Source organism: Streptomyces sp. NPDC047853, assembly GCF_043204535.1.
GTDB lineage: Bacteria > Actinomycetota > Actinomycetes > Streptomycetales > Streptomycetaceae > Streptomyces.
Genome location: NZ_JBIDCI010000025.1, coordinates 1 through 57671, shown reverse-complemented (window position 1 = coordinate 57671; position 57671 = coordinate 1). Strand labels below are relative to the sequence as shown.

Annotated in this window: 44 protein-coding genes and 12 pseudogenes (1 of these 56 running past the window's edge); 28 read left to right on the top strand and 28 right to left on the bottom strand. The window is 68.9% G+C overall.

Annotation, left to right across the window (positions count from 1 at the left end):
- Window positions 1-1139: the 5' portion of a fatty acyl-AMP ligase gene (locus tag ACGF5T_RS32065; RefSeq protein WP_366768437.1), read on the bottom strand. Its footprint begins 679 nt before the window's first position; 1139 of the gene's 1818 nt are visible here — the first part of the coding sequence; it begins with the start codon at window positions 1137-1139; its stop codon lies beyond the left edge, outside the window.
- A gap of 716 nt (window positions 1140-1855) precedes the next feature.
- Between ACGF5T_RS32065 and ACGF5T_RS32060 the strand changes: the two genes are divergently transcribed.
- From ACGF5T_RS32060 to ACGF5T_RS32020, 9 genes and pseudogenes are all read left to right on the top strand, one after another.
- Window positions 1856-2779: an LnmK family bifunctional acyltransferase/decarboxylase gene (locus tag ACGF5T_RS32060; protein WP_366768436.1), complete on the top strand. Its 924-nt coding sequence runs from the start codon at window positions 1856-1858 to the stop codon at window positions 2777-2779.
- A 58-nt stretch (window positions 2780-2837) separates the two neighbouring features.
- Window positions 2838-3104, top strand: a complete 267-nt coding sequence (locus ACGF5T_RS32055) for an acyl carrier protein (RefSeq protein ID WP_366768435.1) — start codon at window positions 2838-2840, stop codon at window positions 3102-3104.
- 38 nt (window positions 3105-3142) lie between these two features.
- Entirely contained in the window at window positions 3143-4000 is an 858-nt protein-coding gene (locus ACGF5T_RS32050; protein ID WP_366768434.1) for an alpha/beta fold hydrolase, read from the top strand.
- 39 nt (window positions 4001-4039) lie between these two features.
- Entirely contained in the window at window positions 4040-5470 is a 1431-nt protein-coding gene (locus ACGF5T_RS32045; RefSeq protein WP_366768433.1) for a wax ester/triacylglycerol synthase domain-containing protein, read from the top strand.
- A 28-nt stretch (window positions 5471-5498) separates the two neighbouring features.
- Window positions 5499-6629, top strand: coding sequence for a radical SAM protein (locus tag ACGF5T_RS32040; protein WP_366768432.1), 1131 nt, complete (start codon window positions 5499-5501; stop codon window positions 6627-6629).
- The gene (locus ACGF5T_RS32035; protein ID WP_366768431.1) at window positions 6619-7884 is read left to right on the top strand and encodes a cytochrome P450; all 1266 of its coding nucleotides are present in this window, start codon (window positions 6619-6621) and stop codon (window positions 7882-7884) included. The genes ACGF5T_RS32040 and ACGF5T_RS32035 overlap by 11 nt, the downstream gene beginning before the upstream one ends.
- A 228-nt stretch (window positions 7885-8112) precedes the next feature.
- Window positions 8113-8629: pseudogene (locus tag ACGF5T_RS32030) on the top strand (transposase); the annotation flags it as partial.
- 334 nt (window positions 8630-8963) lie between these two features.
- A complete protein-coding gene (locus ACGF5T_RS32025; protein ID WP_366768430.1) occupies window positions 8964-9449 on the top strand; it encodes a hypothetical protein in 486 nt (161 codons plus the stop codon).
- A gap of 203 nt (window positions 9450-9652) precedes the next feature.
- Entirely contained in the window at window positions 9653-10192 is a 540-nt protein-coding gene (locus ACGF5T_RS32020) for a hypothetical protein (RefSeq protein ID WP_366768429.1), read from the top strand.
- A gap of 727 nt (window positions 10193-10919) precedes the next feature.
- Here the strand turns inward: ACGF5T_RS32020 and ACGF5T_RS32015 are convergent.
- The 7 genes from ACGF5T_RS32015 to ACGF5T_RS31985 form a co-directional block, all read right to left on the bottom strand.
- The gene (locus ACGF5T_RS32015) at window positions 10920-11459 is read right to left on the bottom strand and encodes a hypothetical protein (RefSeq protein WP_366768428.1); all 540 of its coding nucleotides are present in this window, start codon (window positions 11457-11459) and stop codon (window positions 10920-10922) included.
- 323 nt (window positions 11460-11782) lie between these two features.
- A complete protein-coding gene (locus ACGF5T_RS32010) occupies window positions 11783-12304 on the bottom strand; it encodes a hypothetical protein (RefSeq protein ID WP_366768427.1) in 522 nt (173 codons plus the stop codon).
- A 405-nt stretch (window positions 12305-12709) separates the two neighbouring features.
- The gene (locus ACGF5T_RS32005; RefSeq protein ID WP_366768426.1) at window positions 12710-14899 is read right to left on the bottom strand and encodes a glycoside hydrolase family 65 protein; all 2190 of its coding nucleotides are present in this window, start codon (window positions 14897-14899) and stop codon (window positions 12710-12712) included.
- Window positions 14900-14923: 24 nt separating this feature from the next.
- Complete coding sequence (locus ACGF5T_RS32000) at window positions 14924-15652, bottom strand: triose-phosphate isomerase family protein (protein WP_366768447.1); 729 nt, start codon at window positions 15650-15652, stop codon at window positions 14924-14926.
- Window positions 15653-15699: 47 nt separating this feature from the next.
- Window positions 15700-16317: a 6-phospho-3-hexuloisomerase gene (gene hxlB, locus ACGF5T_RS31995; protein ID WP_366768425.1), complete on the bottom strand. Its 618-nt coding sequence runs from the start codon at window positions 16315-16317 to the stop codon at window positions 15700-15702.
- Between the two features lie 60 nt (window positions 16318-16377).
- Window positions 16378-17136 carry a nitroreductase family protein gene (locus ACGF5T_RS31990; protein WP_366768424.1) on the bottom strand — a complete coding sequence of 253 codons (759 nt, stop codon included), beginning with the start codon at window positions 17134-17136 and terminating at the stop codon, window positions 16378-16380.
- A 192-nt stretch (window positions 17137-17328) separates the two neighbouring features.
- On the bottom strand, window positions 17329-18747 hold the full coding sequence (locus ACGF5T_RS31985) for a hypothetical protein (RefSeq protein WP_366768423.1): 1419 nt from the start codon (window positions 18745-18747) through the stop codon (window positions 17329-17331).
- An 884-nt stretch (window positions 18748-19631) separates the two neighbouring features.
- On the opposite strand from ACGF5T_RS31985, the gene ACGF5T_RS31980 reads away from it, so the two are divergent.
- Genes ACGF5T_RS31980 through ACGF5T_RS31940 form a run of 9 tightly spaced genes read left to right on the top strand, consistent with a single transcriptional unit; the run spans window position 19632 to window position 32110 of the window.
- A complete protein-coding gene (locus tag ACGF5T_RS31980) occupies window positions 19632-20066 on the top strand; it encodes a carboxymuconolactone decarboxylase family protein (protein WP_366768422.1) in 435 nt (144 codons plus the stop codon).
- Between the two features lie 35 nt (window positions 20067-20101).
- Window positions 20102-21412: an acyltransferase domain-containing protein gene (locus ACGF5T_RS31975; RefSeq protein ID WP_366768421.1), complete on the top strand. Its 1311-nt coding sequence runs from the start codon at window positions 20102-20104 to the stop codon at window positions 21410-21412.
- Window positions 21409-26295 (top strand): SDR family oxidoreductase, encoded by a 4887-nt coding sequence (locus ACGF5T_RS31970; protein ID WP_366768420.1) that lies wholly within the window; start codon window positions 21409-21411, stop codon window positions 26293-26295. The genes ACGF5T_RS31975 and ACGF5T_RS31970 overlap by 4 nt, the downstream gene beginning before the upstream one ends.
- Complete coding sequence (locus tag ACGF5T_RS31965) at window positions 26292-27209, top strand: SDR family NAD(P)-dependent oxidoreductase (RefSeq protein ID WP_366768419.1); 918 nt, start codon at window positions 26292-26294, stop codon at window positions 27207-27209. Before ACGF5T_RS31970 ends, ACGF5T_RS31965 begins: the two co-directional genes overlap by 4 nt.
- Before the next feature lie 44 nt (window positions 27210-27253).
- On the top strand, window positions 27254-28678 hold the full coding sequence (locus ACGF5T_RS31960; RefSeq protein WP_392890080.1) for a wax ester/triacylglycerol synthase domain-containing protein: 1425 nt from the start codon (window positions 27254-27256) through the stop codon (window positions 28676-28678).
- An 8-nt stretch (window positions 28679-28686) separates the two neighbouring features.
- Window positions 28687-29340 (top strand): maleylpyruvate isomerase family mycothiol-dependent enzyme, encoded by a 654-nt coding sequence (locus ACGF5T_RS31955; protein ID WP_366768417.1) that lies wholly within the window; start codon window positions 28687-28689, stop codon window positions 29338-29340.
- Window positions 29340-30248, top strand: coding sequence for an alpha/beta fold hydrolase (locus ACGF5T_RS31950; protein ID WP_366768446.1), 909 nt, complete (start codon window positions 29340-29342; stop codon window positions 30246-30248). The genes ACGF5T_RS31955 and ACGF5T_RS31950 overlap by 1 nt, the downstream gene beginning before the upstream one ends.
- Window positions 30245-31858, top strand: coding sequence for an FAD-dependent monooxygenase (locus ACGF5T_RS31945; protein WP_366768416.1), 1614 nt, complete (start codon window positions 30245-30247; stop codon window positions 31856-31858). Before ACGF5T_RS31950 ends, ACGF5T_RS31945 begins: the two co-directional genes overlap by 4 nt.
- 39 nt (window positions 31859-31897) lie before the next feature.
- Window positions 31898-32110 (top strand): hypothetical protein, encoded by a 213-nt coding sequence (locus ACGF5T_RS31940; protein WP_366768415.1) that lies wholly within the window; start codon window positions 31898-31900, stop codon window positions 32108-32110.
- A 27-nt stretch (window positions 32111-32137) separates the two neighbouring features.
- Here the strand turns inward: ACGF5T_RS31940 and ACGF5T_RS31935 are convergent.
- A pseudogene (locus ACGF5T_RS31935) lies at window positions 32138-33231 on the bottom strand (IS630 family transposase).
- Window positions 33232-33417: 186 nt separating this feature from the next.
- Here ACGF5T_RS31935 and ACGF5T_RS31930 point away from each other — a divergent pair.
- A pseudogene (locus ACGF5T_RS31930) lies at window positions 33418-33878 on the top strand (GNAT family N-acetyltransferase).
- An 11-nt stretch (window positions 33879-33889) separates the two neighbouring features.
- Here ACGF5T_RS31930 and ACGF5T_RS31925 read toward each other — a convergent pair.
- From ACGF5T_RS31925 to ACGF5T_RS31915, 3 genes and pseudogenes are all read right to left on the bottom strand, one after another.
- The gene (locus ACGF5T_RS31925) at window positions 33890-34579 is read right to left on the bottom strand and encodes a DUF6895 family protein (protein ID WP_392890098.1); all 690 of its coding nucleotides are present in this window, start codon (window positions 34577-34579) and stop codon (window positions 33890-33892) included.
- Between the two features lie 67 nt (window positions 34580-34646).
- A pseudogene (locus tag ACGF5T_RS31920) lies at window positions 34647-34907 on the bottom strand (DUF6895 family protein); the annotation flags it as partial.
- Window positions 34908-34954: 47 nt separating this feature from the next.
- Entirely contained in the window at window positions 34955-35158 is a 204-nt protein-coding gene (locus tag ACGF5T_RS31915) for a hypothetical protein (RefSeq protein WP_366768414.1), read from the bottom strand.
- A gap of 1086 nt (window positions 35159-36244) precedes the next feature.
- Here ACGF5T_RS31915 and ACGF5T_RS31910 point away from each other — a divergent pair.
- Both ACGF5T_RS31910 and ACGF5T_RS31905 read left to right on the top strand, forming a co-directional pair.
- Window positions 36245-36733, top strand: a pseudogene (locus ACGF5T_RS31910) (DUF475 domain-containing protein); the annotation flags it as partial.
- Window positions 36734-36910: 177 nt separating this feature from the next.
- Window positions 36911-37570: an HNH endonuclease family protein gene (locus ACGF5T_RS31905; RefSeq protein ID WP_366768413.1), complete on the top strand. Its 660-nt coding sequence runs from the start codon at window positions 36911-36913 to the stop codon at window positions 37568-37570.
- An 87-nt stretch (window positions 37571-37657) separates the two neighbouring features.
- Here ACGF5T_RS31905 and ACGF5T_RS31900 read toward each other — a convergent pair.
- The 6 genes and pseudogenes from ACGF5T_RS31900 to ACGF5T_RS31875 form a co-directional block, all read right to left on the bottom strand.
- A pseudogene (locus tag ACGF5T_RS31900) lies at window positions 37658-37921 on the bottom strand (lamin tail domain-containing protein); the annotation flags it as partial.
- A gap of 115 nt (window positions 37922-38036) precedes the next feature.
- Complete coding sequence (locus ACGF5T_RS31895; protein ID WP_366768412.1) at window positions 38037-38585, bottom strand: YciI family protein; 549 nt, start codon at window positions 38583-38585, stop codon at window positions 38037-38039.
- A 192-nt stretch (window positions 38586-38777) separates the two neighbouring features.
- Window positions 38778-39038 (bottom strand): annotated as a pseudogene (locus tag ACGF5T_RS31890) (ADP-ribosylglycohydrolase family protein); the annotation flags it as partial.
- Between the two features lie 74 nt (window positions 39039-39112).
- Window positions 39113-39253 (bottom strand): hypothetical protein, encoded by a 141-nt coding sequence (locus tag ACGF5T_RS31885; protein ID WP_366768411.1) that lies wholly within the window; start codon window positions 39251-39253, stop codon window positions 39113-39115.
- A 196-nt stretch (window positions 39254-39449) separates the two neighbouring features.
- Window positions 39450-40208 carry an ANTAR domain-containing protein gene (locus ACGF5T_RS31880; RefSeq protein ID WP_366768410.1) on the bottom strand — a complete coding sequence of 253 codons (759 nt, stop codon included), beginning with the start codon at window positions 40206-40208 and terminating at the stop codon, window positions 39450-39452.
- A 980-nt stretch (window positions 40209-41188) separates the two neighbouring features.
- On the bottom strand, window positions 41189-41398 hold the full coding sequence (locus tag ACGF5T_RS31875) for a hypothetical protein (protein WP_366768409.1): 210 nt from the start codon (window positions 41396-41398) through the stop codon (window positions 41189-41191).
- A 408-nt stretch (window positions 41399-41806) separates the two neighbouring features.
- Between ACGF5T_RS31875 and ACGF5T_RS31870 the strand changes: the two genes are divergently transcribed.
- Window positions 41807-45199, top strand: coding sequence for a hypothetical protein (locus ACGF5T_RS31870; protein WP_366768408.1), 3393 nt, complete (start codon window positions 41807-41809; stop codon window positions 45197-45199).
- A 348-nt stretch (window positions 45200-45547) separates the two neighbouring features.
- Here ACGF5T_RS31870 and ACGF5T_RS31865 read toward each other — a convergent pair.
- The 4 genes and pseudogenes from ACGF5T_RS31865 to ACGF5T_RS31850 form a co-directional block, all read right to left on the bottom strand.
- Window positions 45548-45881: pseudogene (locus ACGF5T_RS31865) on the bottom strand (IS5 family transposase); the annotation flags it as partial.
- A 31-nt stretch (window positions 45882-45912) separates the two neighbouring features.
- Complete coding sequence (locus ACGF5T_RS31860; protein ID WP_366768407.1) at window positions 45913-46215, bottom strand: S1 RNA-binding domain-containing protein; 303 nt, start codon at window positions 46213-46215, stop codon at window positions 45913-45915.
- Between the two features lie 52 nt (window positions 46216-46267).
- Window positions 46268-46438: pseudogene (locus ACGF5T_RS31855) on the bottom strand (MFS transporter); the annotation flags it as partial.
- A pseudogene (locus ACGF5T_RS31850) lies at window positions 46435-47839 on the bottom strand (NAD(P)-binding domain-containing protein). The pseudogenes ACGF5T_RS31855 and ACGF5T_RS31850, both read right to left, overlap by 4 nt.
- A gap of 110 nt (window positions 47840-47949) precedes the next feature.
- Here ACGF5T_RS31850 and ACGF5T_RS31845 point away from each other — a divergent pair.
- The 3 genes and pseudogenes from ACGF5T_RS31845 (at window position 47950) to ACGF5T_RS31835 (ending at window position 50184) form a co-directional block, all read left to right on the top strand.
- Window positions 47950-49010, top strand: a pseudogene (locus ACGF5T_RS31845) (flavin-containing monooxygenase).
- Window positions 49011-49052: 42 nt separating this feature from the next.
- On the top strand, window positions 49053-49430 hold the full coding sequence (locus ACGF5T_RS31840; protein ID WP_145830471.1) for a helix-turn-helix transcriptional regulator: 378 nt from the start codon (window positions 49053-49055) through the stop codon (window positions 49428-49430).
- 100 nt (window positions 49431-49530) lie between these two features.
- The gene (locus ACGF5T_RS31835) at window positions 49531-50184 is read left to right on the top strand and encodes a hypothetical protein (RefSeq protein WP_366768405.1); all 654 of its coding nucleotides are present in this window, start codon (window positions 49531-49533) and stop codon (window positions 50182-50184) included.
- A gap of 17 nt (window positions 50185-50201) precedes the next feature.
- Here ACGF5T_RS31835 and ACGF5T_RS31830 read toward each other — a convergent pair whose 3' ends face one another.
- From ACGF5T_RS31830 to ACGF5T_RS31815, 4 genes are all read right to left on the bottom strand, one after another.
- Window positions 50202-51287, bottom strand: coding sequence for a hypothetical protein (locus tag ACGF5T_RS31830; RefSeq protein WP_366768404.1), 1086 nt, complete (start codon window positions 51285-51287; stop codon window positions 50202-50204).
- A gap of 197 nt (window positions 51288-51484) precedes the next feature.
- Window positions 51485-52546: an ArsO family NAD(P)H-dependent flavin-containing monooxygenase gene (locus ACGF5T_RS31825; RefSeq protein WP_366768403.1), complete on the bottom strand. Its 1062-nt coding sequence runs from the start codon at window positions 52544-52546 to the stop codon at window positions 51485-51487.
- Window positions 52543-53661: an ACR3 family arsenite efflux transporter gene (gene arsB, locus ACGF5T_RS31820; protein WP_366768402.1), complete on the bottom strand. Its 1119-nt coding sequence runs from the start codon at window positions 53659-53661 to the stop codon at window positions 52543-52545. Before arsB ends, ACGF5T_RS31825 begins: the two co-directional genes overlap by 4 nt.
- The gene (locus tag ACGF5T_RS31815) at window positions 53658-53966 is read right to left on the bottom strand and encodes a helix-turn-helix transcriptional regulator (protein WP_030931680.1); all 309 of its coding nucleotides are present in this window, start codon (window positions 53964-53966) and stop codon (window positions 53658-53660) included. Before ACGF5T_RS31815 ends, arsB begins: the two co-directional genes overlap by 4 nt.
- A gap of 91 nt (window positions 53967-54057) precedes the next feature.
- Between ACGF5T_RS31815 and ACGF5T_RS31810 the strand changes: the two genes are divergently transcribed.
- Window positions 54058-54492, top strand: a complete 435-nt coding sequence (locus tag ACGF5T_RS31810; protein WP_366768401.1) for an arsenate reductase ArsC — start codon at window positions 54058-54060, stop codon at window positions 54490-54492.
- A pseudogene (locus tag ACGF5T_RS31805) lies at window positions 54489-54629 on the top strand (FAD-dependent oxidoreductase); the annotation flags it as partial. The gene ACGF5T_RS31810 and the pseudogene ACGF5T_RS31805, both read left to right, overlap by 4 nt.
- A 308-nt stretch (window positions 54630-54937) precedes the next feature.
- Here ACGF5T_RS31805 and ACGF5T_RS31800 read toward each other — a convergent pair.
- Entirely contained in the window at window positions 54938-55120 is a 183-nt protein-coding gene (locus ACGF5T_RS31800; RefSeq protein WP_366768400.1) for a hypothetical protein, read from the bottom strand.
- A 159-nt stretch (window positions 55121-55279) separates the two neighbouring features.
- On the opposite strand from ACGF5T_RS31800, the gene ACGF5T_RS31795 reads away from it, so the two are divergent.
- The gene (locus tag ACGF5T_RS31795; protein ID WP_366768399.1) at window positions 55280-56077 is read left to right on the top strand and encodes a hypothetical protein; all 798 of its coding nucleotides are present in this window, start codon (window positions 55280-55282) and stop codon (window positions 56075-56077) included.
- A gap of 285 nt (window positions 56078-56362) precedes the next feature.
- Here ACGF5T_RS31795 and ACGF5T_RS31790 read toward each other — a convergent pair whose 3' ends face one another.
- Complete coding sequence (locus tag ACGF5T_RS31790) at window positions 56363-57457, bottom strand: PP2C family protein-serine/threonine phosphatase (RefSeq protein ID WP_366768398.1); 1095 nt, start codon at window positions 57455-57457, stop codon at window positions 56363-56365.
- Between the last annotated feature and the right edge of the window lie 214 nt (window positions 57458-57671).

Here is a 57671-nt window from a genome sequence, read left to right as displayed (position 1 = left end):
CTGACGACCGGGCGGGCCCCCGGAGCGGAAGGCGCGACGGATTCGACCCGGCCGGCTTGCAGCGCCCGAGCGGACAGCCAGGCCACGGCGGGGGCGCGTCCCTCGGGGGTGGCAGTCGCCGTGAGGGTGTTCTCGGCCAGCCCGTACCCCGGGCACATGGCTCGCTGGTCGAATCCGTGGGAAGCGAAGGCCGCGTAGAACGCCTCGATCGTGGCGTGGCGCACGGACTCGGCGCCGTTGCCAGCGAATCGCCAGCGCGACAGGTCGCCCACGCCGGACATCTCGCCGCGGGCGGCTGCCTGGGCGCACAACTCATAAGCGAAACTGGGGGCGACGCTGTGGGTGGCGCCGACTCGGGCAATCGCCTCCAGCCATCGGGCAGGACGGCGGATGAACGCCCCAGGGGCCATGAGGTACGAGGGAGCTCCCGCGTACAGCGGCAGCACGATGCCGAACATCAGGCCCATGTCGTGGAAGTGCGGCAACCAGCTAACCATGCGGCCGTCGGGTCCCAGGGGGCGCTGCCGTTCGGTCTGGATCGCGTTGGCGTGGAAGTTGGCGTGGCGCACCATGACACCCTTGGGGTCTCCCGTCGATCCCGAGGTGTACTGCACCAGGGCGATGTCGTGCGCCACCGGTGGCGCCACGGGTGGTTCGGCGGTTGCGGACGCTGCCGTGGCGTCGATCGCGACCAGGGTCAGGCCGTGCAGTTCCGGGGTGGCGGCGAAGCGCCGCTCCACGTCCGTCTTCACCTCCATGGTCGTCAGCAGCACGGAGGCGCCCACGTCATCGGCAATCCGACGGATCTTGCGGAGGTGTTCTTGCCGGTCGGGTACCTGCACAGGCACTGCCAGGACGCGGGCGCGCAGGCACCCCAACAGGGTGCGGACGAACTCCAGCCCGGCGGGGTGCATCAGCAGGGCTCGGCGGCCGGAGAGTCCTCGGGTGTGCAGGTCGGTCGCCTGGGCCCAGACGGCGTCACAGAGCTGACGGTAGGTCACAGTCTCGGCCGGCTCCTCTCCGTTGCGGAGGAACACGTAGGCGACATCGTCCGGCCGCGCACCGACCTGCTCGTGTAATAGGTCGATCACCGTCCTCACGCGGGCGGTACTCGTGGTGGATTCCTGTGCGGTCGCCAAGCTGTCCTCCTGGTCGTGCGGGTTGTCGCGGTGGGCTGGCAGGGCGTCGGGGCCGTGGTGCGGTGAGGCTGGCGTGCGGCGGGGCGGGGCGGTGCGGTCCGGTCCCGGCAGTCGTCGTACGCCGGAGGCCGCCCCGTGCCTGAGTCCTCTAGTGCCAAGGCGTGACTGGCGCGTAGGAGTCGGCCCGCGGTTGGCGCCCCTTTCCTCGCCCTCGTGGACGGCCCTTCCGCGCTGCGGGCACGGCAGGGGTAAAGGGGTGCAGGTCACAAACGTGTCCTCATCCTTCCCGTGGGGGCGGGTGATCGCACGGGCGGACGAGGCGCAACGGGATCACAGGCCGGTCAACGAGCGCCGGTTTCCCGCACCGGGGGGTGTGCACGGAGGCTGTGGAAGAGCCGGTCGCGCGGGCGTGCGACGCTCGCTTATGGACCGGCTGTGGGTTGGCGCCCCGTTCGGGGACCCTTCCTGTCCGTGTTCCGTCGAGTGCTTCCAGTGCGCCGGTTAGTGGGTGTTCCGACCGGGCAATCCTTCTCGGGGGGACGAGAACGCACCCTGGGTGCCCGCTCCGACAGCCTCGGTCGCTTCCGCACCTCGCCCGGTGCCGGGCACCCAGACCGAAGAGTGCGATCCGCACCAAGCGCTCGGACCTGCACCGCCCCCGTCGCAACTCCCGGCCGCCCGCCCATGGCTTCCGACCCTGGAGGTTCCGCCGCGCCATGTCCGACACCGCGTGCTCAACGGTACTCACACGACGCATCGTCGCCTCGCCTGCCATGTGCGGCCCCGGTTCCCTGTTCTTCGCCCAGGTGGGGGACTGGACATGGCAAGCGGTGGGAGCGGCCTGCTCCCTCAACGCCTACCGTGCCCATACGCCGGACGGTGATCCTTCCTATCTCGCCTTCTCCTACTACCGGGTGCGTGCCAGCCCGCTCATCCACCCCTACGGCATCGCCTTCGGGGACGAGTTCGATGTGGAGAGCCGCGTACACCAGGACGGCAGCCAGTCCGTCGTCACCCTGCATCGCCTCGCGCCGCCCGGCGCCGGCCTGCCCCCACTGCACCCGGACGAGTTCCATCTGCGTCCACACAGCGACTGCCTCTACGTCGAGAACTTCAACCGGTGGCTGACGCGCAGCGGTCCGGGCACCAACCACCGGCTCCTACCCCGCCCGCCGGCCGGCTTCCGGCCCGCCGACCTGCCCGCGCTCCCCTCCCGGTATTCTCCGCGCAACGTCTGCGGCCGCGCCCGTCATCACGGCACCTTCCATCCTGACGGGCTCACCGGCCACGACGTGGCGGTCAGTGCCTTCAACACCGCGTACACGGTGAACGCCGCCCGGGACCTCAACGGCGCGGGGCTGCTGTACTTCGCTTCCTACTTCTCCATCATCGACACCGCTCTTCTGCGGTTGTGGCACCAACTGGATCGCAGTGAACGGGACTTTCTGCGCCGACATCTGCTCGACCACCGGCTCGCCTACTTCTCCAACGCCGATCCCGGTGACCGCATCACCGTCGTCGTCCGCCTGTGGCATCACCCGTCAAGCCACGAGGAAACGGCAGACGTCCGCCTCACCGACGCGGTCACCGGCCGTCTCATCGCAGTCGCGTCGATCCGCCTGCTGCCCCTGTCCGCCTGACACCCGCCTCCCGGCCGGCCCGGCCGGTCGTCGCGAAGTGCGAAGGAGACCCAGCGCGATGCCTTCCCTCACCTACGACCACGTCGCCTGCGCCGTCCTCAACGCGATCACCGCGGTGCTGCCCACGGTCGACGCCACGGCAATCACCACGAACAGCACCTGGTCCGAGCTGGAAGCAGACTCGGTCGACCGTGTCGAGATCGTCTGCAAGGCCGCCGACCATCTTGGACTCGCGGCTCCGGACACGCACTGGGAACACGCCACCACGGTCGGCGGGCTGGTGCGGGCCGTCATCGAATCCGCCCGTCCGTCCCCCTCCTCATGACCGGGCCGAGCCCGGACGGCACAGCTGGGAAGACCACCGTGACAGCAGCCGCCCCCGGCATCCGGGAGAGCCGCGCGGACGTCGAGGGGCGCGTCGCCGTCTATCTGGAAGGCGGCGCCGGCCCGGACCTGCTGCTGCTTCACGGGGACGGCGGAAGCCCTCTCGACTGGATCGCGGTGCTGCCCCGGCTGGCCACCACGCACCATGTCGTCGCCCTCGATCTGCCGGGTTTCGGCAGGACACCGCCCCTCGAGAGCCTCACCCCGCAGGAGTACGCAGCCTTCGTAAGGGCCTTCGCCACTGCCATCGGCCTCGGCCGCTACGCCCTGATGGGCCACTCCTTCGGGGGCATGGTCGCCCTCCATGTGGCCCGCGCGGCGCACAGGGACGTCGACCGCCTCGTCCTGGTGGCGCCCGGAGGGCTGGGACGGGCCGTCAACCCCGCACTGGTGCTGAGCGTCCATCCCGTCCTGCGCCGTACTGCCTTCGCGGTCAGCCTGCTGCCCGGTGCCGCCGTGGTCAACACGGCGCTGAGCGCGCTGGGAACCACCTACCGTCCGTGGGCCGTCCCTTTGCGCTGGTACGCGAACCACGTCTCTCGGGCATGGGACCCCCAGTTCGTAAGCACGTCCCTCGCCGTGCTGGCGCACGTGCTGACGCCGTTCGGTCAACGCTACGACTTGCGGCCCGAGTTGCCCCATCTGCACATGCCAACCCAGATTGTCTGGGGTACGGGCGACCTGCTCGCGCCCGTGTGGCAGGCCCGCGCGGCCTCACTTCTCCCCCGGGGCAGCCAGCAGCTGCTGGCGGCGGGTCACAGTCCTCAACTGGACGCCGCCGACGACTTCCTCGAGGCCGTCCATCCCTTTCTGACTGGAGAACACCAGCACACATGATCTTTCCCTGCAGTCCACGACGAAGACAGAAGGGCGCGCATGCGTGCACACACCCACGCCGGCCATCTGCCCGGCTGGCAGGAGGCAGCCCTCCTCAACGGCCTCGAGACCACGTTCTGGCGACTGGACACGGACGAGGCCCTGCGCTCGAACGCGGTGCTGGTCTGGATGCTGGACCGCACACCGGCCTGGGACCGGCTCCTCCACTGCTTCCACCAGGTCACCGTGGCACTGCCCCGGTTACGGGCGCGCGTCCTCGACACACCCTGGAGGTGGGGGTGGGTCGCCTGGCAGGAGGACCCCGCGTTCGACGTCCACCACCATCTGCAGCGTATCCGGCTGCCCTCGCCCGGCGGTCACAGGGAACTGCTCGACCTGGCGGAGCGGGTGGGCGCCTCTCCCGTCGACCCCGCGCGCCCTCCCTGGCGGGCCGTGCTGGTCGAGGAGCTGACGGAGGACCGGGCGGCCCTGGTGATCAAGGTCCATCACTGTGTCACCGACGGCGGGGGCCTGCGGGAGGCCATGGACGCCGTGCTTCCTGCGTCCCGCCACACCCCGATGCGCCCCGCGGGGGTCCCTGCCACCCCGCCTTACGGAAACAGGCCGCCGCGCGCAAACACATGGGCACCGCGGGCCCGCACTCTGCTGCTGGGACCGCGGTCGCTGTCCCAGCAGTCGATAACCACCTGGACGCGGGCCGCGACCGCCCTCGGTCGTCTGGGCAGACACCCCTCACGCCTCCCCGACAGCCTCCACACCGTCATTCGTGAGCTGCGCCGCATGGAAATCCCGTCCCCCTCCCCCGCGCTGGCGGGGCGCTCGCCGCACCGCCGATTCGAATCGGTCACGATGCCGCTCGGACCGTTCAAGGCCGCAGGAAGGGGGCTGGGCGCCTCGGTGACGTCGACCTACATCGCCGTCCTGCTCGCCACGTACGCCGACTACCACCGCCATGTCGGATCCGCGCAGGAGACGCTGTCGATGGCAGTGCCCGTCGACCTGGGGAGAGGCGGCCGGCACCGCGGGAACAACCAGGTGGGGACGGCCTTCCTTGCCGCGCCGCTGGCCGCCGCGAACCTGCGCGAGCGCATCCGCGCGGTCCACCGGCTCCTGCAGGAGTCACGCACCTCGGGCATGGTGCGGGTGCTGCCGGCGGTAGCGGAACTGCTGCCCCTGGTCCCGCCCGTCCTGCTCACCGCCTTCGTGCGGCGACTCTCCGCCGGCATCGACGTCGTGCCCAGTAGCATGCCTGGCGTCCAGCGGCCGGCCTACGTCGCCGGCGCCGAGATCACCTCCTGCCTCGCCTTCGGGCCCCGGGGAAACAGCGGGTGCATCTCCTCGCTCATGTCGCACCACGACACCTGCACCCTCAACGTCCATCTGGACCCGGCGGCGGTGTCCGACCTGCCGGCGTTCGCCGACCTGTTGCACCGCAACGCCTCTGACCTCCTGCGCCTCGCGGCCTCCTGACCCGAGAACGACAACGAAAGGGAACACCATGACACGAGCCCTCGACATCACCCTTCAGCCCAGCCGGCAGCGGGTGCTGGAACGGGTGGAGGAACTGACCCGTTCCGATCCCGCGTTGCGCGACCGGCTCCAAACGGTAAAGACCTTCTCCTCCGGCGTCCGCAGCGCGGAGGTCTTCATCACCAACGCCTGCAACCTGCGCTGCAAGGGCTGCTGGTTCTTCGAACACGACCTGGACAAGGCGGCGAAGGAGGTCAGCGACCTGACGACGCTGCGCACGTTCGCCGAGCGGTTACAGTCAAGCGGGACGACGAACGTCCTGCTCATCGGCGGGGAGCCGGCGCTGGTCCCCGACCGCATCGCGGTCTTCGTCGAGACCCTGCCGTACGTGTCGGTCGTCAGCAACGGCACCCGCCCCGTGCCCTACGACGGATTCGAGAACGTCCAGGTCTTCGTGTCCCTGTGGGGCGGGGGCCCGATCGACGACCAACTGCGCGGGCACCGGCCCGGTGGCCGGCGGATCACCGGACTGTTCGACCTCGCACTGGCGGCCTACCGCAATGATCCGCGTGTGACCTGGGTCTACACGGTCAGCGAGCCTGGAATCGACCACATCGAACCGACCGTGCGCGCCATCCAGGACAACCGCAACCAGGTCGTGTTCGGTTTCTATAGTGATTACGGGGCGGACGAACCGACCGGCATCCGGGAGAGCGACCGGCTCGTGGCCGAGATGACCCGCGTGTGGCAGAACTGCCCGGAAACCGTGATCGGTCACCCGTACTACTTCGACGCGCTCGTCCGGGGCCGCACACACTGGGGCACCTTCGGCTACGACACCTGCCCCAGCATCAGCGTCGACCACGCGGCGCACACCGACCGGCTGGGCAACGGCAACCCGGTCCTACGGGGGTTCAACACCTACCGGGCCGACCACACCGTCCAGTTCTGCTGCACCTCGGGCAATTGCAACGGGTGCCGCGACAGCCAGGCGATGTGGAGCTGGATGCTGGTCAACCTGCACCGTTTCCTGGACAGCACGGAGCGACTGCATACCTGGGTGGAAATGGCGGAGAACTTCTACCGCCAGTACTACTGGTCCCCCTACCGCCCCTCCGGGGACCGCGCGCGGCCGGGGGCGGCAGCCGATGCCGAGTGAGAGCACACTGGCGCTGCTGGCTGACCGGGCCCGCCTCGCGGGGGACCAGCTGCGCGGCGACCTCGGCGCCCGCGTCCTGCGGCTGCCTCCGGGTGCGGACGGCAGCGCTTCGTACGCGGCCGTCCGCACCCGGGGGGCCTTGGTCCGCAGCCGGCGCGGCCTGCTCTTCACCGCGACCTGGACGACGGCGAACGCGATCCTGCGCAGCAGTCACTTCGGTGCCGTCCCGACTATGGTCTCCGGCCGGGCCTCCACTCACCTCGGCGAGGATGTCGTGCACCCGCTCGACGAGGCCTTCTTCTCCCTGAACCCACCACGGCACACCCAGCTGCGTGCCATGGTCACCCCGTGGTTCTCGCGGGACCGGACGAAGACGATGACCCGCCACCTGGACGAGGACGTGGACGCCTGTCTGCGGTCTCTCGGCAGCCGGCACCCGGTGGACCTCGTCACCACGCTCGCCGAACCGGTACCCGTCACCACTGTCTGCCGTCTGCTCGGTCTTCCGCGGGCGGACGTTCCCTTGTTCGTGCGGTGGGGCAGGACCGTCGCCGCCCTGCTCGACGGGCCGCGGAGCCGCGCGGAAGTGCACCGCATCCACCGGGTCTACGCGGAGATGACACGCTACTTCCGGCAGCATGCCTCGGCACCTCGGCACCCCGAGGGGCTCATCGCCGGTCTCGCGGAACAGTGCCCTCATCCGCTGGGCGAGCGAGATGTGATCGCCACCTCCGGCATGATGCTGCTTGCAGGATTCGTCACCACCGTCAACCTCATCGGCAACGCGCTGCACGCCCTGCTGGGAGCGCCCGAACGCCGGGAAGAAGCCGCCGGGGACTGGAGCGCGGTGGTGGAGGAGACGCTCCGCCACTCCTCTCCCGTCAGGTACGTGGTGCGCCGAGCACGCGAAGATACCGAGGTGGAGGGGCACAAGGTCGCTGCCGGAACCCCGGTGGTCGTCGTGCTGGCCGGCGCCAACAGGGACCCCGCCGTCTTCGATCGTCCCGACGAGTTCGTCATCGGCCGGGCCGGGGCAGGTCGGCACCTCACCTTCGGCGCCGGGGTCCACTACTGCCTCGGTGCGGCGCTCGCCCGCGCCGAGACGGAGACCGTACTGCGCCGCTTCTTTGAGCGGTATCCCGCGGCGACCCTGGCAGCGCCCGGTAGCCCGAGACGGTCACGCGTCCTGCACGGCCCCGCACAGCTCCCCGTCCATCTCACCGGCCGCCCCGGGCGGCGCCCGTCCCGCGCCTGACGCGGGACGGCGCCGACAGACGGCTGGCCAGCGGGAGATCCTGGGACCGCTGGGCGGATATGAAGACGAGTGCTGCCGACCCACCCGCTACGACAAGACCGCCGAGTCCACCAAGCAACCGACACCCTCGCATCGCCCCTGGTGTGAGCGTGACACTTGAATATCACTCCTAAAAGCTGTTTCTCGGGTCTCCTGACGTGAGTGGGCTCTTGAGGCCAGGCTTGGCGTATGGGCCGTGGGGATCCGACGAATGCGGAGTGGGATCGACGGGAGTCGTTCTTGCCTCGTGTTGCGCGTGGGGGTCGGTGGAGTGAACACCGCGGGTGATCAACGGGGTGCTGTACCGGGTTCGGACGGGCATGCAGTGGCGGGATTTGCCGGAGCGGTTCGGGCCGTGGGAGACGGTCTACGCACCGCATCGGTGCTGGTCAGCGGATGGAACGTGGGCCATGCTGCTGTCGAAGGTCCAGGCCGCCGAGGACGCCGCGGGCGGGATCGACTGGACGTGTCGGTGGACTCGACCGCGGTGCGGGCCCACCAGCATGCGGCTGGCGCGAGGAACGCACCCCCGGCCGCGGTGTCTCAAAAGGGGGTCAGCCGGGGGACGAATCAGGTCGATCCGGTGCTGCGGAAACTCATCGTCCGGCTGGAGAAGGGTGGTCAGATCGGCGAGTGTCCGGGACGCTCCCGCGGTGGACTCACCACCAAAATCCATCTGAGCAGTGCGCAGGGTGGCGGGGATCCCGGCGACCGAGGCCGGATCGGGCCTCGGTGAGGGTGAGCAGATCGCGTGCGCTTTCCCTGTTGGCTCCCGAGGGCAGTAGGCCGGTTATATGCGGCGGAGGCTGGGCTGATACGGGGCGCGCGATGGGGGGTGCGGGGCCATTGAGGCGCACACCGGTGTGCGGTTGCAGGCCATATGTGCGCCCTCCCCCCGGGCCATGGTGTCGAGCCCGGAACCGGCGCACAGTCGGCTGTGTGCACAGAGCCAACAGGTGACTATTTCAGGGTGGTTCAGCATGAGAAGACACAGCACAGCGGCAACACTCGCTTTCATCACACTGTGTTCCCTGGCGGGGATGGGGGGCACGGGGGCCGCGGCAGCCAAGCAGGATGACGTGGCGTTGGTCGTCTGCACCGGCACGGCCGACCAGAGCTACTCACCACCGCTGTCGACAACGACTCGCTCGACGCACATCACGTCCACCCACGCCTACCCGTCCTGCCTCGACGTAGGGACCGACCCCCAGAACCCGCCCGTCACCTCGGCCGGCACCACGCTGGACTACACAACGGACGCCAACTGTCTGGTGGCACCGCCTGTGACTCATCCGCCTCTCGACATCGAGTGGAGCAACGGACAGCACAGCTACGCCACGCTCACGACCGTGGTCACCCGCAGCACAGGCAGCACGATCGTCACGAGCGTCGGCACGATCGGGTCCGGTCTGTTCGCCGGGCACGTCATCCACGAGGTCGTCGTCTACCCGAGTCTCGACATCGTCGGATGCCTCACCACCGGGGTCACCGACGTCAGTGGTGTGACCACCCTGGAGGTGGTGTAAAGACCACCATCGGGACAGCGCCCCGAAGCTCGTCCTGCCATCCTGCGCGGCCAGCCCGAGAGGGGACCCTTGGCGAACCATCCACCGGTCGTGTCATCACCCCTTCCTGCAATCCGGCGGAGCACTTGAGACCGAGCCGCTCGCCCGTGGCAGGCCTCATCCCTGAACCGTGAATGACGTCTCATCAAAGGACGGTCCCTGTCATGCGTACAACGCTCGCGTCCGCTCTGATTGCCTCGGCCCTCGGCGCTGCTGTCACCCTTCCCGCAGTCCCTGCGACAGCGGCTGCGGACGACGGCGGTGTCGTCACGTGTCCCCTCGGCGTGCAGAGCACCTCGTACTCGCCGGGCCTCACTTTCGCCACGCCCACCCCTCATGTCGACGTGCACTCAGCCGGCACACTAGGGCCTTGTGTCTCCACCGATCTTCAGCACACGGCGGGGACCTACACCTTCGACGGCAGCGGCAACCTCAACTGCCTGGGTGGTGGCAGCTCCGGCACCGGAAAGATCGTTTGGGCTGATCCCGCCACACAACCTTCCCGGTTCGCCTTCACCAGTTCTCTGGCGTTGCGGCCCAACGGCACGACGGTGCTTGTCGCGACCGGGCCCATCACACAGGGCGACTACGCGGGACACACGATCGTCAACACGGTCGTCATCACCAGCCTCGACCTGCTCGCCTGTGCGACACCAGGCGGACTGACCACTACATCCGGTCCCTTTCTCGTTACTGTGCTGTGACGAGAAGCCGTCAAGCAACCGGAGCCGCGTAAGGGGCAGCCGTGCATGACCGGTCGAGGCAGCCTCCCCACAACCCGGGTGCGGTCACCAGGAGGGCACTGCCCGCCGCTTCGGCGTGCACGGCGATATCGTTCGGCGCGACGCCAGCCACCGCCTGGGGTGCATCCGCCGCCCTGCTGACCTGTGGCGGGCAGCAGGTCACCGAGTAGGGTCACGTACTCGGTGAGGTAGTGACGGCGCCATCGGCACGTCACCTGACTACGGCCATCGCCCCGGACAGCACGTTACTCAGGAGCCGGGCGGCCCTGCTCGTCTCCTGTCGTCGCGGCGAAGAGGCGAAGAGCGACTCACCCGAATGGTCCTATACGCCGTGCCGGTACGTGCGATCGACCCGACCCTGACTGCATGAACGACCCATTGTTTGATCACGTCGCCGCTCTCGCGCGGTGCGCGACTCCCGTCGAGACACCCGCCCGGCCCGGCGGTGGACTCCCGGGTCGCCGCCCGGGCCGGCGAAGGTATATGGAGGAGCCCGGATGTGGCTCTGCTGTGGCTGAGTCACCGGAACCGAGCGGTCAGTCAAACGCTGCGGGCCCGGGTACTCCGCTCTCCGGAGCATGAGGAACAGCGGGAGGCGTTCCGGCGTCCTTCCCTGAGCGGACCGTGCCCCACCGGACGGGGCCGAATCGGCTGTTCCGGTGGGGACACGGCAGGGCACGCGGACCGTTCAGATCGAGGTGATCTCCAGCGTCACCACGCTGTAGATCTTCGAAACGGAACCCAGCCCGAGGGTGCATTGCAGGATCTGGGTCGCCGGGCCGGTTTGGTTCAGGAGTACGGTGTCACCTTGGAACAGGCCGGAGGTGACGGTCCCGGTGATGACGACCTCCAGCAACGCGCCCACCACGTTGGTGTTGAAGTTCGCCGACACGGTGCTGGTCTGCCCGGTGTTCCACGTGATGACGATCGTCATGCTTCCGCCCGCCAGCAGGTCGAGGCAGGTCCGTTGCCGGGGCGGGTTGGTGACCACAGACGATCCGGAGGTCACGTTCGGCTGCGACAACGAGAGACAGGGCCCGAACTGGTACGAAATCGTGGCCTGGGAGGCCTGCGGGGCGTTGCTCAGCGGCGGATTGTAGCTGGAGACCGCACTGCTCGGCGGTGTGCAGGTGACGTCCAACAAGCCGTCGGCCCCCTTCGCAGAGGCAACGGCCGAAGATGCCGTCAGTGGCGCGCCGACCAGGAGGAGGCAGACTGCCGCCAGCACTGGGACGATCCTGGAGAACCTTGTACGTACGGTGCGTGACACTCCTGGTTCCTTTCCGAGAAGAGAGGACACGACGAGGATGGGCACGACGTCTCACGACGGACGAGGAGCCGCCCGACTCGCGGTCCCGAGCTGGTTCGGTTGAGAATGCCGCGACTACTGCCTCGCAAGGGCAGTTGACGGCGATGGCGGACAGTCCGAACCGTGTCCGTGCGCGACAGCCGACGTACTCCCCTGGCCGGCACCATGGGTCTCGGCACTGTTCCGTCCCCGCACGGTTCGTCAGTGACCGACCACCGGGAGCCAGCGCGCCCGTTACCCGGTCAGAGGTTGAGAACGGGAAGCTGCCCAGCCGCAGCGGTGTTGTAGTAGGTGCACGTCGTGCTGGTGGTGCAGGCTCGGCTGGCGGTGCCCGCACTCAGGCTCAGCAGGGGGTTGGTGGAAGTCACGGTCCCCAACATCAGGTTGGACAGCGGGCCGACATAGGTGGCGGTGAGGTCGATCTCGGTCGCGCCCACCAGACCGTTCTGGGCGTTGTACCACTTGATCTCCCAGTCCTGCACGGTGACGCTGGCCAGCCCGGGGCTCCCGGTGACGGTACCGCTGGACGGCTGCACCTCTCCGTAGACGATGGACGGGGCGTCGGCGGACACGCAACCGTGGTAGATCGACGTGTTGACGTGGGCGGCGCCGGTGGTGAAGTCGACATCGATCTCGTTGTTGGCGTCCTCGCACACGACAATCGGGTTCTCGGGGTCTGCAGCGTGTGCAGGGAATGTGACGGTGGCGGCAAGTCCCAGGGCCGCCAGGGCGGCGGTGGGTATCAGAGAGGTCGAACGGCGCACGACAGAGCCTCCTGCAATGTAGGCGGACGACAACCGCATGATGCGGTGGACCACATGATGCGGCCGGCGGCCGGCAGGCCGCCATGACCCGGACGGGCCAGTGTGCACACTGGCCCGTCCGGACACACCCCGGACCGCGACACGCACACCCCGAGCGCGACCCCTGCGGTCGCCGGGCGGAGAGGCGTGCGGCAGGTTCGCTGGGGCAGGGCAATGCGGGAGTGGTATCGGGCGGACAGACCGGATACCGGCGTGGTCTCGGCCCGGTGACATGCGGTCCCTGTGTGCGTGCAGGAGAAGAACAACCGGAAGCATGTGTGTCGCCCGCCGGGACTACGAACAGGCCCTCCTGCGGGGCTAGGGATCGCGGCACACGAGGGAAGTGCCGGGCCCTGAGGGAACATCTCAAGTAGGCCGGTCGCCGCACTCCGCCTCCGTTGCGAGACGGAGAGCAGCCGCCATGGCGCCGAGGTGAATGCCATAGGACGTGCCGCTACGATCGGTGCCGTCCGTGTCGACCCGCAGAGCCCGACGGACGAACGCCGCAGCCGCCGGATGCCCGATGTCGTTGAGCACATGGGCGTGCACGGCAGCACTGAGGGTGGACCCGTGGGTGGTGCGGGGGAGATAGTGGTCGACGGTGCGCTGCCAGGTGTCCGGGGCCGCGGAATACCCCAGGTGCTGCAGCAGAGCCATCAGTTCCTTCGGGGTGAAGAGATAGCCGAGCATGAGGGTGTCGGCCTGTTTGCTCAGCCGGTAGCGATTGGGGTGATCCCCCTCGCGCTCCAGAATGCGGTCGAGTCTTCTGAGGTCCGGGTACCGTGAGCGGTAGCCGCGCCAGTCGAACTCGGCCAGTTCCCGGTATCCGTCGAACTGACTGATGACACCCTCGTGAAAGGGGACGTGCAGCCGGTGCGATATCTCCAGCCAGGACTGCGGCTCGTCCGGGGTCATGGAGAGAAGCGCCGCCAGTCGATCCCGCTGCTGCCCAGGCAGAGCGCACCACAGTCGATGAGCCCGGAGGAGCGTCCAGGCAGCCGTGACATTGGTGTAGGCGTTGTCCCGCAACCCGGGTACGGGACTTCCGGGGTACGCATCGTGGTACTCGTCCGGTCCCATGACACCCACGAGGTGGTAGCGGCGGCCGTCGAAGTGCTGGGCTGCGGAGGACGCCCACATACGGGCCGTCTCGAGGATGATCTCCGCGCCTCGTGCGTGCAGGTAGGCGAGATCGCCGCTGAGACGGACGTACTGGTCGACGCTGTACGTGATCGCTGAGTTGATGTGGCGTTGCAGGGCGCTGTGATCGGCGGTCCAGCGGCCGCTGAGCGGGTTGAGGACGAGCGGCACGGTCGCCTCGCGTCCCGTCGCCGCGCTCTGCCAGGGAAACAGAGCGCCTCTGAGGCCGGCCTTCGCCGCCGCGTCCCGGGCCGCGGGGAGCCTGCGGTACCGGTAGTCGAGCAAGGCGCGGGCCGTGCGGGGCCAGTGGAGAGAGAGCCATGGCACGACGAACAGTTCGTCCCAGAAGACGCGCCCCTGGTACTCCTCTCCATGCAGACCCCGGGCGGGAAAGCCGGCGTCCAGACCAGTGACATGAGGGGACATCGTCTGCAGGAGGTGGAACTGGTGCAGCCGATAACTCTGCTTCGGCACGAAGACGCTCGGTTGGGGTGACCGGTGCCACAACTTCCGCCAGGCCTCCTGGTGACGGGCCGCCAGTTCTGCTGGGTGCGGTGCCGAAGCCGCTCTCCTGGCCGCTCGCTCCGCCAGAACCTCCGGGGAGAGTGTCCGGGAAGTCAGCTGCGCGACGGTTTTGACCACCTCGACCTTGCCCCCACGTGCCACCGGCAGGCGCAGTAGTGTGCCCGGGCGCAGGGGGCGGGTGTTGTCCGCGTCGAGGGTCCTGACCAACAGCCGGCCGGTGTCTTCCCTGCCGAGGACCCGAGTTGCGGCCGCAACGGCGACCGCCACTCCGGTGCCCACGGTTCGGCAACCCATGGTCACCGTGTGATCGCAGGCACATGTGACGCAGTGGAAGTCGGTGAGGTAGTGCCCACCGAACGCGCTGTAGCGGTCCACCTGACTGTTGGAGACGGAGCCATCCAGCGCGGACTCCACTTCCAGGGCACCCTGCCAGTTCTCCGCGGTGACCCTGGTCCTCACCAGGGCCAGAGCCGGGTCGTCCATGCTCATCAGGACCGCTTGCGCCACGCGGGTCCGCCTTCCCCGACGGTCTCGGTACCGGACGAGGCGGGTCAGCACACCGTTGCGGAGATCGAGTCTGAGGTGGTGGCGCAGGAGTTCGGTGCTGTCGACGGACAGCCAGGGCTCGTCGTCTTCGTCCCCGGTGAGAGGCCGCAGGCGCGTCCACAGCCAATCGGGCAGGTTGGCCATGGCCTCGCACTGCACCGTTCGCCCCTCCACCGACGGAGACGTAAGGCTGTAGCACCCGGCCGCATAGGCTCCCCTGTAGTGGGGTCCCCCGGAATCCTCGCCGGGCACGGCGGCGCGGACGCCGAAGACTCCATTGCCGAGGGCGCACAGCGTCTCACGGACGCCTTCCTCCTCGGGCCGGTACCCCTCGTATTCCCACACCCATTCACTTTTCGCGCCCAACCGTCACCTGCCGGTTCCCGTTTCGTGCTGCGGCGCACCCATTAGTTCGCTCAGCACGTCGTCGAGCATCGCACCGTCCTGGGCGGCCCTCCCCAGTGCCACCCCGTCCCAGGGAGCAAGCCGGCGGAGAGCGGAGTAGGTTCCCGCCGTGACGGCGCCGCCGTAGATCATGGTGAGAGTGATGTGGTCGGGCGCCGCGTTGTGCAAGGCGTCCAGTACTGCGGCGGCCTGGTGTGGTTCGGCGCTCTGCCCACCGCCGATGGCCCAGACGGGTTCGTACAGGACGACGGCCGCGGCTCCGGTGGGGAGGAAGCGCAGGACGGTCGTCGCCTGCTGGTGGACGTGGGCCACGGTCTCCGCGGGGCCAAGGCGCTCGTTCTCACCGACGCAAATCACCGGGACCAGGCCGGCGAGTGAGGCCACCCGGGCCTTGCGGCCGACGAGTCGGTCGTCCTCGCCGAACAGGCGGCGACGCTCGGCGTGTCCGACCATCACGTGTGTGCAGCCGATCTCTGCCAGCAGGTCTGCGGAGACCTCGCCGGTAACCGCTCCCCCCTCGTACCACACGTTCTGGGCCCCGATCGTCATGCCGGTCTCCTTGACGTGTCGTAGTCCGGCAGGAAGAAGCGGGTGAGGAAGACACACGCAGAAGCGCAGCCGTCCCAGGTGGTCGGCCCTGGGCAGAAGGACGTCGTCGATCCATTGCTCGGTCTGTCGCAGACCCAGATTCATCTTGGTGCTGGTCAGCGAGACTGGTGTGGTCACTTGTAATCCCGTGCCTATTCGAGGTTGGTGTGCAGGGCGAACATTTCCCGCGTGTCGACCTTGTGCAGCCGCTCGTAGGCGAGCACGAGGGAATCGAAGAACAGCAGGGCCCCTTGCTCGAACAGGGTGCCGACGAACTGGACGGACCGCTCCAGCTCATGGTCCTGGCTGTACTCGGCCAGGTGGATCACCAGGTCGGCCCGCCGGGCCAGATGTGAGTCGGCACTCGCGGTCACGACGGCTATCCGGGCACCCGCGTCCGCGGCACTCTTCGCCATCACCACCGTGGTGGGGGTCTCTCCTGAGCCGCTGCACACCACCAGCAGATCCCCGGGACCGATCGACGGGGTGGTGACGTCGCCCGCGACGTAAGCGCACAGTCCCAGGTGCATCAGACGCATCGCGAAGCCCTCCGCAGAGAGTTTGGAACGTCCGGCTCCGGCGACGAAGATCCTCCTGGCGTCGCGGAGCGCGGTGACGAGGTCGGCGGAGGCCCGGTCGTCGACGTGGGAGAGCATTGCATCGAGTTCCCGCACGACGACGCGCCGGGCCGAGGCGTACGGACCATCGGCCCCCACAGGCGTGTCGGCCTGCGATACCTCGATCTCGATGTCTTTGTCTTGATCGACCATGACGTGTCTGTCCTGTTCCTGGTGGTGGGCTCGTTCGTCGCGTTCTGTAGAGCGGAATGGTCAGGAGCGCCAGAAATCCTGGTGCACCACTTCCTCGACGCCTCTGCGGGGCGCAGGGCGGAAGGACGTACCCGTCGGATGAGCCACGGCCAGGAGTCCGGCCTGGGTGACGTGGTCCGGCAGACGCAAAATCTCGGCGGCCTCCTGGGCGTGGGCCAGGTGCAGTGCCGTCACCGCACAGGCCAGTCCGCGCAGCCGCAGGGCGAGCATGAGACTCCACATGGCGGGCCAGATCGATCCGTAGTACACCGAGTGCGCCACGTGGTCCACCGGAGCAGGCAGCCCCAGCTTCCTGAACCTCTCTTCGAAGTCGCCAGGTGACAAGCTCAGGCAGGGCACCACGAGGACGGGCACGCGGTGCAGGTGTTCCGCCAGGTGCGCGGACGCCCGCCAGACGCCGGTCCGTCCGGGTTCCTCGGCCGCCTGGTCCGCCATCGCCTCCAAGTAGGGCCGGGCCGCCCTGCGGTAGCACTCGGCCAGTCGGCGCCTGCTTCCGGCGTCCGTGACCACGACCCACTGCCACGGCTGGTCGTTGGAGCCGTTGGGTGCCTGCAATGCGTCCGACAGGGCCGCGTGCACCAGACGGATGTCGACCGGACGCTCGAGGTCCAGACGCCGCCGTACGGACCGGGTCGTCGTCAGTAGTTCCTCGCCGCTCAGCTTTCCGATCGCTGGCGCGGGGTGCGAGGCCCGGGGATCGGCTTCTCCTCTCTCAACGCAGGGCTCTTCCTGCTCGCATGGACGAAGCGGGTCGTTCACAGTCGTGCGCCTCCTGTTGAGGTCTTTCGGCTTCGCTACCGGGTCGGGGGTCGGTCCGACTCCGGCGGGGGCGGCGTCCCCCCGCAGCCATGCAGTGCGGCTGTCCCTGAGCGGCCTCGCCACACGGACCGGTGCGACGGCATGCGTGAACGCGTTGAACGCCCGGCCGATTGCCCGGCGTCGCCGCCCCGCTCAGTCGAATGGAGCGATCGCGCGTGCTCCGGACCGGACCGCACTCGGCGGCCCGGAAGCGAGGCCGGGAGCGAGGGTGGATATCCTGCTCAGGAGCACAGCAGCCTCCGGGACGCGCCGGAAGCGTACGAGCCGTGCCTGTAACTCCTTCAGGAGCACCGCTGATCGATGGGAACGCAGGAAAAGGTACTCATCGATGAACAGACGGCCGTACACGCAGGCTTCGTCGACCCGTCCCAGATCCAGCAGGACGAGGGCGACACGAACCTGACTGAACGCCCTTCTGCGGCGTTCGTCGACAGGCCGGTCCTGTGCCGCGTACCTCAGGGCGTCGAGCGCCGCCTGGGTGTGCCCGAGACGCAGGAGCACCTGGCCCTTCCGGTAGGCCATTCCGGCTTTCGGGTAGCACGTGAAGTGTCCGGGGCGAGAAGCAGCCCGGGTCATGCACGCCTCGGCTGTCTCCATGTCCCGGTAGACGGTGGTACGGGACTCGCCGGACAGCACCCGGGCATGGGCGCGCTGCACGTGCACGAACGCCCGTAAGTCGTCGCTGTCCTCGGTGTCAGCGGCGGTGACCGCCGCATCGGCGAGGTCGACCGCGTGGCGCAGCGCACCCATCCGGACCGCTTGCACACTCAACGCCCTCAGCGTGATGGCGCGTGTGCGCCGCTCCTGGTTCTCGGCGGCGGTTCTCAGCGCTGCGTAGTAATAGCGCTGCGCCAGTCCCTGGTAGCCGGCATCCGCCGCCATGTCCCCCATTATGTGCGCGAGTTGTGCGGTCACTGACAGCAACTCTTTGCGTAGCGCCGGTGACGCCGGTTTCAGCAGCAGACGACCGATGTCGTCGCCGATGTATGAGGCGGACGAGGCACGGGCGTGCGCTCCTCCGAACAGGGACCAATTCCCGGCTAACTGGTCCAGCATGTACCGAGCTCTCTCCACGTCGGCTTCGCTGACCCCGGCGCAGCGAGCGCCACGCCCGAGGCCCTCCGGGAGGCCGGCTGGTTCGGGGCCGGGCGGGACCGACTGCCTGAAGACGGCACGCAGAAGCCTCGAACGACGAGCTGGGTCGGCGTCGGTTCTCGCCAGGGTCACCAGGCTGCGGAGCGGGTCCCCAGGCTGCTCCCGCTCCGCGTCGTCGTCCCACCTGTCGTCGGCAGCGGGCACGGTCAGGCCCGTATCCTCCGGACTGACCGGACGCCCCGTCCGGCGGGTCAGTGCTTCCGCAACGAAGTCGGGAACGGGAGCCTTCGGCCGGGAGCCGGAGAGCCAGTGGGCCACCGCGGTACGGTCGTAGCGCAGTGACAGGCCCTGGGCAGCAGCCAGGCGGTCGACGTCCCTCGCCAGTTGCGCGGCACTCATGTCCGCTTCGGCCAGCAGTTCCGCGAGTAAAGCGTTGTGCCTGCGGTGACGTGGCACTGGTGTGCCCCTCCTTCACATCGACTTCATGTCGCGACGACTCGGCATCCTCCCGGCGTCCGGACGGAACGGTTTCCATCGTGCATGCGGTGCGAGCTGCGCCAATGGCCTCATCGGGGCAGTGCGCGCACTGGCCCGTGTCGCTGACACCCGTACGCGCTGGTGCACACCCCGTGTGCGCACGAAACCTCGGGAGAACGGTCGTTAATGCGTGGGCGTGTACGTCGGACGATGATCCATCGAGGTGGGACTGCGGGGTTGCCACCTGGGCTCGGTGAGTCAGGGAACAGTCGGGACGATGCCTGCCCGACCTCTTGTTCTCTGTCTTCTCATGCTGTCACCCATACATGCTCGAACCCGCGCCTTTGACTGATTTCTCCTGTCGCCCCGGTAGTCATGCCGGCCAGGGGCGCGCAGATCCGTACGACAGGACTACGGCCGGTGCGAACATGCCCTGCCCGCGGCTCACCGGAGCAGGGCTCTGGCACTGCCGTTCCCCTCGGCGTTCAACGTGCACACGCATCGCCGGTGTGTCCGCAGGTGTGCGACGCACGCTCATGGTGAGACGCAGTACATGCTTTTCGGCGGGGGAGCGCTGGGAGCACGTCAGGAACTCGGTCTCCCTTTCTTCGCGTGCCCAAAATTCAACACTGGAGGTGCCGCTCAATGGGTCCCAGGGCCTGTTCCTGTCATTTCGATGACAATCCTCTTCCCATAGCTCAAGACGCTTAGTAGCGTGAGGCTCACGTACTTCCGGACGCGGTTCCCTGAGAACACGCGCTCCCTGCTGTGGAAGATTCCGTAATTCCCCTCGCTCCTGCACCTGTTAGTTTACTTTGCGGGGTCCGGAAAGGGGGATCTGGAGGCCATTCAGGAGAATTAGCATGTCGAGTGCCGAGGGAACGCCACCGCGATCTTCCGAGACATCTGCCGCCTACCGCATCGCGGAGGAAGTGGCAGGAGAGGAGGCAGTCCAGAACTTCGTTGAGGCACTCGGTCCGGTCGGCGGGTATGTGGCCGATCTTGTGATCGATGTCGTCTTCGGCAAACTCCACAGCCGGTCGGCGATGAGCCACGAGGAGCGCGAGATGGTCACTCTTGCGATCATCGCATCACTCGGTGGCGCGGAGGAGCAACTGACCACGCATCTTCACATTGCCCATCGCCTTGGGATATCTCCGGAAAAGGTGATCGAGATATTCGTGCACACCGGAGCCTATGCCGGATTTCCGCGCACACTGAACTCCGTGGAAGCAGCCAGGAAGTTCTATGAAGAACTGGGCGTACTTCCCTTGGGTCGGGCACCTCGCCACTCTTGATGTGCTCGCCCACTCAACGCCTGAAAGGATTGATCATGTCCTTGCACACAGCCGTTCTGTTTCCCGGGCAGGGTGCCTACCTGCCCGGGGTCCTCGCCGACAGGGCGAGCCGCTTGCCGAGGGCCTCTGAGGCACTGGCCGCCATCGACGAGGTGATCACCGCCCAGGGCCACGACCCGATCGCTCCGCTGGTGCTGGACCGTGAGGCACCGTCCTTGCAGGACCTCCTGAAGAGCGACAGTGATCGGCTGGATCTGGCGATCTATGCCACCAACGCGGTGGCGGCCGAACTACTGGCCGGCATGGGAGTGCGCGGTGACGTCCTCATGGGACACAGCTTCGGTGAGTTCGCCGCCCTGTCCGCCGCCGGGGCGGTGCCCGTCTCCGATGTCGCGCGCATGGCGTGCGCGCGGATCGACGCGTTCCGCAGTGCCGCGCCCGAGGACGGAGGACTCGTGGCACTCGACGTCCCGGCCTGGCGTGCCGACCATCTGGTGGGGGTCTTGGACGAACCCGGTCTGCGCACTGCGATCGACAACGGCCCTGGTCAGACGGTTGTCTCAGGACCGTCCGCGTCCCTCGAGAAGGTCGAGAAGATCGCGATGGACCTGGGCCTGCGGGCCACTCGGCTTCGCGCCCGGTACGCCTTCCACAACCCTCTGCTCAGCGACGCGGCCGAGCGCTTCCGCAAGGCCGTGGCGGACGTGACCGTCCGAGCCCCCCGGGTCGCCGTATTCTCCCCTGTTCTGGGACGGTTCGTGCACAGCGCCGCGGACGTCCGGGAAGTCGTTGAACGGAACATGATCGCGCCCGTCCCCTTCTACGACGCGCTGCTCACCCTGTTCCGCCAGGGCACGCGCGTGTTCATCGAAGCTGGTGCGCGTCAGGCCCTCTCCGGGATCGTGCGGTCCTCCCTCCCCGCCGCAGTCACCGCGATCCCGCTCCTCGCGAACCGCGGCGACATGGAAGGTCTCGCGGCAACCTTGACGAGTGCCGGTGTGCCGGCCCGATGGCCGGCGAAAAAGGACGGCGCGTCCGGCGCCACGGACAACGAACAGGCGAACGACGACGTGCCCTCTCCCACCGGCAGCAAGTCCCCCGACGGGCATGCCGAACTGCTGGCCGAGCTTGCCGCCCTGTACGCCGAAGACCTCGGCTTCCCGGCCGAGATGCTGACTGCCGACATCGATCTGGAGGCGGATCTGGGTGTCGACTCGGCGAAGCAGATCGCGCTCTTCGAGCGTGTCCGGCGCCATTACGACCTGCCCGTCGTCCCAGGCGAACGACGCAACGAGGCGACCACCCTGGAGCGCATAGCGGACCTGGTCGAGGATCTGCGCGGATGAAGACACCGGAGAACGCCGGGGAACTCGTCGCCGTGGTGGGCATCGGGCTCGCAGTGCCCGGAGCCAGCAGCCCCGCCGAGTTGTGGCGGCTGCTCAACGGAAGCCGGGACGCCTTCAGCGAACCGGGGGACCGCTTTCGTCTCGACCACTTCTGGTCCGGCGATACGCAGCAGGAGGACAAAACCTACGCGCGCCGTGCGGGATACCTCCACGGGTTCCGTCCCCACCCGGCCCTGAGCGAGGAGGAGCGTGAGGGGGCCGGCCGCGACGCCGCGGTGCGATGGCTGCGGCACGCTCTCCTACAGGCCCGCCAGCACGTCCGCACGGAGTCCGGCCGCCGGTGTGCGGCGTTCATCGGGGCCTGGCCCGGAGGCAGTCAGAGCCTCGTCGAATCGGTACTCGTGGATGTGGTGACCCGCGATCTGAAGGACAGAGAGGAAACCGCACGCGTCCGCGAGGCACTGTTCTCGCACTACCGGCACGCGTTGCCGGCGTGCGAGGCACTCACACCGGACGCGGTCGTACGGGATGTGTTCTCCCGGTTGCCCGAGCGGCTTACGGAGTCCTGTGTCGTGGACACCGCCTGCGCCTCATCGCTCTACGCGGTGGATCTCGGCGTCAAGGCGCTTCTGGCCGGCGAGTGCGAGACCGCTTACTGCGGTGGCATCACCGTGGTCGATCCCACCATGGCAGTGATGTTCGCGAAGCTGAACGGCCTATCACGGCACGGGCGCGTACGCGCGTTCACGAAGGAAGCGGACGGAACTCTCTTCAGCGACGGCGCCGGTGTGGTGGCTCTGAAGACGCTGCAACGGGCGCTGGACGACGGGGACACGGTGCACGGCGTACTACTGGGTTTCGGAGGAGCCGCGGACGGCCGGGGCAAGTCGATCTCCGCGCCCAACCCGGCCGGTCAGCGCCGCGCGATAGAACGCGCCCGCTCCGTCAACTCCCTGACGCCCAAACAGATCGACTGGATCGTGGCACACGGAACCGGAACAGTCGCCGGTGACCGCGTGGAGTCACAGGTGCTGTCCGCCCTCGGTAAGCCCTCCGGACAGCGCTGTACCAGCAACAAACCGGTCGTCGGACACACCGGATGGACGGCCGGCGTCGTATCCCTCATCCACGCCCTCCTCGGACTTCGTCATGGTTGGATTCCGGCCCAGCTGGGCGCCCGGGGACACCGGGACGAGCCTGCCGACGGCCTCGAAGTACCGACCGGGCCCATCAGGCTGCTGCCCCGGCGCCAAGGACGCCGGACCGTCGGTGTCTCGGCGTTCGGGTTCGGAGGAACCAACGGCCACCTCCTGGTGGCCGATCCCGGTGAGGTGACCGGCCTCCGCTCCGCGCCCCCACGGAAGGCCGACGACGACATGGTCCTGGTCGCCTGGTCCGCGCATCTGCCCGGTGCTCCGTCCCGCACCGCTCTGCGGGACTGGCTCCGCGGCTCGGCAGCCGCACCGCCCGCTGCGTTCCCGGCCCCCTACCCTGCTCCTCCGCCGTCCGAAGTGAGGCTGTCCGCCCGTACCCTGCCCGTCGTCGATCCGGGGCAGTTGATGGGCTTGCAGGCCGCAGCACAGTTCGTCGACGACCACGGCGAAGTGTGGGCGGACCTGCGGGACACCACCGGAGTGATCGCCGCGCACACCGGCATGCCCCGCGGACTCGTCGGCGCCACTGTCCGCTGCTACCACGACGACGCCACCGCGGTGCTGCGGGAGCACGCCTCCGAGCCGGGCTTCACGACCGCGGCCGCATGCCTGGAGACGATGCGGGAGTCGTTTCCCGCCTGCACCGAGGACTCCCAGGCAGGTGTTCTGCCCAACGTCATAGCGTCGAGACTCGCTGCCCGATACGACCTGCACGGGCCCACCATGGCCGTGGACGCCGGCGTGGACAGCACGCTCACAGCGCTCCGCGTGGCCCAACGGTACCTGCGCACGGGCGAGCTGCACCTGGCCCTGGTCCTGGCCGTCAACGGAAACGCCACGGCCACCAACGCGGCGCTGACGAGCGCCGAAACGACACCGCTCGCCGAGGGCGCCTTCCTGCTTGCGGTGACCACGGAAAGCCTGGCCGAACGCCACGGGTGGCAGGCACTGGCACGGTTGTCCGACGACCGAAAGAACTCGGCCGACGCAACAGCAGCGCCGACGAAACCCGAACAAAGTTACCTGGCCGCCGACCACGCCGTCGCCCTCCTGCATGCCGTCGAGTCGGACGGCACCCCGGTCCGGCTGCGCGCCCGCCACGGCGACACGGCACTGCGTGTCCAGCCGGTACGTGCCGGGCGCTCGATCTCCCCGGAGCCCTCTTCGCCCCGCCTGACAACGCGGTACGCACCGAGCTTCGTGCGCGAACCCCTGCCCGCGTCCCGCAACCGGCCCTCGCGCTCGCCGCTCCCATCGCTGGGAGTCGTGCTCGCAGACTCCTCCGAGACTGCCGCACGGATCAGGCACGATGCGAAGGCGGCCGATTCCACGGTACTGGTCCTCCCGGCCGGCGACGAGCGGCACACCTCGGCTCGAGCCCGGGAGGCGCTGTCGGTCGCCACCCACCAAGCGGCACCGCACCTGACCGTTGTCGGCGACCTTTCGGAGATGACCCTGGACCGTGCCCTCGCACTGCACGAAATGACGTTCCTCACCGTGCAGCGCCTGTGGGCCCGCCCCGCGTCACACGGCTCCCTGACGGTCCTGCTGAGCGACGCGGCGCACTCACCTCGGGCGTCGGCCGTTCCGGCACTGTTCGAAGGGCTGGTGAAGAGCCTGCGCTGGGAACGCCCCGACTGCGCGGCGAGCGTCATGACCACGGACGAGGCAGGGACCAGCACGGTGCTCGCCCATGCGGAGGCGGAGCACGCGGCCTCGCCCGGTCCTCCCCCGGTGGTGCGGTTCCTTCGCGGCGAACGCTGGGTGGAGGCCGTGCTCCCTGCTCCCCTGCCCACCGTGGTCCCTGCCCCTGGTCTGCTCCCGGAAGACTGCGTGGGCGTCGTCACCGGAGGAGCGAGCGGCATAGCACGAGTGCTGCTGACGACCCTGCCGCACCACCTACGCCCGCGCCTGTGGCTCTTGGGCCGCACCCCGGTGGACCGTCCGGAGCCGTTCGACGACCTGCGGGACGGGCCGGGCGAGAACACGCGGACGGACCTCCTCCGACGGGTGCGCAGGGAACACCCCGACCTGCCGATGCGGGCCGTGGTGGCGCAGGTGGACGGCATCTTGAAGCAGCGCACAGTACGAGACTCCCTGCGGGTGCTCAGGACCCAGTTCGGGGTCGATCGCGTGCATTACGCGACCTGCGACGTGACCGACCGGGATTCCGTCCAGGAAGTGGTCGGACGAGTCCTGGAGGCTGAGGGCCGTGTCGACTTCGTCCTGCACGCCGCGGGGCAGGTGGCCTCGTCCCTGCTGCCTGGCAAGTCCCTCGACGCGTTCCGCGCCGTCCGGGACACGAAGGTGCTCGGGCACCGTCATCTCTCCAACGCTCTGGCGTCCCACCCGCCCCGATGGTGGTGCAACGTCGGCTCCTACTCCGCCACCGCCGGAGCGCCCGGGGACACGGACTACGCCTCCGCCAACGCCTACCTGGCCGCCCTGGCCGAGACAGCCATCGGGGCCGCGCAGACGACGATCGGCTTCACTATGTGGGGACAGACCGGTATGGGGGCCGACGCACTGTTCCAGGAACACGTGGCGCGCCAGGCTCAGTTCACGCCGATCTCCACGGAGGAGGGTGCCGAACAGTTCGCGGCCGAGATGCGTGCAGCGCCACTGGCCGGTGGTTCGTCGGTGTACCTGGGTCCGGCGGAGCGCGACCGGCTGCGGCAACACCGGCCGGGCCTCGTCCGAGACGACCGGCCGTCGGCCCCAGTGGTCCGCCGACGGCCGCCCTGGTGGACGCGGCGACCGGACGCCTCCACCGGCGCCGAGTGGGCGTACCTGGTCGATCCCCACTTCGAACGGCACCTTTTCGACCACCTGGTCAGCGGAAAGCCGACCGTACCGGCGACCTTCATTCTCGACATCGCCGCGCAGGCGGCCGAGGCACTGCTTCCCGACGCCGTCACCACGGGATTCCGCGACGCACGATTCGAGACCTTCATCCGTCCGTTCGCCCGCGCAGTGCCCTCCCCGCTGCGGATCCGGGCGTCGGAGACGTCCGCTTCACCCGCGGAGGAGGACACGTCGGGATCCGCCGTCGAGGTGACCATCCATTCGGACACCCTCGACCCTCGCGGAGGAACCCGGCGGGGCGCGCTGCGGCACTTCCGGACCGTGGTGTTGCTGGACCGGCGGCCGCGCGAAGCGACCCAGCAGGCTTCCCGTCCTCTCGAATCCCCTCTGCCGGCTCAAGACGCCTACGCCTCCTCCCACGCCCCGGTCTCCCTGCGCGGCCCCTTCCGCAACCTCTCGGACTGCCTTGTGGACGCCACGGCCGCACGTGGCACGTGGACGCCCTCGCTGGCCGGCCATCCCCAGTTGCGCACGATGACCACTCCGGCGCTCTTCCTGTGCGCCGCGCTGCGCACCCTCGCCCTCAGGCCCCGGTCAGCCGGCCACCAACCCCTCTTCGTGCCCCGTTCCATCGGCCGGATCGACCTGTACACGCAGGGGGCCAACGACCACGACCTCGTCCTGCAGTACGGGCACAGCCTGAGCGTGGCCGTCGACGACGCGGGCGTGTGCAGCGGGACCACACCCGACGGGCGCCTGCTGGCGCGGCTGTCGGAAGTGGAACTCGTCGACATCGCGGATCCGCCGTCGCCGACGGGCAGGAGCCCTCACGCCTGCGTCGCCCGCCACCGGCCCAACACGTCCTCGGATCGGTGGGCCGGGGACGGCAGCCGATCCGGGGAAAGTGAGAGGACCGCGCCATGAGGGACTCGCACTGCGTCGTCACCGGCGCGACCTCCGGTATCGGCAGGCAGATCGCCCATGGACTCGCAGCGGCCGGAGCCCGGCTGGCCCTCGTGTGCCGGAACCGCGACAGAGGCGCGGCCACCGTCGCGGAGCTGGCTGCCGATTGGCCAGGGACGGACGTCCGGCTGTTCGTCGCCGACCTGGCCGCTCTCGACGAAGTTCGCTCGGTCGCACGGGAGATCAGCCGCTGCTGGGAGCACGTGGACGTGCTCGTGAACAACGCCGGGACGCACGACATCCGGCCCTCGACGACTCCCCAGGGCTTCGACAGAATGATCGCCACCAATCACCTGGGGCCCTTCCTGCTCACCCAGCTCCTTTTCGAGCAGCTGCGCCGGGGGGCTCCCTCGCGTATCGTCACGGTGGCGTCCGAGGCGCACCGCAGCGTCTTGCGTCTGGATCCAGTCTCCTTCGCGGAGCCCAGGCCCTACGGGCCGATCGGCTCGTGGACCGTCTATGCACGCTCGAAACTGCTGAACGTGCTCACCACCCAAGAGACGGCACGCAGGTGGGCACGTCACGGGGTCGCAGCCCACGCCTACTGCCCCGGTCTGGTGTCCACCGGTCTGGTCAGGAACATCCCGCTGGCGCCCCGTCTGCTCGCGCTCGCGGAGCACACTCCCCTGGTGCGCAGCTCCGAGGAGGGGGCGCGGCCGGCTCTCCGTCTGGCCGGCGATCCGTACTTCGCCCTCCGCGGCGGAGGATTCCACTCCTGGATGCCCGGGGTGCGCCTGCTGCCACCCGCCCCCCTTCGCTTCCATCCCCGCCTGCAGAGGGACGTGTGGGAACGCTCGGTGGAACTGGTGGGCCTGGGGCACACCGGCACCCGGGTCGAGGACGACGAACCCCCTCGAGGAAAGGTCACCCCCTGATGAACGAAGCGCGTCCCGACGGCGGCTGGACCTGGCCCGGCCCCATGAACGGTACGGACACCCTTTTCTGGCGACTGAGCGGTAATGCACTGACCCGTCCTCATGTCGCGTGGGTCTGGTTGCTGGAGGACGTCCCGGACTGGGGACTGTTCGTGCGCGCCTGCCAGGGTGCCGTCGCCCGTCTGCCCCGGTTGACCCACCGAGTTGCGGAGTCGCCGCTGCGGACGGGACCTCCCTCATGGGTCGCGGACCCGGACTTCCGCGTGTCCAGGCACATGCACCGCGTGCGGCTCCCCGCGCCGGGTGGAACGCGCGAACTGATGGAAACGGTGGAATGGCGCATCTCGGCGGCCTTCGACCCCCTTCACCCTCCCTGGGAGATCACACTCGTCGAGGGCTACGAGACAGATCGTGCCGCTGTCGTCCTCAAATGGCACCACAGCCTGGGCGACGCGGTGACCATCGTGGCCGCGGTCCGCCGGCTCATGGACGACGGGCACCCGGCTGCCTCGTTACGCCACCCTGTGTCACCAGCGGACAGGGAACCTCCCGGAACAGGGCCGGCGGACGGTTCCGGGGTCCTGAGGGCCGTCCACGCGCTGGGCATGTCCGCTCGGGTGCTGATGCGGGAGAGCACCCGCGCCCTGGCCGGACCGGGCCGCTCCGGCGAGGGGGTCCGGTCCACCGGCCGCGTCGCCGCCCAGTTGCTCCGTTCAGCGACCCCCTCGCCCCTGCTCTCACGCCGCAGCCCATCGGTCCACTGCGGCATGATCACCGTACCTCTGCCCGAACTCAAGGCGGCCGGCAAGGCCGCGGGAGCCTCGGTGACATCCGCCTACGTGTCGGCGGTCCTCGGCGCGGTCCATCGCTACCACGACCACCACGGGGTCCTTCGCGGCAGTGTTCCGGTGCTCGTTCCCGTCAGCTTCCGCCGGACACACGAAACCGGCGCAGGCAACCTGATTGCCGGGGTCCTGATCGCCGGACCGATCGGTGACATGCCCGCGCGAGCCCGCGTGCTCGCCGTGCACACCGCAATCACCGAAGCCCGGGAGTCGGTAGCCCGAGGGACCTACACGATGATGGCCGGCCTGGGCGCTCTCGTCCCCCACCTGCTGTACCAGCGTCTGGCACCGACTCTGCTGCGGCGGATCGACGTGGTCGTCACGAGCGTCCCCGGGCTCGCAGGCACCGCGCAGGTCGCCGGTACACGCGTGGTGAACGCTGTGCCCTGGGCGCCGCGCGGTGGGGCCGCGGTCAACGTCTCCATGGCCTCGCACGGCGACCTGTGCGGGGTGGGCACGAATCTCGACCCGGCTGCGATAACCGCCCCCGGGCTCTTCCACCGGTTCCTGGAGGACAGTTTCGCGGAAACCCTCCAGTGCTCCGGCGACATTGCCACGCGGACTCCCGTGCAGGGCCAGGAACCACCGGCGTGTGGCGCGCCACGGCCCCATTCCGACGAATAGGAGGAGCGGTGCGTCTTCCACTGGAAACGGAACTCCGGGCGGAGCGACAGCGTCTGCTGCGCACCCTGGACGCCCTGTCCGACGACGTCTTCGACTCCGGTCCCACGCTCTGTGCCGGGTGGTCGCCTCGCGACATCCTCGGACACCTGCTCGGCGTGGACCATCCTCTCGCCTCCTACCGACCGTGGCTCCGCCTCGCAGCCGTCAACGACCGCCAGGTGAGACGCGCGCGACGCCTCTCGCGACGCGCGATCATGGCCGAGGCCCGCGAGTGGGCCGCGAACCCGGCCTGGAGCAGCCGACTTTCCGCGCTTATCACCCTGGGAGACCTGTCGGTGCACCACCAGGACATCGTGCGTGGCGTCGGTGCCGAGCGGGACCTGCCTCCGTCCGTGCCCTCCTACATCCTCTGGGACGGTGCCATGCTGAGCTCCTGGTCCAACCTCCGGATCTTCAGGTACCGCGTGGTCCCTACGGACGGGCACCCCCCGCTCGGTTCCCCCGCCCACCTGCGCGCACCGGAGGTCCTGGGGCCCAGTGAGGCGCTGGGCATGTGGCTGGCGGGACGCGACGGCGTCTCCGAAGAACTCCGTTTCACCACGGCCGGGCCCGTGCGGGAGAAGAGCCACAGTCACACCACCGAGTGGAGCTCGGAGCAGTGATGGCACGGCAGATGAGAACCGAACGCGTCCTGGTCGATGGGATATCCACCCGCTATTACGAGTACGGCGAAGGATCACCGGTCCTGCTGGTGGCCGGTGCAGCGTCCAGTGCACGCGAATGGTTCCCCGTGATGAGGGACCTGGGCGACACCTGCCGTGTCCTCGCCCCCGTGCTTCCCGGGTTCGAAGGCACAAGCCCTCTTCCCGATGTCAGGCCAGTGCGCATGGCGGCCTTCCTCGCCGACTTCCTCGACGCGTTGGGCATCGACCGCGTCACCGCCGTCGGACACTCCTACGGCGGCTCCGTCGTCGCGGAACTGACGATCGCGCACCCGGGGCTCGTGCGACGCCTCGCCCTCGTAGACGCCAACGGCCTGGGCCGCGTCGCCCATCCAGCAGCCATTGCGTTGGGATTGCTGCCATCCCGTGCGGCGGACCTGGTGTCCGTGCTCGCCTCCCTGCCCGGGAGTCAACCGGTCCTGGCCCTGTCCAGTCTGCTGCTGCTGCGTCAGCCATGGCGGGTACCGGTGGAGACGTGGCTCGCCCAGCTACGGCTGGCGCGTTCACGGCAGTCCCTGCGCACCTCTCTGGAAATCTTCCGCGCGTGTGCGGACATCACCGGTCAACGTGCCGACGTCCTCGTCGTGGACCGGCTCTCCAGGCTCCGGACACCCGTACTGATCGTGTGGGGGGACACGGACACCCTGCTGCCCGCCTGGCAAGGGCGCGCGGCTGCCCGCCGGTTGCCGGCCGCGAAATTCGTGCTCCTGACGGCTGCCGGCCACGTCTCCCACCTCGACCGCCATGCCGACTTCATGGACGCCGTCGGTCCCTTCGTGCGGGACGACGACGAACGGGTGCCGCAGGCCCCCACCGAAACGTACTCAGACGAAGGGACCAGCTCGTGACCCCGGAAGATGAACACGCCAGCCCCGCGCGAACATCCACACCAGCGCATGTCGGACGCAGCAGCGCTCGTGAAGGAAACCGCTCCTGTCGGGGCCCGGATCTGCGGATCCGCGAGGAACGGCACGAAGTCGTCATCGTGGGAGCCGGATTGGGGGGCAGCATCGCCGCCTTCCGGCTCGCCCAGGCAGGCGTACGCAACGTCGTGCTGGAGCGTGGACGGCGCTGGCCCGTCACTCCCGCGAGCGCCACATTCCCGGCCTTCCCCTCGACGGACCGACGACTCATATGGCTCGACGACGAATCGGTCCCCCCGGCCCCCTCACCCTCCGGCCCGTGGGCGTCTCTCTCCGAAGCGACGGAAGCGGCCCTCCCGCGCTCGACCGGCCTCTTGGACGTCATCGCCGAGAAGGACGCGCTCATCGTGTGCGGTGCCGGCGTGGGCGGCAGCACTCTCGTCTACGGTGGCGTGCTGGCACAGCCACGACCCGAGGCGTTCCGGCGGATCTTCCCCTCAGGCCCCGATTACGAGGTGCTCGACCGCATCCACTATCCCCGAGCGCGCCGTCGGCTGGGCGGGGCTCCGTTTCCCGTGGATCTCCTCGATCACCCGCCTTACCACGCCCACAGGTTGTGGGACCGCGCGGTGGAGGCCTCCGGTCTGCCGGCGGAAAGGATCTCCAGCAGTTTCGACTTCGACATCGTGCGGGGCGAGCTCAGCGGTGATCTTCCGGCCGCGGCCGTCGTCGGTCAGTACCACTTCACCGGATGCAACAGCGGGGCGAAAGTCAGCGTGGACCGCACCTACCTGGCGCGGGCGGAAACCACCGGGCGGACCTCCCTGCGGCCGCTGCACAGAGTGACGGCGGTGTCCGTGGACCGGTCCGGCCGGTACCGGGTGCTCACCAACCACCTTGGCGAGGACGGGACAGTACGCGAACGTGTGGCCTTCTCGTGTGACCGGCTCGTGCTCGCCACCGGGGTGCACACTCCTCGACTGCTGCTGACAGCCCGGGAAACCGGCGCTCTGGCTGATCTTGACGCGTCCGTCGGAGAAGGCTGGAGTGCGAACGGCGACCACATGACTGTGCTGAGAGTGGCCGGCTTGCCTGCGGACACACCCCAAGGAGGGCCCTCCTCCGTCATGGTGCACAACACGTCCGGCACGGTCGGGGTCATGCACTCACCCCTTTCCCTCCCCCTGGGCGGCAGGGACATCTTGTGCCTCGGTATGACCATTCCGGACCGCTTCGGCAGGTGGGTGCGAACCTCGGACGGGCGGGTCCGGCTCGAGTGGGCGGCGCAGTACGACAGTGGAGCGCGGACACAGACCGATGAGGTGATCAGCCAGGTGGCTCGGCACCTGCCCCACGCGACTATCATTCCCCAGCCGCACGTACACCCACTCGTCGCGCATCCTGTGGGCGGCACCTGGATCGGCAGAGCGACTGACCCGTACGGCAGGCTTCGCGGCTACCCCGGTCTGTACTGCCTGGACGGAGCGCTCATGCCAGGAAGCACCGGCGCCGTCAATCCGGCGTTGACCATAGCCGCGGTCGTGGAGTACTGCCTGGACCACATCATTCCCGACTTCTTGGGTGACGCCGGATGAACGGCCGCCGCACTCATCGAGGTCCTGGAGCAGATTGAGGTGTTCTGCCGCGGCGAGCGAGTGGCCCTGGTCCGGGACGGCCTGTCCGCCCACTGGAGCCGGGCGATGCGGGCCTGGGTCGCCGAACAGGACTGGCTCACCCTGGAACGATCAGCCAACCTCGCCGATGTCGCCGACGCCACCGAGCAAGGCGTCCACCGCATAAACGCCAATCCCCGACTTCCAAGGTCCTCCTCGCCCATACCGGCCTGACCATCCCCCACCGAACTTACGAAAAGATCAGTAGTCTTCTGAGTCAGGAATTCTGCTCAGATAGCGGGCGAGGCGTGAAGGATCTCGTCCGCGGTCTTGGTCCAGACGTAGGGCTTGGGATCGGTGTTCCACGCGGCGATCCAGGTACGGAGGTCCTTCTCCAGCGCTTGGACGCTCTTGTGGACGCCGCGCCGTATCTGCTTGTTGGTCAGCTCTGCAAACCAGCGTTCCACCAAGTTGAGCCAGGACGATCCGGTGGGCGTGAAGTGCAGGTGGAAGCGGGGATGAGCGACCAGCCAGGTTTTGATCGCCGGGGTCTTGTGGGTGGCGTAGTTGTCCAGCACCAGGTGCACGTCCAGGCCAGCCGGCACCTCCTGGTCGAGCTTGACCAGGAACTTCTTGAACTCCTCGGCCCGGTGCCGGCGGTGCAAGGAGCCGATCACCTTGCCGGTGGCCACCTCCAGGGCGGCGAACAGCGTGGTGGTTCCGGCGCGCACGTAGTCGTGGGTGAGGCGCTGCGGGACCCCGGGCATCATCGGCAGCACCGGCTGGGAGCGGTCCAGGGCCTGGATCTGGCTCTTCTCGTCCACGCAGAACACCAGGGCCCGCTCGGGCGGATCCAGATACAGACCGACCATGTCATGGACCTTGTCGAAGAAGTACGGATCCGTCGACAGCTTGAACGTCTCCGTACGGTGCGGTTGCAGGCCGAAGGCCCGCCAGATGCGTGACACGGTCGACTGCGAAAGGCCCATCTCCTGGGCCATGGCCCGCGTCGACCAGTGCGTGGCGTTCTTCGGCGTCGACTCCAGCGTCCGCTTCACCACCGCGGCGACCTGCTCGTCGGTGACCGTCCTCGGGCCGCCCGGGCGCGGCATGTCACCCAGGCCGGCGATCCGGTGCTCGACGAACCGCTTCCGCCAGCGGCCCACCGCATGCGGTGTCGAACCGAGCTGGGCGGCCACGTCCTTGTTCGACGCGCCACTCGCGCAGGCGAGAATGATCCGGCACCGCAAAGCCCACGCCTGCGGCGTGGAAAGGCGCCGCACCCATCCCTCTAGCGCAGCCCGCTCCGCATCCGACAGGATCAACTCGGCCTTCGGCCGCCCAGTACGTGCCACCAGGCACCCCTACACATCTGAATGAATTTCCTGACTCAGGAGAGTAGGGCCTGTATCGAAAGTGGCTGGTTGTGACTCTGTGGCCTGTGTTTCTATGCCGGAGTGAACATCGAGAGCGCCGGGGAGCTTGTTGAGAGGCCGAGCCGCTGGGTTCGGCAGAGGGCTGATGGCGATGTTGAGGAGTGCGTGCGGGTCCTCGCGGAGGTCCATGCACGCCATGGCTATCCAGTGAACTGGCCGGATCAGCCGGCGAGTGGCTGTCACGAGGTCCGCTGCTGGGCTCCTGGGTTGCCGAAGTCGAAGGCGGACTGGTGGGGCATGTCAGTTTGTCGCAAGGTGGTGAAGGTGATCTGGCCCCGACGTTGTGGGGCGAGCGGAACGGGGCGACGCGGGGTATGACCGCCGTGGTGAGCAGGCTGTTTGTTGCCCCGCAGGCGCGGAGACATCGGTTCGGTGCACTGTTGATCGGCCAGGCAGTGGAGGAAGCGCGGCGGCGCGGTCTGCATCCGGTGCTCGGCGTCGTCGCATCCGATATCGCGGCGGCAGCCCTGTATGAGCGGCTGGGCTGGGAGCTGATGGCCACAGTCGAGCAGCAGTGGAGTCCGCACCAGACGGTGGCCGTCCGCTGTTACGCAGCGCCGTCGTGACGTGGTCAGTCCTAGCCACTCGTTGATGGCCGCGACGAGGACGGTCGCCTCGTAGCGGACCGCGAGCTTGTCGTACCTCGTGGCCACGGCCCGGTGCCTCTTGAGGCGATTGATGCCGCACTCGACTGCGTGCCGAGCTTTGTAGTCGTGTGGGTCGAACTTCGGCTGGCGACCGCCGTGCGAACCGCGTTTCTTGCGGTTGCCAGCCTGGTCGGCCTTGTCCGGGATGGTGCAGGGGTTCCCGCGCCGCCGCAGGTAAGCGCGGTTCTTCCGGGAGGTGTACGGCTTGTCGGCCAGCACGCGATCGGGCCGGGTACGCGGCCTGCCCGGCCGTGATCACGGTGGACATGGGCTTCTGGCCCTGTTCGACGGCCAGGTGCGGTTTGGTGGTCAGCCGCCGCGCGAGCGCCCGAGCCCGTGGTCGTCCGGCTCGACGCTGACGCTGCCAGGCGGCTCCTTCTGCAGCTCCCCCTTTTCCTTGCCCCGGCGGCGTGCCGCGCGAGGGCAATGGTCGCGGCGATGACACTCACCACGGTCGTGTGATGGTGGTCCTCGAAGCGAGTGGCCGGGTTGGCGGCGACGGCCCCGTCGTCGCAGGGCATCAGGCCGTCCGAGTGCTGCAGTCTTTTCAGGCGGAGCCAGTCGTCGAGCTCTGTACAGGGCTCGGGTAGACAGACCCCGACGGCCAGTGGTTCGCCCACCAGATTCCCACTGGCAGGTTTCCGCCCAGATGTCGGTCCACACCGGCAGCCAACGGGTGAGGTGGCTGGCCATGTCGTCGTGCAGTGCCGTGGGCCGGCGTCCCCAGTCGGTGAGATGGAAGACGGTGTGAGTGAGGGCGATTTCCCGGTGGATGTGCCACGGCTGCGGGTTGCCTGCGAGCCAGGTTGAGCGTGGAACGCGAGGTGCGCAGGTGACAGAAGGAGGGAGCCTTCGACCGGCTCCACCGGATCCTGCTCCCGGTGCTGCCTGCTGGGAACGCCGAACCGAACTCCACGACGCCTCCGCCCGCCTCGCCCGCAGCCCCATCTGCCACCGACGCCACAGAGAGATCCGACATGATCGTGTTGCGAGGTCTATACGGAGGTGATCTCCAGGACCACGACGCCGTAGGTGCTCGGGACAGTTCCCAGTCCGAGGGTGCACAGGGTGATGTCGGTAGAAGGACCGGTAATGGTCAGGAGAACGGTGTCGCCGGAGAACAGGCCGGAGGTGACCGTGCCGGTATAGGTGATCACGAGGACCGCGCCGGCCACGGTGGTGGTCCGGTTCAGCGACATAGTGCTGCTGGTACCGGTGTTCCAGGTGATGGTCCTCGTCTCGGTGCCCGCAGTGAGCAGATCCAGGCAGGTGCGCACCCTCGGTGCAGGGGTGCTGAGCGATGTTCCTGAGGTGATGGCCGGCGTCGAGACAGAGACGCAGGGGCCTAGCTGAGTGGTCGAGGTCACCCCGACCGACTGAGGTGTGCTGGCCAGCGGTGGGGTGTACACGGTGGTGTTGCTGCTGGGCGGGGTGCAAGTCATGCTCAGCAGCCCAGTCTCACGTGCGCTGGCTGGTCCTGCTGCGGCCACGAGACTAACGAGCAGGAAAAGCGTTATCGTCACGCCGGTGAGCACGGTACGTAGACCGGTTCTGCGGGAAGCGCTGCTACGTTTCGACATACGGTTCCTTTCGATAAGTCTCGCGGAACGGCCGTGGGACGGTAGTGGACGCGTACATCCCCATTTCGGCCTACAGTGGTGATCCGCGCCGGGAACACACCGCCTCGTGAGCTCACTCTCCTGCGGACCTCTGATGTTGTCCAGAGAGTGCGCATGGACACGACTAACGCACGTTTCACACTGGCAGCACGACGGAGCGCCCACGCATACGCGGCAGCGATAACCGATTCGCGGGCCCCTTCGAAGACGTACCGAGATCTTGCTGGAGTTCGAGACAGACACGCTGGTGCCACCTGGACAGGCGGCAAAGGGCGGAAGTCTTCCACCGGCTCCACCGGGTCCTGCTCGTTGAGCCGAACGCGTCCGGCGAACTCGACTGGTCACGCCTGCATGGACGGTTCCCACGTCGACGCAGAAGGGCGCCGATACCGATCCGAGTGCCGGTCGACCGGCGAAAGACGCGCCGCAGTCATCACCTGCTCTGCGACGAACGCGGCACCGGCGCACGATAGAAGGGACGCAACGATGAGTTGGGGGTTGGACCTTCCGCGAACGCATGCCGACGGTCGAAGCACGGACCTTGTGCGTCTGGATGCTCTGCCGACTGACGTTGCCCGCGAAGTGCCAAGTGCAGCCGTTGTCAGCCGACCCCGCCCCGATGCCCCGTGATTCTCCTGGATAACTGCGCGTCTCATGAGGCTGGATTTGCTCGAAGAGGAGGAGCGCGAGCACGAGGCGGAGGAGGCGGCCGAACGGGCCGGCAAGCCCAAGTCGGCCGTCAAGCTGGCCGGCAAGGCCGCGTTCTTCATGTTCCTCTACCTGGAGGTCCTGGACGCGTCGTTCTCCTTCGACGGCGTCATCGGCGCCTTCGCCATCACCAACGACATCGTCCTGATGGCCCTGGGCCTCGGCATCGGCGCCATGTACGTCCGGTCCCTGACCGTCTACCTGGTCCGCCAGGGCACCCTCGACGACTACGTCTACCTGGAGCACGGCGCCCACTACGCCATCGGCGCCCTCGCCGCCGTCCTCCTGGTGACCATCCAGTACGAGATCAACAAGTTCATCACCGGCATGATCGGCGTGGTCCTGATCGGTGCCTCCTTCTGGTCCTCGGTCCGCCGCAACAAGCGGCTCGCCGCGGCCGGGGGCGACGGCGGCAAGGAGAAGGCGGAGGTCTCCTCCGGGGTGTGAAACCCTGCTCCACCCGGGCCGGGTTCACCCCAGGCGCGTCAGGGCAGGTGGTGCGGGCCTGGCAAGGGCATGACGGGGACGAACTGCATGTCGCCCAGTATGACCATTGCACTCACACGGGCGGCGCACTCGGCAAAGGACTGATTGCGCCCCGTCGTTGACCGCTATCAACAGTTCATGGTCATCTCTTTGCTGCGCGGCCTGGCCGCCGCTTCCCTCGCCATCCTGCCCGTCGCCGCGTTCAACCCGGCCCACGCGGCGGAGACGCTCCCGCTCGCCGAAGCCGTCACCCGTCTCCCGGTCTCGACCGAGTCCCGTGAGGGCTACGACCGTGACGCCTTCCGCCACTGGAACACCGGCGACGACCCGGCCGACGGCTGCTCCACGCGCAACGAGGTACTGATCGACGAGGCGGTTGAGCCGCCCGCGGTCGGGCCCCGGTGCCGGCTGTCGGGCGGAAGCTGGTGGTCGTACTACGACCAGGTGTGGGTGACGTCGGCCTCCGGCCTGGACATCGACCACATGGTGCCTCTGGCGGAGAGCTGGGACAGCGGAGCATCCGCATGGACCGCGCAGCGGCGTGAGGCGTATGCCAACGACCAGGGCGCGGCCACCAGTCTGGTGGCGGTCACGGCCCGCTCGAACCGGTCCAAGGCCGATCAGGACCCGGCACAGTGGATGCCGCCGGCCTTCGAGGTGCACTGCCGGTACGTCGCGGAGTGGGTGGGCACGAAGCTGCGTTGGAACCTGACGGTGGACGAGGCCGAGATGGCAGCGCTGCAGGCTGTGGCGGGTGCCTGCCCGGAGCAGAACGTGATCTTCGAGCCCGTCGCGTAGCCCCGGCCCGCCGCGGCCCGGCGATGAAGCAGGATGCCGGCCGCCGGGCGTCTGCCCGGCGGCCGGTCTTCCCGCGAAGGTGCAGGCTCAGCCGTGGTAGGTGATGTAGCCGTTGCAGTCCTTGCCGTTGGCCTTCTGGGGGTAGGCGTGGACGTCGGCGCGTGCCCCGGTGAACTTGTCGGACTTGATGCTGTCCTTGTCGTTGTTCCAGATGAAGTTGCAGTTCTGACGGTAGACGACGATCTTGGCGTCCGAGGCGGTGCCGCGGCCCCCGCGCAGCCTCACTTGGTGGCTTGGCTGCAGAGTGTGGCTGCTCTTGTAGGTGAAGGTGTTGCCGGCGGCGTCGTTAACCCGTCACTCCCCCGGCCCGCACCCCAGGGGAACCGTCCGCATCCTCACCGTCATCGCTCCAGTCATCCCGGGCCGATGCGCCAGGCAGCGGGCATCGGGCCGGTGTCCATGTGATTCATCGGCGCCCGCCGGGCTCCCAGTCGTGGACCTCGATGTCCGCGTACCGGTCCGCGGTCAGGACTGCGCGGGCCGTATCCGGGTCCGGGGCCCCGAGGAGCACCGCCGTACCCAGCCAGGTGCCGCCATCGTCGGACAGCAGCGGCCCATAGGCGATCAGTTCGTCTTGGTCGGGCGGCGGGGCGAGGTCGGCGGCCGGGCCCTGGCCAAGGCCCAGCACCAGGTACCGGCTGCCGCCGCCGCGGTCACCGGGCGCATCCCACATGGTGCGCCCCAAAACGTTGCGCCACCGGCGCAGCAGCACATCCCGGTATACACCGGCCTGGTAGGTGGGCTCGTCGAAGGCGAACGCGCGGGCGTCGCAGGGAGCGGGCAGGTCGACGATGTGCACGCTCCCCGTGGGCGTTTCACCGTCGTCGGCGAAGGTCGGACCGCGGGCTATCAGTTCCTTCGCGTACCGGTCCATGTAGGACCAGTGCTCCTGCTGCAGTTCCTCGCGCAGCGCGAGGGAGCCCAGCCGGTCCCGGTGATAGCAGAAGTACTCCATGACCAGTGACCCTCCCTCACAAGGGGCACCGTCTCAACCGGCTTTCAGTGGCGAGGGCCCCGCGTGCCCTACCGAAACGCGTGAGCAAGCCCCCGTGCGGCGCCGGCGTCCCCGGTGCGGGACGGCCGGCAGCCACCCGATCCCGCCTCCCACACCACCAGCTCGCCGTTTACGTGAGCTGCCACGTGTGCCTCATCGACGGCTTCCCTCAAGGAGACGGTGTGCAAGGTTGAGCAGGTCTGCCAGGTGCAGCACCCGCCCACGGAAGCCTGGGAGGGGGACATGGAGCAGCTGGGTCCAGCGGGCGGGGATGGCGTCCAGCCCGTAGTACGCCCCCGCGACGCCTCCGGTCACCGCGGCGACGGTGTCCGTGTCACCGCCGAGGTCGATCGCCGCGCGTATCGCCTCTTCAAAGCTGGCGGTGGTGCGCAAGGCCCAGACGGCGGAGCCCAGACGGCGTCGACAGCCTCATCGACTGCCACCCCAACCTGCGCCAGGCACTCACCCCCTGACAGCCCTCTTCACGTTCAACGCATCACGCCTAGGGCGGCGGACTTCCACGCCATCTCGATCGCCGGCTGCGACAACGAGCCGTCCCGGCCGGGCAGAGGGGTCGGCCGTCCCGGCCGGGCGAGGCACGGCCGCGCCAGGTTGGGAGAGGTCAGCACGAGCCGCTCCTTTCACGCTAGGCCGTTCTGCCCATATCCGCGCGCGCAGGAAGGCAGCCGCCGAAGCAGGCGAAGGGCTAGGCAGCCGTATGCGCCGGCCCTGGCGCAAACAGGCTTCCCCTGCTGATGCGCACTGCCCCGCTTCTCGACCCGCGTTCCTTGACTGCCGCGGGCCCTAACCGAGGGCCGCATGGCCTCACCGGCCACGTGCCTGTGTGCCGCTCAGCGTGGTGGGGCGGGTGACGGTGATGTGGAGGCGCTCCAGCGCGTCCAGGACGACGGTGTTCCAGTGCCAGGACAGCCACCGTCCGATGTCGGTCCCGGTCTGCTGCAGCGCCGCGAGCTGGGCGGTGGTGAAGCCGGTCAAGGAGTGCTCGTGGTGGGAGGAGACCATGCCGAGCACCGTCCCCCTGCTGGTGGTGAGAGGGACACTGTGGACGGCCCGGCTCCCTGTCTGCAAGATCGCATAGCGGGATGCTTCGTCGAACAACTCCGCGCTCGCCACATCCCGCACGGTGACCTGCCGGCGCTCGGCCGCCGCCTGCGAACACGCTGTCGTAGGAGTATCGACGAACGCGAAGAAGTCGGTGAAGTACGTGTTCAGACCGGTGTGGCGGGCCAGGTGGAGCCGGTTGCCGTCTCTGAGCTGAACGTTGCCCATCGGGGTCTGCGTGATCGACAGCACGCGGTGCAGGACCGCTCTCAGGACGGCTCCCTGACTGCCACGGGAGCCGGGCTCCAGCATCAGGCCGGGCAGTCGGGGCGGACTGGCACGGCGCCGTCCCGGAAACCACATCCTGGCGTCCCGGTCCGGAGCGGGCACGCGGACCACGGCATCCGCCAGCGTATGCAGCTTGACGTTGCACTGCTGCGACACCGTCTTCAGCAGCTCGAACCCCTCACCAGGGCTGCCCAGGCCGTATCGCTCGACCAGCAGCTCCTGGGCGGCCGACACCCCCTCATGAGCCAGGCGCCGGTTACGCGCCTCCAGCTCCTCAGGAGAGCGGCACACCGAACGCCAAGGGGGACACGAGGTGGACGATGCGGCCGGAGCAGACGTCGTCTCTCGTGGAGGACAGGGAGGCTGGCCCATGGGTGAGCTCCAATGCAGAACAGCAGGCAGGCAGGCCGCAGACACGCCCCAGGGGGCGCGCTGCGGGCAGCACCTGCTTCCCAAGCGCTCCACACCCGACCCTAACCACCACCCCCGCGCCCCCGAAAGCCCCCCTCCCGGCCTGCTGACGGCAAAGCGGTGGCCTCCCTCCCCTCACCCAGCGGGCCGTTCGCAGACATCCGCCAGCACTTCCGGGAAGGTGACCTGCCCAGCCTTCACACCAACCGCCCGGTCGCCGAAAGCCACGGTCCCGAGGCATACCCACCCTGCTCCGCTCCGTGCCCTTCCCGCACAGCGAGCCGTTGAACACGATAGGGCGTGCCTGGCTACCCCCGTACGTCAGCACGTTCTCGTAGAAGGAGAGCCCGGAACCGTTCCGGTTCCGGGCCCTTCTGGCAACGCGCGCCTGTCTCCCGGCCGCTATCGCCCACCTAGGGCTCTGAGCGTTCCAGGGGGCCCGTCCTCAGCACCCCTTGTGATCGAGGAAGGCCGGATTAGACCAGGTCAGAGAATCTACGCAGCCCGGGCCAGCGGCGTGGGAACCCCTCGGTGCATGGCAGCGCGTCGCACAACTCGAACAACGCATCGCCCCGCGCGGTCAGGCACGCGTACAGCTCCGACCGGAAGTGCGACACTTCCGCGAACGCATCCCGCAGGACGCCTTGATGCAGCAGACTCACGACCACGGCCTTCGCGCTGATTGCGACGAAGTACGGGATCATGCGGAGGCCGCCTACACGTCCGCCGAACTGCGAAAATGCTGATCAAGTTCGAGACGATCTTTCGATGTCGCAGCCTGGCTCTTTCCAGGCCACCGGCTATCACTCGTTCACGGGATTTGCGGACGCATCCAGGTGCTTGTCGAGGAAGCTGTTGATGAACTCCACTCCGAAGGCGTGAGTGTCCGGAGAGACGTCGGAGGGCGACTCACCGAACCACAGGATGGTCTCCGGGCTGCGCTTGGCTTCATCGAGCCACATGCGAAGCCGGCCGAGACGTCCTCCGCTCAACCGGATCGCAGCCTGATGCACACGTTCACACTCCGCTCCTGCCTAGAGATCAAGAAGCGCCACGGCGCTCGCAGCGTTGCTGTCCGGAAACGCGGTGTCGCAATGCTGACGTGTTGCAGGTGACACGGCCATGTCCGCCGTCTTGCCCATCGCGGAGACCGTTCTCAACACCAACTCTCTTGCACAGGTGTGCAGTCGGACCTCGGCGCTAGCTTCGCGCAGCGCCGCGCTCTCCTGCGCAGACTGTCCGACGTCCACTACGACGACATCCGTCCCCGGAGAGCCGCACGTTGGCACACGACCGGCTGGCGAAGTTGCTGACCGAACTTGCATAGACCGCCACAGAGCCCGCACAGACAGCCGCACGACGACCGCCGCCCCGCCGAAATCCGCAGGCTCCACCCCCGCCCGCCAGGCAGAATCGCCCTCATGTCCCAGCGTGCCGAATACCTGCTCACAGCCGTCGACCGGCTCTCCTACCCACACCGGATGCGTGAGCTGGCCTCCGCTGCCCGGCGCGCCGCGGCAATGGGGGCGGTCGACGAGCTTGTGACCGGGCTCGCCGCCCACGGCGTCCACGGACGGCGGCTCGCCGCCACCGTGGCGGACATGGAGCGCCACGACGCGTATCTGGAGGGCTGCCTCGCGGACCCCGACCGCCTCGTCCGCGCCCCCGCGATCAGGGCACTGCTGCGGGGGCGGCTCACGGACACCACCGTGATCGAGGCCATCGAGGACGCACCCGCCGCCGTGCGGCAGCAGCTCGTGCACGCCATCGCCGTGGCGGGGCGTACGGGCCTCGCCGAGGCGCTGGTCGAGCCGACGTACCGGCGATGGGGCGCCGAGGCCGCCGCGGAACTGCTCGCCGCCTGCACGGCGGAGACCGCCGCCCGGCTGTTGCCCCGCCTTTTCCGCGGACTGAGCTCCTACCGGCTGCTCGCCGCCCGCCATCCCGCTCTGCTGCTCGCCGAGATGGAGCGGCAGCTCGACATTCTCCCCGCCGTCGTACGGGACGGCTGGCTGGCTTCCCACGCGGACGCGCTCGCGTTCCTCGCCGAACGGGATCCGCTCGGCGTGCTGGCTGTGCTCGAGCGTTACGAGACGCTGCCGATGCCCGTGGACCGCAAGCTGCACCTCCTGGTCGAGGCGGATCCCGGCCGCACGGTGCGGCTGCTGCTACGCCCGAAGCTGCGGTCCCGGCTGAACAGCGGCCACCTCGAACCCGCCGTGCTGCGCCGCCTCGTCCGCCACGCCCCGGCGGAACTCACCGACCTCGCCTGCGCCTGGAACGACAACGCACCCGCTCTCGCCCGGCTGCTGGCCTGCCTGCCGCCCTCCCGCCGCGGCGCCCTGTTCGACGCGGCGATGGAGGGCAAGGACCTCGCCCACACGGACCTCAGCCCCGCCCTGCTCGACGTACTGCCGTACGAGCGGCGCACTACCGAGGCACGGCGGATAGCGACGCTGGCCCGCGCCAGGGGCGCGCACTGGACGCAGATACTGACGGCAGCCGCCTATCTGCCGCCGGACGAGGTCCGTGACGACCTTCTCACCGCCGTCCGCCGCTCCGCCGCGGACGACCGCGCCACGGCGTACCCACTGCTCGTCCGCAACGCAGCACGCTCCCGCGACCCACAGGAAGTGAGCCGGTTGCTGCGTGCGCTGCTGCGGCTGCGCAATGAACAGGACCCGGTCCGCAGCGCCGCCCTCTCCGCACTGGCAGAGGTGCGCCCTTCGCTGTTCGCGGAGGACGCCGCCGAGGACCTGGGACGAATCGCCATCGCCGCCGTCGAAGCCCGCGACTCCTCCTGGAGCACCCGTCACGCGCTCAGCACGCTTGCCCTGTCCGTGCTGCGCGAGCACGCCGTCACGGGCGGCACGCGGCTCATCGGCTGGGCCCTCGACACCCTCACCCGGCTGTCCGGCCACACCGGCGGCGCGAACATCGGCCGCCTCGACATCGTGCTGCGGCGCGGCCAGGAGTACGAGGTGCTGGCGGCGCTACGGCCGTGGCTGGAGGCCGCCACCGACAAGGCCGACTACGCGCTCGTCTTCGCACTCGTACGGGCACTCGGGCGGCGCGCGTGGGGGATGGCCGAACTCCAGGAGTACCTGTGGCAGGCCGTCCAGTTCGGAAACGACGCGTCCGTCCGCACCGCCGTCGACCTCTGGCTGGAGCAGCCGAACGGGCGCGACGAGCGGGTGGAGCGGATCGTGCGGCTGGAGCCGTCCGCCGCCGTCCTGCCGTCCGTTCTGAAGGTCCTGACGGGGCGGCGTACGGACCTACTCGACCCGGTGCTGGCCGACACCCCACCATACGGCCGCTTCCTGACCGCCCGCAGCCACTGGACGCCACCCACCTACCAGGCGCACCGCTGGGTGCCGCGCCAGCAGCAGGCGGCGGCGGAGCTGCTCGCGCGCACCGCGGGCGACGCGGGGCAGCTGGTGCATGTTCGCGTCCAGGCCCTCTCGGCGGCGGCAGTGATCCCGGAGGCGGGCCTGGAAGTCGTCCGCCGCTACACGGGATCGTCGAACGTCCCGCTGGCGGAGGCGGCCCTCGGCGCCCTGCCGTGGACCGACCGCCCCGACGAGGTGCTGGCGCTGCTGCTGGAGCACGCAGGCGGCGACCGCGCCCGGGTCGCGCTCTACGCGGCGACGCGGGCCGCGCAGTACGTCGCGCCGTCACGGCTCGCCACGGAACTCCTCAGGCTGCTCACGCCGAAGGACCCGCGGACGGTGAAGGTCACCAGCCGCAGGGAGGCGGTGCGCCTCGCGGCGACGACGCTGCCCCCGGCGCAGGCGGCGCCGCTGCTGCGGGAAGCGTTCGAGCTGCCCGGACAGCACCACGACGTGCAGTCGGTGTGCGTCGCGTTTGCCCAGAGCATGCTGGCGGAGCCGGCCAGCTGGCCCATACTGGAGTCGGCCGCGCAGGGACGCACCAAGCTCCGCCAGGAGCTGGCACGGACTGCCGTCGCCGAGGTGGACGAGGAACATCGGGCCAGGTACGCAGGACTGCTGCATCACGCCTGCGAGCCGCTCGAACCGGAAACGGCTGCGGCACTGTTCCCAGCAATGGCGGAATGGGCACCCTGGCAGCCGGAGATCGCCGAGATGCTGGTGGCCGCCACCACGAACCTTGCCGACCGGGCGGTGTGGACGATGGCCGGGCAGGAGCTGGTGGAGCTCGCAGCGGACGACGACGGCCCGTACCTTCGGGCCCTGCGGGCGATGCTGGAAGCCACAGGAGACCCGGACCAGCCCGACGCAGAGCCCGAGCGCGACCAGCCGGCCCGGCAGCGGGCCGCGAGCCTGCTGCACCACCTCCTGCTCCACCATCGCTACCGGGGCGGGAGCCAGCCGACGGCGGACGTGCTGCTGCGCGCCGCCGACACCGCCGCCGGGCACAAGGATTTCGCGCGCTCCGTCGCCGAACTCCGGCTGCACGCCCTCGAACTGAACAAGGACGCCACCACGCTGTCGTCGGGCCTGCGCCGATTGGCTGCCAACTGCGAAGGACGTCCGCTACTCGCCCGGGACATCGCCGAAGCGCTCAGCTCGCGGCTCAGCGCGATCAGCGACCCCGCGCCAGACGCGTGGCTGGAGACCGCCCGCACGCTGAGTGCGGAACCGGGCCTGGCCCATGGCCTGTTCGCCATCAGGCTCACCGTCTCCGGCGGCCGCCGCTCTCAGTGGACGGAGCCGTGGCGCGGCCAGCTCCGCACCCTGCGCCGGCACACACACCCCGACGTCCGCGCGACGGCACGCGAGACGGTCACGGCACGGGAGGCGCCGCCGTCGGTCCCAGGGACGATCCAGTGGTGACCGGGGCCCGCGCGGTGGCGCCAGGCCGGGGGCCGCCAGGCCCTGATCGCCCCTGCTGCAGGCGGTCGACTCCCGTCAGCTCAGCCCTGCCGCACCCACTGACTGACCGCGCGCTGCGCCGCATCTGTCTGACTGTCATGTGCCGACAGCCCTGCACGGTCGAGAGCGGCCAGCAGTGGCACCGCACGGATGGATACCCGGGTCGGCTTCGCGCAGGCCGAGGATATTTGCGTACCACGACGTTGTCGCCGGTGGCATCCGCGAGAGGGCGGCCTGCTCGAAGGCCCGCTGCTCCTGGTGTTCCATCCCTGAGGCCCCCTTTGATCCTGGGGCCGGTGACGGGTCGGTGCGGGCGCCGGCCGCATGACGATGCGCGCGGACGATGGCGGAGTCGATCGAGAGGTCCCAGTCGATCTCGCCCGCGGCATTCGCTCGGCCTGGACCTGCTGGAGCAGGCGTTCCCAGGTCCCGCCGGCCGACCACAGGCGGTGGCGTTCATAGATGGTCTTCCACGGGACGAACCGTTCGGGAAGATCCCGCCACTGCATCCCGGCCCGCCCCCGGTGCAGAATCCCTTCGATCACCTGCCGGTGATCCCGCCACCTGCCACAACGCCCGTTGCTGACCGCAGCAATGGCCGGAGCCGTTCCCACTCGGCATCACTCAGATCACTCCGTCCCATGCTCACATCAACGGCTGAGGCACGCTGGGCGTCACATGGCCGGCGCGACACCTTTATGCCAGCCACCCTGCGGCCTGGAGAGGAGAACCCGGCGGGTCGGCGGGTCGATTTCCGTGACGACGACGGCGATCTTCTCCCCGGCCTCGAAGTCTTCAACAGGGCTCCCCGCAGGGCGGCCGTGGGTTTCTCCGAAGGGGACCAGCCCGGCGATCCCGTCCCCGAGGTCGACGATGATGCCGAAGGGAAGCACCGCCTCAACGGTCCCTCCGAGTTCCTGGCCCACCGCTGTGCGCTCGGCGAAAGCCTGGAGGGGGTCGGGCTGCAGTGCCTTCAAGGACAGTCAGGCCTCCGCGTTGTAGGTGTCGAACTGGAGGAACTCGCACGAGCGGCCAGCCAGTCGCGGCGGTGATCTGAGGGTTGAGGACAGGGAAGGCGTAGTAGACGATGCCCCAGCTCACGATCTGAGTGGCGCAGAGGGCGGGCAGGGCGGCGCGAGGCCGCGACCGGTCCCCTGTTCCGGTCGCGGCCCCACGTGCAGGGGTGCCCAGGCTGGTCACGAGCCGCAGCAGCCGCCCGCCGGTGCGTCTTCAGCAGCCGCCCCGACCGTGGCGGGGGCTCCAAGCTGTACGAGCTGCGGAGCGGTCGCGCAGCAGCCGCCACCGTCGGCCTCAGCGGCTTGGGGGGGCGTCGAACAGGCCGGCACCGCCGCAGACTCCGGTCTCGGGCAGGGTGAGTTCCACGCGGTCGGCGGACTCGAGGTCACCGGCGATCGCTGCGGCCACGGAGCGGACCTGCTCGTAGCCGGTCATGGCGAGGAAGGTCGGGGCGCGTCCGTAGGACTTCATCCCGACCAGGTACACGCCCTGCTCGGGGTGGGAGAGCTCGCGGTGGCCGTGCGGGTAGACGGTGCCGCAGGAGTGCTGGTTGGGGTCGATCAGCGGCGCCAGGGCGACGGGGGCCTGGAGGCGCTCGTCGAGCCCGAGGCGGAGTTCGTCGAGGAAGGTCAGGTCGGGGCGGAAGCCGGTCAGCACGATGACCTCGTCGACCGGGTCCAGGCGGTGGCCGTCCTCGCCGACCAGGACCAGGCGGCCGTCGTCCGTCCGCTCGATCGCTTCGGTGCGGAAGCCGGTGACCGCGTCCGCGTGGCCTTCGTCGACGGCGGCCTTTGCCGCCAGACCCAGGGCGCCGCGCGCCGGGAGCTGGTCGGCTTCTCCGCCGCCGAAGGTGGAGCCGGAGATGCCCCGGCGCAGGATCCATACGCCCTTCGTGCCCGCGCCGTCGTCGGCGGTGGCGAGGTCGGCGAGGTAGGCGAGGGCGGTGAACGCCGAGGCGCCGGAGCCAATCACGGCGGTGCGGTTGCCCGCGTACCGGGCGCGGACGGCGGGGTCCTGCAGGTCCGGGACGCGGTAGGTGATCCGGTCCGCTGCGGCCTTCTCGCCGAGCGCGGACAGTCCGCTGCCGCCGGCCGGGCTGGGCGTGGTCCAGGTGCCGGAGGCGTCGATGACCGCGCGGGCGAAGACGCGCTCCTCCTGGCCGTCGGTGTGGGCGACGTGCACGACGAACGGCTGAGCCTCGCGGTCGGCGTCCACGATCCGGTCCCGGCCGGTGCGGGAGATGCCGGTGACGGTGGCGCCGGTGCGGACACGGTCGCCGAGGATGTCGGCGAGCGGCTGCAGGTAGAGGTCGGCCCAGTCGCCGCCGGAGGGGTAGGTGGCGGGGTCGGGGCGGGTCCAGCCGGTGGGGGCGAGGAGCTTCTCGGCGGCGGGGTCGACGACCTCGCCCCAGGTGGAGAACAGGCGCACGTGAGACCACTCGCGCACCGCGGCACCGGCGGTGGGCCCGGCTTCCAGGACCAGGGGTTCGATGCCCTGGTCGATGAGGTGGGCGGCGGCGGCCAGGCCGGCGGGTCCGGCTCCGATCACGACGACGGGCAGCTCGGTGGTGGCGGGCGCGTTCACGGCGACTCCTTGCGTGTTTCGACATCTGTCGATGGCTTGCGCAGCCCAGCATGGCACCTGTATTGATGAGCGTCAATATAGACATTCGTCGAACCCAGGGGGATTCGCTGATGGAGCACATCGACATCGTCGTCATCGGCGGTGGTCAGTCCGGCCTCGCCGCCGCCCACGCGCTGCTGCGGCGCGGGCTGCGGCCGGTGGTGCTGGAGGCGTCCGACCATGCGGCCGGGTCGTGGCCGCACTACTACGACAGCCTCACGCTGTTCTCACCCGCCCGGTACAGCTCCCTGCCCGGAATGCCGTTCCCCGGCACCGACCGCGACCGCTACCCGCACCGCGACGAGGTCGTCACCTACCTCACCGCCTACGCCGACCGCCTGGACGCCGACATCCGCACGGGCTGCCGCGTCACCGCGGTCCGTCGCACCGGCGACGGCTTCGCAGTGGACCTGGAGGGAGGCGGCCGGCTGTCCGGGCGGGCCGTCGTGGCGCCTCCGGGACGTTCGAGCACCCTCACCGGCCTGCGCTGCCGGGCCTGGCGGAGTTCACCGGCCAGGTGCTGCACGCCGCCGACTACCGCAGTCCGGCCCCGTTCGCCGGCCGCCGGGTGGTCGTGGTCGGGGCCGGGAACTCCGCGGTGCAGATCGCCGCCGAGCTCGCCAAGACCGCACGCGTCACGCTCGCCACCCGGGCGCCGGTGAAGTTCGCGGCGCAGCGCATCCTCGGCCGCGACCTGCACTTCTGGCTGGCCCGCACCGGCCTGGACACCGCACCCCTCGGCCGGTTCCTGCCGCACCCGCCGGCGCAGCCGGTCCTCGACGACGGCCGCTACCGGGCCGCCCTGGCCGCAGGCCAGCCCGACCGGCGGCCGCTGTTAACCGGCGCTGACGGGACCAAGCTCGTCTGGCCGGACGGACAGCGGGAGGAGATCGACGGAATCGTGCTCGCCACCGGCTACCGCCCCAACCTGCCCTACCTCACCGACCTCGACGGCGCTCTCGACACCGAGGGAACCCCCCGGCACCGCGAGGGCCTCGCCACCGCTGTGCCGGGGCTGGCGTTCGTCGGGCTGGAATGGCAGCGCAGCCTGTCATTGAACTCGCTGCGCGGCGTGGGACGGGACGCGGAACGGATCGCCCGGCGTCTGGCCGCCTATCCCGCGCGCCGGTGACGGACCTCCCTGCACTGGTTCGATGTGTGTCAACATAGACGCATGTCGAATGCGAAGGTGCTGCCGCTGCTCGAGCCCGCCGATGGGCAGGGTGTGGCGCCGTGCTGCCCGCCGCTGACCGAGCGCCCGATGACCGCCGAGGAGGCCGAGACCGCCGCGCGGATGTTCAAGGCCCTCGGTGACCCGGTCCGCCTGCGGCTGTTCTCTGCCGTGGCCTCGCATGAGGGCGGGGAGGCGTGCGTGTGCGACATCTCAGACGTCGGCGTCTCCCAGCCCACCGTCTCCCACCACTTGAAGAAGCTCAAGGAAGCCGGGCTGCTCACATCCGAGCGACGCGGCACCTGGGTCTACTACCGCGTCGAGCCGTCCGTGCTCGCCGCCATGGGCCAACTGCTGGTAGGTGCATCGGCTGCGGCATGACCACGCTCGGACGCCCGCCGGCAACGCCCAGGGACGCTGCGGCGGCGGGCAGTTGCCAAAAGCGGTAGTGGACGAGGCGGGCGGTTGCCATCCTGACGGGATGGAGGAAGCAGAAGACCGGTTGAGCCTGCCCCGGCCTCGCTGGGCCAATGCCGAGATCGCCGTCTGGGGCGGTGCCAGCGAGGACGATCTCGCCCTCGCTGGCGGCTATCTGCGAGTCGCCGAGACTGCCGCCCGACACTGGATCGCACATGGCCCGGACGACCTGCTGCCCCTCCCGATCCTCTACAACTACCGGCACAGCATCGAACTATCGCTGAAGTGGCTGATCCGCAAGGCCGCCCAGTGCGTGCTGCGCGAGGGCTACACAGGAGAAGAAGACCTCAGCCCTGAGCAGTTGGACAAGCGTCTGCGCACGCACAACATCAGGAGACTGGCGGACTGCCTGAACCGGTACCTGGCCCTGCTGGACCTGCCCAAGGTGGAACAGCGCATCGATCCGGAGTCCTGGGGTCAGCTGAACTGGCTGGACAGTGAAGATGCGACTGGGGAGGCCTACCGGTACGCCGTGGTTGGCCACGGCGCCGGCCGGGCTCCTGCCCGGCCCGTGCAGCAGAACGTTAACTTCTACGAGCAGGTGAACGAGCTGCACAAGCTGGCGCACCTGCTGTGGGGCGGCTACTCGGCTCATCTCGGTGAGTACGAGAACTGGCAGATCGAGTACATGGAGGCCATGGACACGGCTGGCTACTGAAGCGGTGCGTGCTGTCGCTACGGTGTCGGCTTCTTGTGGCGGGTGAGGAGCTCGGTGAAGAAGTCGGAGATGAGTTGCGGGCTGTCGGGCCGGGTGAGTTCCCAGCCGCCGAAGCGGTAGATCTCATAGCCGGCCAGCCGCAGGCGGCGGTCCTCGGCGACCATCTCCGAGTACAGCCTGGGCGAGGCGGTGTAGGTGGTGCGGCCGTCCGGTCCGGTGGGGTTCTTGATGCCGTAGTGGTGGGCACCGTCGACCTCGATCACGATGCGGGAGCGGTCGGGGGCCAGCAGCAGGAAGTCCATGCGCTCGCGGTGCAGGGCACCGCTGTGTCCGCCGCTCTTGCGGGTGTAGGGGTCGTAGTGCAGGTAGACCTGCGGGATAAGGGCGGGCAGGTCGAACCCGTCTGGTTCGGCGTAGCGGGCGCAGTACGTGCGCAGGACCGTCTGCTCTGGCAGGGAGTCCAGGGAGCGGTACAGCCGCCGGTACAGGGCATCGGCGGCCTCCGGTTCCTCGGTGTCCGGCATGTGGTGCGCCTGCCACCAGGTGACCATCTGCCGCCAGGTCAGGCCCTGTAGCGGCAGCGGGTCCTTATACACGAGGCAGTTCTCGGCGTTCCGGACGATCTCTACCTCGTTGCTCACCGCATCCCGCAGCACGATCTGCGGCTTCGGGCCGATGGCCGCGAAGATGAGGTTCTTGAAGGTGCCACGGGGGCCGTTCTTAAAACGCTGCTCGTACTCGGCCTCCTGCAGGTCCTCCAGGGCCCACCTGGTCGGCCCCAGCAGCTCTTCGATGCACTCGCGGCGCGCCTGCCATCCGCCGCCCCCGGACATGTCGTTCTTGCGCCAGTAGTCGTAGAAGCCGCTGTGATGGCGAAACGGCAGCTGTGGCGGCTCCAGGCCCAAGCGCTCGAGGACCGCCCGGTGCGCTTTGACAGCGAGGACGACTTCCTCGTCATTCATGCGTTCGTCGTGGCGTGTGCCCCGGGCGACGAAGTCCTCGTGCAGTAACCGGGTCAGCGCCACGGCCACGTCCAGGTCCGGGTGGGGACCGAACCGCAGGGACTCCATCAGCTCGACATCCAACTCCCACAGCTGACACACCCATTCGCCCTGCCTGTGGTCAGGCCAGTCCGGGTGCTCATCGGGCCTGTCGCGGAAAAAGTCGTCTGTCTGCATGCGTGCGCATCCCCCTGCCCCACGGCACTGTCCGGAGGAATTGTCGCTGGTACCACTGACAAGGGGGAGCTGCGTGCAACGGGATGAGCAGGGCGGTGACAGTGCGGCGTCCGCTGAGGCGCCTATGTGAGCAGACCGGTGACCTCCCGGGTGGCGTCGCGGGCGGTGCGGCCGACGCCGATGAGGGTGGCCGAGGCCGGGCCGGTCCAGTCGCCGTAGCCGAGCAGGTGCAGTCGCGCCTCGCCGAGGGCGCGTGTTCCGTAGGTGGGGATGTGTCCGCGCGGGCCGCGGAGGTTCAGCGGGGCGAGGTGAGCCAGTGCTGGGCGGAAGCCGGTGCACCAGATCACGGCGTCCGCGTTGCTCTGGCTGCCGTCGGCCCACCGGACACCGGTTGCGGTGAGCTGGGTGAACATCGGCTTGGTGGTCAGGAGTCCGGCGTCGCGGGCGGCGCGGACGGGCGGCACGGCCACGATGTCGCCGAGCGAAGCGACTCCGCCGGTGTCGGTGCGGCCGGCGTCCAGGGCGCGGCGGCGGGCGGTGGCGACATCGAAGAGGACGCGGCCGTCGATGTCGTCGGGGAGGAACCGCGGCGGGCGCTGGGTCACCCACGTCACCTCGGCACGGCCGTCCAGGGCGAGGTCGGCGGCGATCTGCGCGCCGGAGTTCCCGCCGCCGACCACGACGACACGCTGGTCGGCGAAGTCGGCCGGAGAACGATAGTTCACGGTGTGCAGCTGCCGCCCGGTGAAGACGGATCGGCCCGGGACTGCGGGCAGAAACGGCCGCGACCAGGTGCCGGTGGCGCTGATGACCGCGCGGGCCCGCCAGGTGCCGGAGTCCGCTTCGACCAGGAGCCGGCCTGCGTCGCGGCGTACGGCGTTCACGCGGGTGCCGTGCTGGACGGGCAGGTCGTAGCGCTTTTCGTAGTCGGCCAGGTAGTCCACCACGTGCCCGGCGCCCGGGTAGGTCTCGCCCGCCTGGGCGGGCATGAGCCGTCCGGGCAGCGAGGAGTGCTCGGCCGGGGAGAACAGGTGCAGGGAGTCCCACATGTGCTGCCAGGCCCCGCCCGGCGCCGCCTCCGCGTCCAGGATCACGAAGTCCAGGCCGCGCCGGCGCAGGTGGTAGCCGGCGGCGAGTCCTGCCTGGCCGCCGCCGACCACCACCACATCCGCGTGCTGTGTCACGGGGCCGTCGTCACCGTGCCGTCGGCGAACTTCCTGCGCCAGGCGAGCGCGACGTAGACCAGGCCGATCAGGACCGGCACTTCGATGAGCGGGCCAACGACGCCGGACAGGGCCTGGCCGGAGGTGACGCCGAAGGTGGCGATGGCTACCGCGATGGCCAGCTCGAAGTTGTTGCCCGCCGCGGTAAAGGCGAGGGTCGCGGTGCGGTCATAAGCCAGGCCCAGGCCCTTGCCCAGGAGGAAGCTGCCGAAGAACATCACCGCGAAGTAGACCAGCAGCGGCAGCGCGATCCGGGCGACGTCCAGCGGCTCCGAGGTGATGCTCTTCCCTTGGAGGGCGAAGAGGATGACGATCGTGAACAGCAGCCCGTACAGCGCCCAGGGACCGATCTTCGGCAGGAACCGCTGCTCGTAGTCGGCACGGCCGAGCTTCTTCTCACCGAGGCCGCGGGTGAGGAAGCCGGCGGCGAGCGGGATACCGAGGAAGATGACCACGTTGAGCGCGATCTTCCACATGGAGATGTCGAGGTGCTCGCCGTCGCCGAGGCCGAGCCAGCCGGGCAGCAGGTCGAGGTAGAACCAGCCCAGCAGACCGAACGCGAGGACCTGGAAGACGGAGTTCAGGGCGACGAGGACGGCGGCGGCCTCGCGGTCACCGCAGGCGAGGTCGTTCCAGATGATCACCATGGCGATGCAGCGGGCCAGGCCGACGATGATCAGGCCCGTGCGGTACTCGGGCAGGTCCGGCAGGAAGATCCACGCGAGGCCGAACATGACCGCCGGGCCGACGATCCAGTTGATGACCAGCGAGGAAATCATCAGCTTCCGGTCACCGGTGACGGCGTCGAGCCGGTCGTAGCGGACCTTCGCCAGCACCGGGTACATCATGATCAGCAGACCGAGCGCGATCGGCAGGGAGATCCCGCCAATCTCCACCTTCGCGAGCGCGTCGTTCAGGCCAGGGATGAGCCGCCCCAGACCGAGACCGGCGGCCATGGCGAACAGGATCCACACCGCGAGGTAACGGTCGAGGGTGGAGAGCTTTTTGACGATCGAGTCGTCCCCGGCCGCCTCAGCGCTCTGGGCGCGGGTAGCGGTGGGCTCGGTGGAGGTCACGGGCAGGCCCTCTTGTTCTCGGCGGCGGTGCGGGCGGATTCGGCGAGCTCGGCGAACTGTCCGGACAGGCCGGCCAGGACGTCGGGCTTGAGCTTGTAGTAGGTGAAGCGGCCGCACGGCTCGGTCTCCACCAGCCCGGCCTCGCGCAGCACCTTCATGTGGTTGGACAGGTTGGTCTGCTTGGCCCCGGTCTCCTCCACCAGGTGCGTGGTGCACAGCGTCTCGCGCGCCAGCAGGGTCACGATCTGCAGCCGGAGCGGATCGCCCAGCGCCCGGATCACATCAGGATCGACTGAAGTCAGCATGCGCTGATACTGTCACATCACCGTTCGCTGATACCAGCGGGTGCTGATGTCATGGGTGGCGTGCAGCCGCCGCGAGACGAGAGAGCCCCTCATGCCCGAGAACCCCGGCACGAAGCCGTCCGTCCTGTTCGTCTGCGTCCACAACGCCGGCCGTTCCCAGATGGCCGCCGCCTGGCTGACCCACCTGGCCGGGGACCGCGTCGAGGTCCGCTCCGCCGGCTCCAAGCCGGGCGAGCAGGTCAACCCGGCCGCCGTCGCCGCGATGGCCGAGGTCGGCATCGACATATCCGCCGAGGTCCCGAAGATCCTCACCGTGGACGCGGTGAAGGAGTCCGACGTGTGCATCACCATGGGCTGCGGCGACACCTGCCCCGTCTTCCCCGGCAAGCGCTACCTCGACTGGAAGCTCGACGACCCGGCCGGCCAAGGCGTCGAGGCCGTCCGCCCGATCCGCGACGAGATCAAGACCCTGGTCGAGGGCCTGATCGCCGAGATCGCCCCGGGCAAGCCGGAGGCGACCGCGTGAGCGAGATAAGCGAAGTCGTCATCATCGGCTCCGGCCCCGCCGGGTACACCGCCGCCCTTTACACCGCCCGCGCCAAGCTGGGGCCCCTGCTGTTCAGCAGCAGCATCTTCGTCGGCGGCTCGCTCACGACCACGACGGCCTGTCGCAGGAGGACACGGCGGCCGACGCCGCGAGCTGGGTGAAGCCCTCCGACCGCGCCGTCGAGGGCGGCTCGCCCCCGCTCGGCCTCCTCCCGCAGCCCGGCCACCTGTTCCCACACCTTCTTCTGTCGGGCCTCCACCAGACCGAGCACCGGCGGCACCAGCACCACAACGAGCAAGATGAACGGACGAGCCATGCTCACCTCTCCCGCCGTCAGTCGGAGTTCTCACGGCCTCGCGGAGGGACAACGGCTTCTGACTTGGACCGGCTCCTCAGGGACGGTTGTCCCAGCGGGCTGGACGGCTTATCGCTGTAGCAGCCAGATCAGCCAACCGATGATCGCTGCCCCCGCCGCCGAGGAGGCACCGCCGACGGCGTTTCGGAAGATGAACCGGAGCAGAGGGCTCAACCGTCGAGACTGCTTCTTCGGCGGCTGGTAGGTGGTGCACGGCTCGGCAGGATAGGGATCGTTGTGGTCGGCGCTCATCGTGCTCTCCTGAAATTGATGTCGCATGATCAGAGACTTGCCCGCGGCGATGCCGGCGGCTCAGGCCGCTGGTGGGTCCCTGATTTCATTGCTGAGCCTACGAATTGGGGCTTCAGAGAAGTACAGGTGAGCCGCTCGGATCCGATGTAATTTCCAGAGGTGATTACTGAACCGGGCACGATCGATGATCTGGTCGCCGATGCTGCCGCGGCCGGTCACCAAGTGACCAAGCGCCTCGTCCATGACTGGGTGGCCAGAGGGCTGCTGGCTCAACCTCAGCGTCGGCGGACAGGACAACGCGGCTCAGAGCAGGCGCTGCACACCGGTGCTCAACGGAGTCTGTTCCTTGACCTGTTGCGCATGAGACAGCCGTCATCGGTCCGGCCGCTGGCTGAGTTTGTGCTCGTCTGTTGGCTGTTCATTCGTGATGACGATTTCGTGAGCACGCGACAGGCCCTCCGGGCACTCCGCACGTACGTCGGTGACCCTCGCGGTAGCCGAGCGTGGGCTAAGACCAGGGCCGCTCAGTTCGTGCAGCCGCTATGTGACCCAACACTCGGAACCGCTCGTAGCCGCCGCGAAGTCCTGACGGCTTTCGCCGAGGCCTTCTACACAGGCACCTACAACCGGGAAGAACTCATTGCGAAGTCCGCCCCTCAGTTCGAAGACAGGAACGCATTTAGCGACGTGCTCCGGTCACTCAAGCGCGGACCAGTCCCCGGGGAGCCCGAATCGCTCCTGATGCACCTCGATGTCGTTCTCCAAGCAGGCAAGGCGGTTCAGGACGGGGTCGTCGATCAGGAGGCCCTGGAGGAAGTCAGGGTCCAGTATCTGCAGATGCGCAGGGCCGATGTTGAGTGGCCGACGCAGAGCGACATGGAGGGCGCCATGTCACTGCTGCTCGTAGGCCTTGGTGTTGCCACCCTCGCACGATCGAGCGGGCTGTCGCCTGCCTGATCTCACCGGGATGTCCGGGCGAGGTCACCGAAGTCCGCCTGCGTGGAATTGCCGCTGTAGAAGCGCACCCTCCTGTGTCCGTGGACCGTGGTGGCCGCGAGGTAGCCGCTCGGCGTGCGATGGCCGCTGGCGTCCTATGGCCCTCTTCCCGCCGGGCCGCCCACCGCCAAGTGACCGTCCGGGCGCGTGACGGCGGGTCGCGAGCACAACGGGCGTTGTTCTTCAGTGGTGAAGCGGGCAGCCTCAACGCCCTTTCAAGTTCCTGTTCCGACCGAGGCCGAGTGCCTACGGGAACGTCCTGGGCGCGCTGCCCGCGGGCGGGTGCCCTTGACGACGTACCAGAAGCATCGCGGCGTCGTCGTGCGGCGGCCCGGCGGCATGTTCCGACAGATTCTTCCGCACCGCCTCCAGGGCATGGTGTGCGTCGGGTTCATCGAGCAGATACGCCCGGTCGGCGAGGGGATAGAAGGCGCCGTGTTCGTCACGGGCCTCGGTGACACCATCGGTGTACAGCAGCAGTTGCTCGCCCGGCGAGAATTCGACACGATGCGGCTGCGGCTCGTCGGCGTCAGTCATCCCCAGCCCCAAGGGCGGCGCGTAGGACGAGGGCTCCGCAAAGTGGACCGTGCCGTCGGCCCGTATGACCATGGGCGCCGGGTGTCCAAAGTTGAGAAAGGCGACCTCGTTCCCGGCAGCGACCTCCGCCAAGACGGCGGTGACAAATTTCTCGCCCTCCAGTTCACGGGACAGGCTGCGCTCCAAGCGGTTGCCCAGCTTGATCAGGTCCGGCTCGTCGTGCGCGGCCTCGCGGAACGCGCCGAGCACCACCGCAGCCGTCTCGACCGCGGCGAGCCCCTTGCCCTGCACATCTCCGACGATCACGCGGACGCCGTATGGGGAGGCGACCACCTCGTAGAGGTCGCCACCGATGCGGGCCTCGGCGATGGCCGAGGTGTAGGAGACCGCCATCTGAACCGGCCCGACGGTCAGCGGCACCGGGCGCAGCAGCACCCGCTGGGCGGCCTCGGCGATGGACCGCATGCTGGCGAGTTCTTCTTCCCTCCGTTTCCTAATGACCGCGGCAGCGATGCCGGCGCCGGTGACTCCCGCCACCGACGCGCAGGCGGTAAGGCCCCTGCGCCCCTCAAACAGGCCGTCATAGAGCCCGAGTGCCACCGTCAGTGCGAAAGCCACCGCGCCGATCAGCGTGGTGCGGCGCCAGCCGCCGACCAGCCCGGCGAACGCCGGTCCCAGCGAGACCAAGGGCAGGAAACCGACGTCGGGACCCGCCGAAATATCCGTGATCGCCACGACGGTCATCGCCGCCCACGGCATCCAGGCCAATACCGCCGAACCTGATGTCGGCTTGTTCAGGGTCATGGCTCTCCCCCACCCTCTCGCGGCCTCGAAACCCCGGCGTCCTTCTCCGCACGCCACTCCATCAGCTTTAGACTATGCAAACATTGCGTCGCAAAGTGACGTTCCCGGGCCAGCATTGCCTAGCTGTACTGACCCGTGAGGTTGGGGACGCGGCTGGCGGGTGGTTGGCCTTTCAGCGCGGTGTGTCCGCGGTGGTGATTGTAGGTGTGCAGCC

Coding starts and splice junctions, on each gene's coding strand:
- ACGF5T_RS32060 (WP_366768436.1), top strand. CDS start 1,856: ATGTCCGACACCGCGTGCTCAACGGTACTCACACGACGCATCGTCGCC.
- ACGF5T_RS32055 (WP_366768435.1), top strand. CDS start 2,838: ATGCCTTCCCTCACCTACGACCACGTCGCCTGCGCCGTCCTCAACGCG.
- ACGF5T_RS32045 (WP_366768433.1), top strand. CDS start 4,040: ATGCGTGCACACACCCACGCCGGCCATCTGCCCGGCTGGCAGGAGGCA.
- ACGF5T_RS32040 (WP_366768432.1), top strand. CDS start 5,499: ATGACACGAGCCCTCGACATCACCCTTCAGCCCAGCCGGCAGCGGGTG.
- ACGF5T_RS32035 (WP_366768431.1), top strand. CDS start 6,619: ATGCCGAGTGAGAGCACACTGGCGCTGCTGGCTGACCGGGCCCGCCTC.
- ACGF5T_RS32025 (WP_366768430.1), top strand. CDS start 8,964: ATGGGGGGCACGGGGGCCGCGGCAGCCAAGCAGGATGACGTGGCGTTG.
- ACGF5T_RS32020 (WP_366768429.1), top strand. CDS start 9,653: ATGCGTACAACGCTCGCGTCCGCTCTGATTGCCTCGGCCCTCGGCGCT.
- ACGF5T_RS32000 (WP_366768447.1), bottom strand. CDS start 15,652: ATGAATCTGGGTCTGCGACAGACCGAGCAATGGATCGACGACGTCCTT.
- hxlB (WP_366768425.1), bottom strand. CDS start 16,317: ATGGTCGATCAAGACAAAGACATCGAGATCGAGGTATCGCAGGCCGAC.
- ACGF5T_RS31980 (WP_366768422.1), top strand. CDS start 19,632: ATGTCGAGTGCCGAGGGAACGCCACCGCGATCTTCCGAGACATCTGCC.
- ACGF5T_RS31975 (WP_366768421.1), top strand. CDS start 20,102: ATGTCCTTGCACACAGCCGTTCTGTTTCCCGGGCAGGGTGCCTACCTG.
- ACGF5T_RS31970 (WP_366768420.1), top strand. CDS start 21,409: ATGAAGACACCGGAGAACGCCGGGGAACTCGTCGCCGTGGTGGGCATC.
- ACGF5T_RS31965 (WP_366768419.1), top strand. CDS start 26,292: ATGAGGGACTCGCACTGCGTCGTCACCGGCGCGACCTCCGGTATCGGC.
- ACGF5T_RS31960 (WP_392890080.1), top strand. CDS start 27,254: ATGAACGGTACGGACACCCTTTTCTGGCGACTGAGCGGTAATGCACTG.
- ACGF5T_RS31950 (WP_366768446.1), top strand. CDS start 29,340: ATGGCACGGCAGATGAGAACCGAACGCGTCCTGGTCGATGGGATATCC.
- ACGF5T_RS31915 (WP_366768414.1), bottom strand. CDS start 35,158: ATGTCGCTGAACCGGACCACCACCGTGGCCGGCGCGGTCCTCGTGATC.
- ACGF5T_RS31905 (WP_366768413.1), top strand. CDS start 36,911: ATGGTCATCTCTTTGCTGCGCGGCCTGGCCGCCGCTTCCCTCGCCATC.
- ACGF5T_RS31895 (WP_366768412.1), bottom strand. CDS start 38,585: ATGGAGTACTTCTGCTATCACCGGGACCGGCTGGGCTCCCTCGCGCTG.
- ACGF5T_RS31870 (WP_366768408.1), top strand. CDS start 41,807: ATGTCCCAGCGTGCCGAATACCTGCTCACAGCCGTCGACCGGCTCTCC.
- ACGF5T_RS31840 (WP_145830471.1), top strand. CDS start 49,053: ATGTCGAATGCGAAGGTGCTGCCGCTGCTCGAGCCCGCCGATGGGCAG.
- ACGF5T_RS31835 (WP_366768405.1), top strand. CDS start 49,531: ATGGAGGAAGCAGAAGACCGGTTGAGCCTGCCCCGGCCTCGCTGGGCC.
- ACGF5T_RS31815 (WP_030931680.1), bottom strand. CDS start 53,966: ATGCTGACTTCAGTCGATCCTGATGTGATCCGGGCGCTGGGCGATCCG.
- ACGF5T_RS31810 (WP_366768401.1), top strand. CDS start 54,058: ATGCCCGAGAACCCCGGCACGAAGCCGTCCGTCCTGTTCGTCTGCGTC.
- ACGF5T_RS31800 (WP_366768400.1), bottom strand. CDS start 55,120: ATGAGCGCCGACCACAACGATCCCTATCCTGCCGAGCCGTGCACCACC.
- ACGF5T_RS31790 (WP_366768398.1), bottom strand. CDS start 57,457: ATGACCCTGAACAAGCCGACATCAGGTTCGGCGGTATTGGCCTGGATG.